At 63.4% G+C, this 57,671-nt stretch carries 40 protein-coding genes, 17 pseudogenes and 1 other annotated feature (2 of these 58 cut by a window edge); of the genes and pseudogenes, 27 read left to right on the top strand and 30 right to left on the bottom strand.

Annotation, left to right across the window (positions count from 1 at the left end; genetic code table 11):
* From J2Y49_RS27585 to J2Y49_RS27520, 14 genes are all read right to left on the bottom strand, one after another.
* A protein-coding gene (locus tag J2Y49_RS27585; RefSeq protein WP_149226121.1) for a cytochrome c crosses the window boundary here: on the bottom strand, positions 1-27 show its start. Its footprint begins 441 nt before the window's first position; only the first 27 of its 468 coding nucleotides appear in the window; the start codon lies at positions 25-27; the stop codon falls past the left edge of the window.
* Between the two features lie 8 nt (positions 28-35).
* The gene (locus J2Y49_RS27580; RefSeq protein WP_149226123.1) at positions 36-1,004 is read right to left on the bottom strand and encodes a zinc metalloprotease HtpX; all 969 of its coding nucleotides are present in this window, start codon (positions 1,002-1,004) and stop codon (positions 36-38) included.
* A 24-nt stretch (positions 1,005-1,028) separates the two neighbouring features.
* Positions 1,029-1,895: an exo-alpha-sialidase gene (locus J2Y49_RS27575; protein WP_149226125.1), complete on the bottom strand. Its 867-nt coding sequence runs from the start codon at positions 1,893-1,895 to the stop codon at positions 1,029-1,031.
* Positions 1,896-1,980: 85 nt separating this feature from the next.
* Positions 1,981-3,243, bottom strand: a complete 1,263-nt coding sequence (locus tag J2Y49_RS27570) for an ABC transporter ATP-binding protein (protein ID WP_149226127.1) — start codon at positions 3,241-3,243, stop codon at positions 1,981-1,983.
* A 196-nt stretch (positions 3,244-3,439) separates the two neighbouring features.
* On the bottom strand, positions 3,440-4,117 hold the full coding sequence (locus J2Y49_RS27565) for an isoprenylcysteine carboxylmethyltransferase family protein (RefSeq protein ID WP_149226129.1): 678 nt from the start codon (positions 4,115-4,117) through the stop codon (positions 3,440-3,442).
* On the bottom strand, positions 4,114-4,380 hold the full coding sequence (locus tag J2Y49_RS27560; RefSeq protein WP_149226131.1) for a DUF2933 domain-containing protein: 267 nt from the start codon (positions 4,378-4,380) through the stop codon (positions 4,114-4,116). The genes J2Y49_RS27565 and J2Y49_RS27560 overlap by 4 nt, the downstream gene beginning before the upstream one ends.
* 1,245 nt (positions 4,381-5,625) lie before the next feature.
* Positions 5,626-6,084, bottom strand: coding sequence for a DUF411 domain-containing protein (locus tag J2Y49_RS27555; protein ID WP_188092485.1), 459 nt, complete (start codon positions 6,082-6,084; stop codon positions 5,626-5,628).
* A gap of 157 nt (positions 6,085-6,241) precedes the next feature.
* The gene (locus J2Y49_RS27550; RefSeq protein ID WP_149226135.1) at positions 6,242-6,586 is read right to left on the bottom strand and encodes a copper-binding protein; all 345 of its coding nucleotides are present in this window, start codon (positions 6,584-6,586) and stop codon (positions 6,242-6,244) included.
* The gene (locus tag J2Y49_RS27545; protein WP_149226137.1) at positions 6,576-9,764 is read right to left on the bottom strand and encodes an efflux RND transporter permease subunit; all 3,189 of its coding nucleotides are present in this window, start codon (positions 9,762-9,764) and stop codon (positions 6,576-6,578) included. The genes J2Y49_RS27550 and J2Y49_RS27545 overlap by 11 nt, the downstream gene beginning before the upstream one ends.
* Before the next feature lie 19 nt (positions 9,765-9,783).
* A complete protein-coding gene (locus J2Y49_RS27540) occupies positions 9,784-11,181 on the bottom strand; it encodes an efflux RND transporter periplasmic adaptor subunit (protein WP_247883950.1) in 1,398 nt (465 codons plus the stop codon).
* Complete coding sequence (locus tag J2Y49_RS27535) at positions 11,178-12,449, bottom strand: TolC family protein (protein ID WP_149226139.1); 1,272 nt, start codon at positions 12,447-12,449, stop codon at positions 11,178-11,180. The genes J2Y49_RS27540 and J2Y49_RS27535 overlap by 4 nt, the downstream gene beginning before the upstream one ends.
* Positions 12,450-13,137: 688 nt before the next feature.
* Positions 13,138-14,484 carry an ATP-binding protein gene (locus J2Y49_RS27530; RefSeq protein ID WP_149226141.1) on the bottom strand — a complete coding sequence of 449 codons (1,347 nt, stop codon included), beginning with the start codon at positions 14,482-14,484 and terminating at the stop codon, positions 13,138-13,140.
* Positions 14,481-15,206 carry a response regulator gene (locus tag J2Y49_RS27525; protein ID WP_149226143.1) on the bottom strand — a complete coding sequence of 242 codons (726 nt, stop codon included), beginning with the start codon at positions 15,204-15,206 and terminating at the stop codon, positions 14,481-14,483. Before J2Y49_RS27525 ends, J2Y49_RS27530 begins: the two co-directional genes overlap by 4 nt.
* Before the next feature lie 515 nt (positions 15,207-15,721).
* Positions 15,722-17,206, bottom strand: a complete 1,485-nt coding sequence (locus J2Y49_RS27520; RefSeq protein ID WP_149226145.1) for a calcium-binding protein — start codon at positions 17,204-17,206, stop codon at positions 15,722-15,724.
* Positions 17,207-18,464: 1,258 nt separating this feature from the next.
* On the opposite strand from J2Y49_RS27520, the gene J2Y49_RS27515 reads away from it, so the two are divergent.
* From J2Y49_RS27515 to J2Y49_RS27495, 5 genes are all read left to right on the top strand, one after another.
* Positions 18,465-19,031 (top strand): plastocyanin/azurin family copper-binding protein, encoded by a 567-nt coding sequence (locus tag J2Y49_RS27515; protein ID WP_149226147.1) that lies wholly within the window; start codon positions 18,465-18,467, stop codon positions 19,029-19,031.
* Positions 19,032-19,041: 10 nt separating this feature from the next.
* Positions 19,042-20,916, top strand: a complete 1,875-nt coding sequence (locus J2Y49_RS27510; RefSeq protein WP_149226149.1) for a copper resistance system multicopper oxidase — start codon at positions 19,042-19,044, stop codon at positions 20,914-20,916.
* Between the two features lie 13 nt (positions 20,917-20,929).
* Positions 20,930-21,685: a copper resistance protein B gene (locus J2Y49_RS27505; RefSeq protein WP_149226151.1), complete on the top strand. Its 756-nt coding sequence runs from the start codon at positions 20,930-20,932 to the stop codon at positions 21,683-21,685.
* Positions 21,686-21,899: 214 nt separating this feature from the next.
* On the top strand, positions 21,900-22,613 hold the full coding sequence (locus tag J2Y49_RS27500) for a response regulator (RefSeq protein WP_149226153.1): 714 nt from the start codon (positions 21,900-21,902) through the stop codon (positions 22,611-22,613).
* On the top strand, positions 22,613-23,962 hold the full coding sequence (locus J2Y49_RS27495) for an ATP-binding protein (RefSeq protein WP_149226155.1): 1,350 nt from the start codon (positions 22,613-22,615) through the stop codon (positions 23,960-23,962). Before J2Y49_RS27500 ends, J2Y49_RS27495 begins: the two co-directional genes overlap by 1 nt.
* A 162-nt stretch (positions 23,963-24,124) precedes the next feature.
* On the opposite strand, the pseudogene J2Y49_RS27490 reads toward J2Y49_RS27495, so the two are convergent.
* Positions 24,125-24,301 (bottom strand): annotated as a pseudogene (locus J2Y49_RS27490) (IS630 family transposase); the annotation flags it as partial.
* 252 nt (positions 24,302-24,553) lie between these two features.
* Positions 24,554-25,162, bottom strand: coding sequence for a transposase (locus J2Y49_RS27485; protein ID WP_149226157.1), 609 nt, complete (start codon positions 25,160-25,162; stop codon positions 24,554-24,556).
* 67 nt (positions 25,163-25,229) lie between these two features.
* Here J2Y49_RS27485 and J2Y49_RS27480 point away from each other — a divergent pair.
* Together J2Y49_RS27480 and J2Y49_RS27475 are read left to right on the top strand one after the other, a co-directional pair.
* A pseudogene (locus tag J2Y49_RS27480) lies at positions 25,230-25,388 on the top strand (ISNCY family transposase); the annotation flags it as partial.
* A 281-nt stretch (positions 25,389-25,669) separates the two neighbouring features.
* Entirely contained in the window at positions 25,670-25,969 is a 300-nt protein-coding gene (locus J2Y49_RS27475; RefSeq protein ID WP_149226159.1) for a hypothetical protein, read from the top strand.
* Between the two features lie 295 nt (positions 25,970-26,264).
* Here J2Y49_RS27475 and J2Y49_RS27470 read toward each other — a convergent pair whose 3' ends face one another.
* Positions 26,265-26,900 (bottom strand): Crp/Fnr family transcriptional regulator, encoded by a 636-nt coding sequence (locus J2Y49_RS27470; RefSeq protein ID WP_188092486.1) that lies wholly within the window; start codon positions 26,898-26,900, stop codon positions 26,265-26,267.
* Between the two features lie 105 nt (positions 26,901-27,005).
* On the opposite strand from J2Y49_RS27470, the gene J2Y49_RS27465 reads away from it, so the two are divergent.
* Positions 27,006-27,593, top strand: coding sequence for a hypothetical protein (locus tag J2Y49_RS27465; RefSeq protein WP_310118567.1), 588 nt, complete (start codon positions 27,006-27,008; stop codon positions 27,591-27,593).
* Between the two features lie 19 nt (positions 27,594-27,612).
* Here J2Y49_RS27465 and J2Y49_RS27460 read toward each other — a convergent pair whose 3' ends face one another.
* Positions 27,613-28,872 (bottom strand): type II restriction endonuclease, encoded by a 1,260-nt coding sequence (locus J2Y49_RS27460; RefSeq protein ID WP_149226323.1) that lies wholly within the window; start codon positions 28,870-28,872, stop codon positions 27,613-27,615.
* Between the two features lie 288 nt (positions 28,873-29,160).
* On the opposite strand from J2Y49_RS27460, the pseudogene J2Y49_RS27455 reads away from it, so the two are divergent.
* Positions 29,161-29,513: pseudogene (locus J2Y49_RS27455) on the top strand (transposase); the annotation flags it as partial.
* Positions 29,445-29,527, top strand: a sequence feature (AL1L pseudoknot). (Overlaps the previous pseudogene by 69 nt.)
* Before the next feature lie 154 nt (positions 29,528-29,681).
* Positions 29,682-30,440: pseudogene (locus tag J2Y49_RS27450) on the top strand (IS256 family transposase); the annotation flags it as partial.
* A 507-nt stretch (positions 30,441-30,947) separates the two neighbouring features.
* Here the strand turns inward: J2Y49_RS27450 and J2Y49_RS27445 are convergent.
* Positions 30,948-32,054, bottom strand: a pseudogene (locus tag J2Y49_RS27445) (recombinase family protein); the annotation flags it as partial.
* 329 nt (positions 32,055-32,383) lie between these two features.
* Here J2Y49_RS27445 and J2Y49_RS27440 point away from each other — a divergent pair.
* The 4 pseudogenes from J2Y49_RS27440 to tnpC form a co-directional block, all read left to right on the top strand.
* A pseudogene (locus J2Y49_RS27440) lies at positions 32,384-32,839 on the top strand (transposase); the annotation flags it as partial.
* Between the two features lie 74 nt (positions 32,840-32,913).
* A pseudogene (locus tag J2Y49_RS27435) lies at positions 32,914-33,495 on the top strand (reverse transcriptase domain-containing protein); the annotation flags it as partial.
* 188 nt (positions 33,496-33,683) lie between these two features.
* Positions 33,684-34,175: pseudogene (locus J2Y49_RS27430) on the top strand (IS3 family transposase); the annotation flags it as partial.
* Between the two features lie 480 nt (positions 34,176-34,655).
* Positions 34,656-35,837: pseudogene (tnpC, locus tag J2Y49_RS27425) on the top strand (IS66 family transposase); the annotation flags it as partial.
* Between the two features lie 142 nt (positions 35,838-35,979).
* Here tnpC and J2Y49_RS27420 read toward each other — a convergent pair.
* Complete coding sequence (locus J2Y49_RS27420) at positions 35,980-37,164, bottom strand: IS110 family transposase (protein WP_149226325.1); 1,185 nt, start codon at positions 37,162-37,164, stop codon at positions 35,980-35,982.
* A 252-nt stretch (positions 37,165-37,416) separates the two neighbouring features.
* On the opposite strand from J2Y49_RS27420, the pseudogene J2Y49_RS27415 reads away from it, so the two are divergent.
* From J2Y49_RS27415 to J2Y49_RS27400, 4 genes and pseudogenes are all read left to right on the top strand, one after another.
* Positions 37,417-37,611, top strand: a pseudogene (locus tag J2Y49_RS27415) (IS66 family transposase); the annotation flags it as partial.
* A gap of 273 nt (positions 37,612-37,884) precedes the next feature.
* Positions 37,885-38,079: pseudogene (locus J2Y49_RS27410) on the top strand (IS6 family transposase); the annotation flags it as partial.
* An 11-nt stretch (positions 38,080-38,090) separates the two neighbouring features.
* Positions 38,091-38,762 (top strand): hypothetical protein, encoded by a 672-nt coding sequence (locus J2Y49_RS27405; RefSeq protein ID WP_149226172.1) that lies wholly within the window; start codon positions 38,091-38,093, stop codon positions 38,760-38,762.
* Positions 38,763-38,912: 150 nt separating this feature from the next.
* Complete coding sequence (locus J2Y49_RS27400; protein WP_149226174.1) at positions 38,913-39,482, top strand: DUF305 domain-containing protein; 570 nt, start codon at positions 38,913-38,915, stop codon at positions 39,480-39,482.
* A gap of 390 nt (positions 39,483-39,872) precedes the next feature.
* Here J2Y49_RS27400 and J2Y49_RS27395 read toward each other — a convergent pair.
* A pseudogene (locus J2Y49_RS27395) lies at positions 39,873-40,067 on the bottom strand (transposase domain-containing protein); the annotation flags it as partial.
* 142 nt (positions 40,068-40,209) lie between these two features.
* On the opposite strand from J2Y49_RS27395, the gene J2Y49_RS27390 reads away from it, so the two are divergent.
* The 3 genes and pseudogenes from J2Y49_RS27390 to istB (J2Y49_RS27380) form a co-directional block, all read left to right on the top strand.
* The gene (locus tag J2Y49_RS27390; RefSeq protein WP_149226176.1) at positions 40,210-40,578 is read left to right on the top strand and encodes a hypothetical protein; all 369 of its coding nucleotides are present in this window, start codon (positions 40,210-40,212) and stop codon (positions 40,576-40,578) included.
* Positions 40,579-40,756: 178 nt separating this feature from the next.
* Positions 40,757-42,271 carry an IS21 family transposase gene (gene istA, locus J2Y49_RS27385; protein WP_149226178.1) on the top strand — a complete coding sequence of 505 codons (1,515 nt, stop codon included), beginning with the start codon at positions 40,757-40,759 and terminating at the stop codon, positions 42,269-42,271.
* Between the two features lie 10 nt (positions 42,272-42,281).
* Positions 42,282-42,923 (top strand): annotated as a pseudogene (istB, locus tag J2Y49_RS27380) (IS21-like element ISAzs2 family helper ATPase IstB); the annotation flags it as partial.
* A 3-nt stretch (positions 42,924-42,926) separates the two neighbouring features.
* On the opposite strand, the gene J2Y49_RS27375 reads toward istB (J2Y49_RS27380), so the two are convergent.
* Positions 42,927-45,032 carry a recombinase family protein gene (locus J2Y49_RS27375; RefSeq protein ID WP_149226180.1) on the bottom strand — a complete coding sequence of 702 codons (2,106 nt, stop codon included), beginning with the start codon at positions 45,030-45,032 and terminating at the stop codon, positions 42,927-42,929.
* On the bottom strand, positions 45,026-45,316 hold the full coding sequence (locus J2Y49_RS27370; protein ID WP_149226182.1) for a hypothetical protein: 291 nt from the start codon (positions 45,314-45,316) through the stop codon (positions 45,026-45,028). The genes J2Y49_RS27375 and J2Y49_RS27370 overlap by 7 nt, the downstream gene beginning before the upstream one ends.
* A gap of 209 nt (positions 45,317-45,525) precedes the next feature.
* Between J2Y49_RS27370 and J2Y49_RS27365 the strand changes: the two are divergent.
* Together J2Y49_RS27365 and J2Y49_RS27360 are read left to right on the top strand one after the other, a co-directional pair.
* Positions 45,526-45,657, top strand: a pseudogene (locus J2Y49_RS27365) (ATP-binding protein); the annotation flags it as partial.
* 151 nt (positions 45,658-45,808) lie between these two features.
* Positions 45,809-46,819: pseudogene (locus tag J2Y49_RS27360) on the top strand (IS3 family transposase); the annotation flags it as partial.
* A 235-nt stretch (positions 46,820-47,054) separates the two neighbouring features.
* Here the strand turns inward: J2Y49_RS27360 and J2Y49_RS27355 are convergent.
* Positions 47,055-48,136: pseudogene (locus J2Y49_RS27355) on the bottom strand (IS630 family transposase).
* A 126-nt stretch (positions 48,137-48,262) separates the two neighbouring features.
* On the opposite strand from J2Y49_RS27355, the gene J2Y49_RS27350 reads away from it, so the two are divergent.
* Positions 48,263-49,329 (top strand): IS630 family transposase gene (locus J2Y49_RS27350; RefSeq protein ID WP_310118560.1). Its coding sequence is split into 2 segments (ribosomal slippage): positions 48,263-48,748 and positions 48,751-49,329, totalling 1,065 coding nucleotides; the frame shifts between segments, so codons are not numbered across the junction.
* A gap of 435 nt (positions 49,330-49,764) precedes the next feature.
* On the opposite strand, the pseudogene istB (J2Y49_RS27345) reads toward J2Y49_RS27350, so the two are convergent.
* The 5 genes and pseudogenes from istB (J2Y49_RS27345) to J2Y49_RS27325 form a co-directional block, all read right to left on the bottom strand.
* A pseudogene (istB, locus tag J2Y49_RS27345) lies at positions 49,765-50,506 on the bottom strand (IS21-like element helper ATPase IstB).
* Between the two features lie 11 nt (positions 50,507-50,517).
* On the bottom strand, positions 50,518-52,041 hold the full coding sequence (gene istA / locus J2Y49_RS27340) for an IS21 family transposase (RefSeq protein ID WP_149226192.1): 1,524 nt from the start codon (positions 52,039-52,041) through the stop codon (positions 50,518-50,520).
* A gap of 259 nt (positions 52,042-52,300) precedes the next feature.
* Complete coding sequence (locus tag J2Y49_RS27335) at positions 52,301-52,663, bottom strand: hypothetical protein (RefSeq protein ID WP_149226194.1); 363 nt, start codon at positions 52,661-52,663, stop codon at positions 52,301-52,303.
* Between the two features lie 185 nt (positions 52,664-52,848).
* Positions 52,849-53,433, bottom strand: coding sequence for a hypothetical protein (locus tag J2Y49_RS27330; protein WP_149226196.1), 585 nt, complete (start codon positions 53,431-53,433; stop codon positions 52,849-52,851).
* Positions 53,434-53,446: 13 nt separating this feature from the next.
* Positions 53,447-53,965 carry a hypothetical protein gene (locus tag J2Y49_RS27325; RefSeq protein WP_149226198.1) on the bottom strand — a complete coding sequence of 173 codons (519 nt, stop codon included), beginning with the start codon at positions 53,963-53,965 and terminating at the stop codon, positions 53,447-53,449.
* A 562-nt stretch (positions 53,966-54,527) separates the two neighbouring features.
* On the opposite strand from J2Y49_RS27325, the gene J2Y49_RS27320 reads away from it, so the two are divergent.
* Genes J2Y49_RS27320 through J2Y49_RS27310 form a run of 3 tightly spaced genes read left to right on the top strand, consistent with a single transcriptional unit; the run spans position 54,528 to position 56,384 of the window.
* Positions 54,528-54,929: a hypothetical protein gene (locus J2Y49_RS27320; RefSeq protein ID WP_149226200.1), complete on the top strand. Its 402-nt coding sequence runs from the start codon at positions 54,528-54,530 to the stop codon at positions 54,927-54,929.
* 20 nt (positions 54,930-54,949) lie between these two features.
* Positions 54,950-55,222, top strand: a complete 273-nt coding sequence (locus tag J2Y49_RS27315) for a hypothetical protein (RefSeq protein ID WP_149226202.1) — start codon at positions 54,950-54,952, stop codon at positions 55,220-55,222.
* On the top strand, positions 55,182-56,384 hold the full coding sequence (locus J2Y49_RS27310; protein WP_149226204.1) for a competence protein CoiA family protein: 1,203 nt from the start codon (positions 55,182-55,184) through the stop codon (positions 56,382-56,384). The genes J2Y49_RS27315 and J2Y49_RS27310 overlap by 41 nt, the downstream gene beginning before the upstream one ends.
* Before the next feature lie 686 nt (positions 56,385-57,070).
* Here J2Y49_RS27310 and J2Y49_RS27305 read toward each other — a convergent pair.
* Positions 57,071-57,671 carry the 3' portion of a helix-turn-helix domain-containing protein gene (locus J2Y49_RS27305; protein ID WP_149226206.1) on the bottom strand. It continues 236 nt past the right edge of the window, so 601 of the gene's 837 nt are visible here — the last part of the coding sequence; the start codon falls outside the window, past its right edge; the stop codon is at positions 57,071-57,073.

Below are 57,671 nucleotides of genomic sequence, written 5' to 3'. Positions count from 1 at the left end.
AATTGCTGCCCTCTTAGGAAACCGCATGGTGAACCTCAATGCCAGAGACCGGACACGCGCCAACGAGGCCGATGGGTTGGCTGCGTCCAATGTGTAGGGACTCCGACCGTCCGAGCTTCAACGGTGGGATGCGCTGCATTAGCCTGTCGGAGCGAAAGCAGCCGCTCGATGCGCTCTTCGGGTTCCGGATGGGTGCGCAGCACGGATGGATGCGAATTTCGCCGTCCTGGCCAGAGGATACGTTCCCAGAAGCCGGAGCCGTATCGCTGGAGCTTCGCCAGGGCGGAGGCCAACCCCTCCGGATCGCCAGTCAGGGCGGCGGCATCAAGGTCGGCATCGAACTCCCGGGTGCGTGACAGCTGAAGCTGAATGAGCGTGTTGATGGTGGGCGCTCCCCAGAGAAGCGCAATCAGCGGCCAATGGACACTGCTGTGCTGCTCCGCCATCTGCAGCAGGCTCAGGAGCAACAGGACGACGCCGATGGTCGCCATAGCCCCAGTGACCCGGCTGATAATGTCGGCCAAACCCATGATCCAGAGGTCATGGTTGCGGACATGGCTGACCTCGTGGGCTAGAATCCCCGCCAGTTCGCGCAGGGTCATCGCACGCAGCAGCCCATCGGTCAGGATGATAGCGCTGCTGCGAGAGGAGCCGACCGTGAAAGCGTTCGGTACCGGAGTCGCGAAGTAGTGCAACTCAGGAACGCTTGGCAGCCCGGCGCGCTGGGCCAGTACCTGGATGACCTGGTGAATCTCCGGAAGGTCGTGAGGACTGAGCCGCCGAGTTCCGTAGAGACCCAGAACGGCGTGCGGTGAGACAGTCGGGCTGAACACTACCGTCGCACCGATGAGGATGGCTGCCCAGAGGACGCCGAACCATCCGCCGAGCAGCCAGCCGATCGCCACCGCGAGCAACGCCAAGCTCCCCACCAGCAAGATGGATTGCCCTGCGTTCCGAAGCTTATCGCGGCGGTGCTGCCGTTCATTGAAACGGACCATCGGCATGGTGCTCACCCCCTGCGTTGGCCATCAAAACCGGAACGGCTTCCAGGTCTTGCCGCCATCCTGGCTGGCCAGGATGGCCGACTTGTCGGTCACGGCGTAGAGCCGCTCAGGGTTGATCGGATCGACCGCGAGATGCAGCAGTATCGCATCCCCGAAGCCGTTGCTGACCGGCTGCCACGCCAAGCTTGGCTCGGTTGTCTTGAGCAGGCCGGTGCCAACCATGAAGGCGTAGGCGGTGCCGTCCTTGCTCGTTGTGACCATGGTCGCAGGGCGCGCCACCATATAGGCAGCCTGCCAAGTTTTTCCGGCGTCGCGGCTGACCGTCAAGCCGGTGCGCGTGGCAGCGTAGACGGTATTCGCGTCCTTGGCCGATGCTGCCAGGTCGAACATGTCGGCAGGCGGCTTGCCGGTGACCTCCCAGCTCTTCCCAGCATCCCGGCTGACCTGGACGCTGCCGTAGTGGCCGTAGAGCACGTTGGGATCGACCGGGCTGGCGTCCATCGAGTGGAAGTCCACCGGCCCGTTGACGCCCTTCGAGACCGCTTTCCAGGTCTTGGCGCCGTCCGTCGAAACGAGGACGCCGAGGTTCCCGCCAGTCTCGGGATGACCACTGGCGAAGAAGGCGCCGGACTGTGCCGGATTGGGCGTGAAGCCCATGTAGTCATGCGAATTGTCCGAGACCCGGGTCGCCGTGCCGTCGGAGTTGGTCAGCCACACGCCATGATGCGAGGCGAGATACAGGCGGGATGAATCCTCCCGGTCCACCGCAATGCCATGCAGGTGCGACACCTCGGACAGCTTTAGGGTTTCGGCAGCCTGAGTCGGTCCGACGAGCATCATACCAAGCATCAGCGCCGAGGTGATCACGGTGAGTTTCTTGTCGGCGCACATCGCGCATCTCCATGCTGAAAGAGTTGTGTAAAGAGGCGCCGGTTGCCGTAGCAGGATAATGCTCTGCCACAGGCGAACGTGCGGCTCATATCGCACATCCGCCGGCCAGCGGCGGCCGCGGGTCTCTGGCGCTTGGACCTGCAACTGCCCCGTGAGGCATCTCGGCTTTGTTCTGGTCACCTAGGAAGCGCCTGATATCCTCATAGCGCACGCGAACGTCGTCCATGGTTTGATAGTAGCCAAGGAGTTCGCGAAGTGGAGACGACATGTCCTTGTGGGCAGCGAGCGCTGCCACCAAGGCACCAAGGGACAGTCTACCTTCAATCACCAAATATCCCCCGATGGTATAAAAGAAGAATGGAGTGAGATGTGCGATGAAGTTGTTTAAACTCTTAATGAAAAACTTGCGCCGATAGATTTCGAGCCGGATCGCTTGGATGCGTTTTAGCGAGCGTGCAACCGTTAGCACAGGACGAGGGCGACTCTCCTGGTGATGAGGAGAGGCTTCGGCCACCGCGGCACCGAAAGAGCGTAGTTCCCGTGAGCGATCACGCGCCAAGGCGCTGACCCGGCGTTGCAGACGCGGAACCAGGGCGATCTGTAGCGGGACCAGCGTGAGCGCGGCGGCGCCCAACACCGGATCCTGAACAACCATGAAGATCAGGATGGTTGCGAAGGTGCCTCCCTCCAGAACAGGCGTCAGAAAGGTGTCGCCGGAGAACCCAGCGATCGGCTCGACCTCCTGTACCAACAACGGGATGATCTGGGCATGGTCACATGGCCTCCTGCCACGCGACCAACTGCGGAACACCGCGAAGCGCATGCGGCGCATCATTCCTTCGGCAAGCTGTCCTTTGAGAAGATTGATAACGTATTTCACCACACCGCTCGCCAGAACAGCAGCAAGGTAAACGGCACACAAGACGATAAGCAACTCATATTGATTCAGCGCGTATCCAGAAACCAGAACAGTTTCGGCCTCAGAACTGAGTGCTTTGTTGATGATTTGTTTGGGGAGGTCAAGCACCGCATAGAGAAGCGGTAATGACAGCAGGGCTGCCGCAAGAAGTACCACTTGCGTCCGACGTGTATACTTGAGGATGTACAGGAACATGTTGGGCGGAAAGGGCGAGGTCACGTCCAGCGGCATCTCCCGATGCCAGCCGGACAGCCGACGCCGGGCGATACCCACCACCCAGGTCAATAGCAGGCCAAGGAAAGCGAGTGGCGCTACTACGAGGATGACATGGATCAGAACGTGTATCCACCAATAGGGGCTGGGGAATACCGTGTGAAGAATCCAGTCGCTCAACTGGTGGACTTTATCCTGCATGAAGATGCTATTCATGTCATTCCCGGAGCTTTTCTGCTCCGCTTAGGGACGCCAGAGCCGATGAACGGTGCGTTCTTTCGCACTGGCATCCGTTGATCATCGTGGTGAGGTGAACGGAGGGCTGTGTCGTTCACCCCATCACTTTGTGGGGTATTCATCAGTCAGCCGGAGCACAAGCGCGGGTCAGTGCATGTTTGCGCCCATCACCGGCCTATCTGCGGGCTACACCACCCGATTTGGAACCGGCAGGTCTGTGCCCGATGAGAGAGGGCAGCCATGCCGGAGTGGCGGCAGCATAGGCTTCGTACCTGGCGCCGAAGGCATCTCGTGCCTCCCGTTCCTCAGCATGCGCCAGCCGCACATACATGAGGATGAGCAGCGGAAACATGGCTAGCGTCAGAATGGTCGGCCACTGCAGCAGAAAACCGAACAGGATCGCCATAAAGGCCACATATTGTGGGTGGCGGACGTAAGCATATGGGCCAGTGGATGCAAGACCGTGTTGCTGCTGAGCGGCGTGAAGTACCTTCCAGGCTGCCGAAAGCAGGATGAAACCCACCAGGATAAACAGATTGCTGAGGATATGCAGCACGTTAAAGTGCGGGTTGCCCTGGAATCCGAAGATGGTCGACCAAAGATGGCCGGCATCATGCGACATCAGATCCACTCCCGGATAGCGGGTCTGCAGCCATCCCGAAAGCAGGTAGATGGTCAACGGAATGCCGTACATCTCGGTGAACAGCGCCACGATGAAAGCACTGAATGCACCGAACGAGCGCCAGTCGCGGCGCGACTGAGGCTTTCCGAAGCTGAAGGCAAAGATGATGAAGATGGCCGAGTTGAGGATGACAAGCGGCCACAACCCGTAAGCCGAAGCATCATGTGTCATGGGGTGTCCCCCTTGTTCGGCGTGCCGGGCTCATCCGGCCCGCCACTGTGGCTGCTGCCGTGGCCGCCATGCATGAAAAGGTGCATCAGCGGGCAGAGGAGCAGTATCAGGAACGGAAGCACGTCAAGGACGTGGGTGACATGGTAGAGGGACAGGTACAAAGCTGCAGCTGCACCGGTTCCAAGACCAGCCAGACCGATCCAAGTCCTGTACCAGGGAAGACGCGCCTGGTGTTCAGAATCATGCTGGGAATGATCATGCATCATCGCCTCCTCGCTCAATAAGGGGCTGGCGAAAAGTTGGTTGGCCGTGGCCTTCCGCTCGTCAGAAACACGGTTAAAAATGGCCTGCCAACGGTCTCAAGGGATCGCAAGTCTTCGAGACGCGCCGTCAGTGTCTTCTGCTGGCTGCTTAGCAGGTCCGGCCACACTAACGAGAGGTCAGGCTGAGACGTCGGCATCCTCTGCCGAAGCGGGCCTTTGAGCGGATGCGGACGGACTCGTGATGTCGGAACTTCAGAGCGGAGGGCGAAGGGCGGGGTCGCTGCCGATCCCGTCAGGTGTCGCTAGGGAGGGTATGGGGCGCGAGACGACTAAGAGCGGAGCAAGTGGCTCGAAGGAAGCCGGGAGCAGACCACCATGCATCGTCACACATTGCACGGAGCTGCAGCAGGCGCCTCCGGTGAGGTCCATGTCACCACAAAGTGCGTGCCCGTCCTCCACGATCACAGAAATCAACGCAGCAGTTGTCTGTTCAGACGTTTGCGCTAGCGTGCCCATGGCCGGGGAGAACGATGGGGCGTTCGCCTGGATCGGAGCGGCATAGGCGAGCAGTGTGGCCAGCACCAGCAGGCTCACGACCACCCTCCCAATTGCTACCCTTGTCCGCTGCCACATGGCGGATCACCTCGTCGTTCCGGCTGCGCCGCCCAATGCTGAACCCACCGATCCAGCGGTTCCAGCCACTCTGCGAACCGCAGCCTGTCCGATGCTCAGCCAATACTAATGCATCCTGTACCAAGCGCATTGATCCCGGTCAATTGCCCGAGAGCCACAGGCCACCCATGTGCACTCCGACGGTTGCTGACCGGAGCCTTCGTGACGCGTGCGACACCTCCAGCATCGCCTCGGCTTTACTCCTTCCGAGGAGATGCGCGCCACACATAAGAGCGGAGATCCGCCGCGGAGAATGGAGTTCCACTCAGTTTGTGAACGCCGGCCCTGGCAAGTTCGACCGCGATCACTTGCCAGCGGATGCCGCATCGTCGTGCTTTGGTGACCTCGTCCAGCAAGGGCGCCAGCAGACGTACATTCGTTGCGCCGGCCGGACGGAGACCGCCGCGTGCATGTGGCAGTTGCGCCAATGCATAGCGGAAGTGCCGGGCAAGAGAAACAAGGTCCATTCCCGTTTCGGTTAGTGCTTGACCTGCGCTGCGTTCACGCAGGTCTGGAGCGGTGTCGAGGCCTATTCTGCCGGTCACAAGCACGTCCTCGCTGTGAGCCTCGCTGCTAATGGTTGGCATAGATGCCGCTCCCGTTCGGCCCAAAGGTCACGACCTGATAGGGTTGGCCGGGTTGGTCCATGCCTGGTGCGCTTGCGGGCATTCCTGGAACGGCCAGTCCTTTGTTCCCGGACGGTCCCGCCTGTAGCCGTCGGACGTCCTCGGCCGGGACGTGCCCTTCAATGACATAGCCATCGAGCACAGCGGTGTGGCAGGACCACAGCGATTCCGGAACCCCGTGGGCGATCTTGACCGATCGGACGTCCTCGGTGTCGTGGACGAGTACGGAAAAACCTGCTGCCCGCATGTGCTCGATCCATTTGCCACAGCAATCGCAACTGGATGACTTCCAGACTGTGAGTTCCGCGGCAGAGGCGTGATCGTCATCGAATAGCGGCAGGCCTGCCGTCAGATGGAAGCCCACCAGGGCGACGGCGAGCAGCCCGCCCCAGCGTGCGGCCTTCATCCGTTGCAACACCACTCCTCGGGCATAAGGTGACGCGGTCGTCGGCTTCCTCTTCCGCCGTCTCATTGTCATGACCGTCCTCATACATCATCGTGCCGTCCCGTCGGCACAGCATCGGACCGAAACCGTGTCGACGGGAGGGGGCTTGGGGATGAGCCTATTTCCTCGGGGTAAGTGTCTCGATCCGGTACATGCCGGCAGCATCCTTTCCGACGGTGAACGCGACCTCCGCGCCCGGCCTCAAGGCCTTGAGGTCAACGCTCGGCGCGACGGCAAAGTCCATGGTCATTGCCGGCCATCCCAGGGCCGCGATTGGGCCGTGCGAGAGATTCACCACACGCTTTGCCGGATCAACGGCGTTAACCTTGCCGGTCGTGCCAGCTGCTTGCGGCTGGGCAGTCTGGGTGGCGTGACCGCTATGATCCATTTGTGCCCAAGAGATTGCCGGAGAGACCGAGGCGGCCGCCACGAGCAAGGCAGTACGAGCAATCTTACGCGACATGGGCAAGCTCCTTTTTGGATTGGGGGTTGGGGACTTCTGCCGCTGGCAATGGCGTGCCGCCTGCGGGGCGCCCCACTTCGCGAGCCTTGACCAGAGCGTAGATGGCTGGGATCACAAGAAGCGTCAGCACCGTCGAGGAGATCATGCCGCCGATCATCGGCACGGCGATGCGCTGCATCACCTCCGACCCGGTGCCATGGCTCCACATGATCGGCAGCAGGCCTGCCATAATGGCGACGACCGTCATCATCTTCGGGCGCACGCGTTCGACCGCACCTTCCATGATGGCCTCGTAGAGATCAGCTTTGGTCATCGCCAGCCCCTCGGCTGCTCGACGGCGCTTCATATCCTGCAGCGCATGGTCGAGGTAGATGAGCATGATTACCCCGGTCTCGGCAGCCACACCGGCAAGCGCGATGAAGCCGACCGCCACCGCCACTGACAGGTTGAAGCCGAGCAGGGACATGTACCAGACGCCGCCGACCAGTGCGAAAGGCAGCGACAGCATGACGATGAGCGTCTCGGTGATGCGCCGGAAGTTCAGGTACATCAGTAGGAAGATGATGGCGATCGTCACCGGAATGACGATCTTCAGCTTCTCCACCGCCCGCTCCATGTACTCGAACTGGCCGCTCCAGGTGACGTAATAGCCGGCCGGCATCTGGACCTGCTCGGCCACCGCCTTGCGGGCGTCGGCGACGTAGCCGCCGATGTCGCGATCACGGATATCAACGTAGATGTAAGCGGACAGCAAGGCGTTCTCCGTGCGCACGGTGGCCGGCCCCTTGGTCAGCCGGACCGAGGCAAGCTGGCCCAGCGGAATTGCCCCACCGGCCTCCGGGTGCAGCAGAATGCGGCTGGCAATGGCGTCGGGGTTGCTGCGCAGCTCGCGCGGGTAGCGGACGTTCACGGAGAAACGCTCCCGGCCTTCGACGGTCGTCGTCACCATCTCGCCGCCGAGTGCCGTCAGGATGGTGTCCTGCAGGTCACCGACGGTCAGGCCGTAGCGGGCCAGTTGCTCGCGGTTCGGGTCGATCTCCAGGTAGAAGCCGCCGACGATGCGTTCGGCGTAGGCACTGGTGGTGCCGGGGACCTGCTTGACCACCGCCTCGATCTCGCGGGCCAGCCGCTCCATCTCCTCCAGATCCTTGCCGAACACCTTGATGCCGATCGGTGTGCGGATGCCGGTGGAGAGCATGTCGATGCGGGCGCGTAGCGGCATCGTCCAGGCGTTCGAGATGCCGGGCATCTGGACTGCCTTGTCCATTTCGGCCACAAGCTTGTCATAGGTCATCCCCTGTCGCCATTCGGCCTGTGGCTTCAGGTTGATGACCGTCTCGAACATCTCGGTGGGCGCCGGATCGGTGGCGGTGGCCGCACGGCCGGCCTTGCCGTAGACCGACTCCACCTCGGGGAAGCTCTTGAGGATGCGGTCCTGGGTCTGAAGCAGTTCGGCTGCCTTGGTGATCGAGAGGCCGGGCAGTGTGCTCGGCATGTAGAGGATCGTACCCTCGTTGATCGTCGGCATGAACTCGCTGCCGAGTTTGGAGGCCGGAACCACAGACCAACCCAACAGCCCCAGCGCGATCAGAATGGTTGGGATCTTGGCGTGCAGCACCAGCCGGATCATCGGCCGGTAAAGCCAAATGAGAGCGCGGTTCACCGGGTTCTTGCGCTCGGGAATGATGCGGCCGCGAACGAAGAGCATCATCAGCACCGGCACCAGCGTGATCGACAGGAACGCGGCACCCGCCATGGCGAAGGTCTTGGTGAAGGCCAACGGCTTGAACAGCCGCCCCTCCTGCGCCTCCAGCGTGAACACCGGCAGGAAGGAGACGGTGATCACCAGCAGGCTGAAGAACAGCGCCGGTCCGACCTCCACCGCCGCGTCGATCAGCACCTTGGCCCGGTTGGCGTCTGGCGGCGCATGCTCCAGCCGCTTGTGGGCGTTCTCGATCATCACGATGGAGGCATCGACCATGGCGCCGACGGCGATGGCGATGCCGCCCAGGCTCATGATGTTCGAGGTCATGCCCATGGCGTCCATCACCATGATGGCGATCAGCACGCCGACCGGCAGGGTGACGATAGCGACCAGCGCGCTGCGGACATGCAACAGGAAGACGATGCAGACGAGCGCGACGATGACGCTCTCCTCGATCAGCGTGCCCTTGAGGTTCTCCACCGCCCGCAGGATCAGCTCGGAGCGGTCATAGACGCTCTCGATGCTGACGCCTTCCGGAAGGCCGGCCTTCAGCTCGGCCAGCTTGTCCTTGACGCTCTGGATGACGCTCAGGGCGTTCTGGCCGTAGCGCTGGAGCGCGACGCCGCTGACCACCTCGCCTTCACCGTTCAGTTCGGTGAGGCCGCGACGCTCGTCCGGTCCAATCTCGACCCGTGCCACGTCGCGCAGCAGGATCGGCGTACCGCGGTCGACCTTGAGAACGATCTCCTCGATGTCCTTGATGCCGCGCAGGTAGCCCCGCCCGCGCACCACGTACTCGGTTTCCGCCATCTCGACGACGCGGCCGCCGACGTCTTGATTGGAAGTCCGGATGGCCTGGGCGATCTTGGCCAACGGCACGCCATAGGCTTGCAGCTTCTGGGGGTCGACGACCACTTGGTACTGCTGGACGAAGCCGCCGACGCTGGCGACCTCGGCCACGCCCTCGGCCTTGGTCAGCTGGTAGCGCAGGTACCAGTCCTGCAGCGTGCGCAGCTCGGCCAGCGTGCGGTCCTTGGCGAGCACAACGTACTGGTAGACCCAACCGACGCCGGTGGCGTCCGGCCCCAGCGTCGGGGTGACGCCGTTGGGCAGTCGCTTGGCGGCGAAGTTCAGATACTCCAGGACGCGCGAGCGCGCCCAGTAGATGTCTGTACCGTCCTCGAAGATGACGTAGACGAAGGAGGCGCCGAAGAACGAGAAGCCACGCACCACCTTCGACTTGGGCACGCTGAGCATGGCGGTGGTGAGCGGATAGGTGACCTGGTCCTCAACCACCTGCGGCGCTTGGCCGGGGTAATCGGTGTAGAGGATGACTTGAACGTCGGAGAGATCCGGCAGCGCATCCAAGGGAATGCGAGACACCGAATAGAGGCCGGCAGCGATCAGAAACAGTGTGCTGAGCAGGACCAGCGCGACGTTGCGCGCGGACCAATGGATGATAGCGGCGATCATGGGGGTACCCTCCGCCAGCCTAATGCTGCTGATGCTGGCCGCCGCTGCCGCCGAAGGCGCTCAGGGCCGCACGCAGGTTGCTCTCGGAGTCGATTAGGAAGTTGGCGCGCACCACCACGCGTTCACCCTCCTCCAGCCCGGCGAGGATCTGGACGTAACCGTCGGCACGGGCGCCGGCCTTGACGTCGCGCGGCTCGTAGCGGCCTTCGCCGATCTCGACCAGGACTGCTTGCCGTTTGCCGGTGTCGAGCAGTGCGGAGTCCGGTACGGCCAGCCCGGCCATGGCGCCGAGGTCGGCGTTCAAGTGCACGGTGGCGTAGAGGTTCGGCTTGAGCAGGCCGTCTGCGTTGGGCAGTTCGACACGCACCTTGCCGGTGCGGCTCTCCGCCGTCAGGGTCGGGTAGACGAAGCTGACCTTGCCAGTGAAGGTCTTGCCCGGCAGCGAGTTGACGGTGACGTCGACGTCCTGGCCCGGCTTGACGTAACCGAGGTCCTGCTCGAACACGTCGGCGACCAGCCAGACGTGCGTCAGGTCGGCGATACGGTAGAGCGCTTCGCCAGGCATGAAGCGCATGCCGCGCACGGCCGACTTCTCCAGCACCACGCCGCCAGCGGCCGCGCGGTAGGTCAGAGTCCGTGACGCCTTGCCGGTCTTGCGCAGCCGGTCGATCTCCTCCTCGGGGACATCAAGGTTGCGCAGGCGCTGGAGCGAAGCTTCGGCGAGCTGGGCACCGCCCTGCCGGGCGACGAGGTATTCCTGCTGGGCCAGGACCAGCTCGGGACTGTAGACCTCCATCAGCGGCTGGCCCTTGCGGACGGTGTCGCCGGTGGTATCGACCAGCAGTCTCTCGATCCAGGCCTCAAACTTCGGCGCGACGACGAAGAGGCGGCGTTCGTCAACCTGCACGGTGCCGACCGCCCGAACCTGGCGGGAGATCGCCCGCCGCATCGCGGCATCGGTGCGTACGCCAAGCTTCTGGACCTTGTCAGAGCTGATGGTAACAGTCCCCGAAGCGCTGTCCTCGCCCTCATAAACGGGCACGTAGTCCATGCCCATCGGGTCCTTCTTCGGAACCGCGGAGGTGTCCGGAAGGCCCATCGGGTTGCGGTAATACAGAATCTTGCGCGGACCGGCCGGGTTCTGCGCCGGCGCGGCTACCGATACCGGAGCAGCTTCCCCCTCGTAGACCGGCACATACTCCATCCCCATGCTGTCCCTCTTCGGCACTGGGGAGGTGTCGGGCAGGCCCATGGGGTTGCGGTAATACAGGACCTTGCCCGCTCCGGCGGGCTGTGCCGCGGCAGGAGCGCCGTGGCCGGCATGGCTGGCTCCAGCGGAGGACTGTGCGAAAGCTGGCATTCCGGCGACAATGGTGCCGGCCATCAGGACGGCGAGTAGGGCTGGGGAGCGGTTCACAATTCACCTCCGATCAGGCGCTCGATCTCGGCGAGCCGGACCTGCTCCTCGAATGTCACATTCACGAATTCGACCAGCGCGCGGCGCAGCGTCTGCTCGGCCTGCAGGAGGTTGGCGAACTCCTCGCGCGACAACTCGTAGCCGCGGGAGGCTGCCTCCAGCGCGATGCGCGCCTGCGGTAGCGTGATCTCCCGCACGATGCGCTTGCGTTCCCTGAGGGCTGCCAGCATGGCGTATGCCTCATGCACGTCGGTTGCGACATCGAGGCGGATTTGCTCCAGCTTCGCCCGCGCCGCGCCGGCCATTGACGCGGCCTCGCGCTGCTCGGCTTGCCGACGATCGCCATAGAGCGGAATATTGAACTCGACCATCGCCTGGTAGCCGTCGAAGCGGCCGTCGCGCCGCATCGCGCCAAGGCCCAGCTCGACGTCAGGATAGCCGTTCTTCTCAGCGAGGCGGCGGGTCCCTTCGGCCGAATCGATCTGGGCCAATTGGGCACGGACCGCCGGGAAGTCGGCGCGTGCGCGATCCACCAGCGCGTCGGCTGACAGGGTTTCCAGCGGCGGCACCAGCCGGGGCAGAGGCTTCGCCGGCAAGGGTGTTTCGGGCGAGCGGGCCAGCAGGCCGTTGATCCGCACCTGGGCGCGATGGCGGTCGGCATCCATGCGCGCGAGCTCGGCGGTCAGCGCGCCGGCTTCGGCGTTGGCGCCGGTGATGTCCTGCTGCTTGCCAGGGCCCTGAGCGTAGCGGGCGCGCGCCAGGTCGGACAAGCGCCGGACGGTTCCAAGCAGCTTGCGTGTCTCGTCGGCCGCCAGATGGGCCGCGTGGTACTCGGCGTAGGCAACCTTGACGCGGTAGGCGATCTGATTGGCGACCTCGGCCTGGGCGGCGGCTGCCTTGCGGCTGTCGGCGGATGCGATTTCGCGCTTCAGGTCGCGCTTGCCCCACAACGGGAACATCTGGCGGACCTGATACAGCTCCTGCCCGGCGCGGTAGCGCGGCAGGTAGCCGGACCCGCTGCGTGGCAGTTCAAGCTCGACCTTGAATTTGGGGTCATCCAGCGCCCCGGCCGATGTGATACGCGCTGTCGCGGCATCGGTCTCGAGGGCGGTCGCCGCCGCTTCTGGGTTCATGCGGCGAGCGGTTTCGATGAGCTGGGTGATTGTCCTGTCATGCTCGGCGGCCGAAGCCGCCGCGCCTGTCAGCAGCAGGACGAGCGCCGTGGCGGCCACGGTGAGCGGCCGCCCTGGATAACGTCGATTGATCATGGCTATGCCTTGCCCTTGCCCCTCTGCGCGTAGCGCTGGAGGCAGACGGGCTCCTTCAAATCACGTGAGGACGATAGCAGCTGCCGGCCGGCAAGCGGCGCCGCAGAGCGGATTGCAACCGTCAAACGGACTTGGGAGGGGGCGGCTCCGGTGCAATGAGACGAGCGGCGGGAGCGTGAGCCCGGCTCGGATGCCACACCACACAGTCGACGGATCTGGTGTGCAACACCTCGGAGCGCATCGGCAGTGCCAGCCCCGGGCAGCAGGGTGTCGCCATGGGCATGCCACGCGGCTCCGCTCTATCAGGGCAGTCGCCACAGGGGCGTTGGGATTCGTTGACTGCGGCCCCCTGGTCTGTGCTGACCGGAGTCGCGTCATGGTGGTCGGCCATGACGGCATGCGCCACCGCACCGCCCGCCACACCGATCAGCAGGGCGAGGGTCAGCGTCAATGCCGTCAACAAGTTGCGGACCACCCGCATCTGGATCTCCATGTTGCGCGGGGTAAAAGGAATTTACCCCATGAGCCTCACGCATTGCACCAGAGTTGGCCAGGGTCGGCGTTGATCTTGATCAACGTCCTCATCCGAATTCGCAAGGGGTTGGCGTTTTGCTTTCCGCACCGGGGAGGCGACACGGATGGGTCGCGTTGAGCAGGGGCTCCTCCGGACATTCCCCGCCTGTCCCGGTTAGATCACCCTGGGCAGCGAGACCTCTGCCCGTAAGCCTGAGTTTGGCAGGTTGATGAGAGTAATTTCACCGCCATGGGCTTTGATGACAGAACGAGCGACGGTCAATCCCAATCCAAAGCCTCCGGTCGCACGGTTGCGCGAGGCTTCGATTCGGTAGAACGGGCCAAAGACTCTCTCAAATTCACCTTCAGGGATGCCTGGTCCCTCGTCTTCTATCCAAATAACCACACGATCTTGGTGCGCCCTCAGCGATACCATGGCCTGACCACCATATTTTACCGCATTGTCGATCAGATTGATCAAAGCGCGCTTCAGCGCAACCGGCCGCCCCTGGAACGTCACATCGGCGGGGCCGTCGTAGCTTACTGGACGTCCGGTGTCCGACAGATCGTTGCAGATCGTTTCAAGCAACGCACCGATGTGCAACACCTTGGCCTCTTCACGCCCCCTGTCATCGCGGAGGAAAGAAAGGGTTGCCGATACCATCTCCTCCATCTCATCCAGCTGAGCCAAAATCCGATCACGTTCCTCTCCCTCCTCAAGGAATTCGGCGCGTAGGCGGATCGTCGTGATCGGCGTGCGCAGGTCGTGAGAAACAGCCGCCAGCATCTGCGTTCGGTCGGTCAGCAGGCTACGAATGCGCTCCTGCATTTCATTGAACGCTTGTGCGGCCTCCCGCACCTCCTCAGGGCCTCGAACCGGCAGCGGCGGTGCGCTGACGTCCACTCCGAGACGCCGGGCCGCCCTGGTCAGTGCCTTGAACTCGGCGGTGCAGACGCGCACCAGGAACACCGACACAGCAAAGATCGCCAGAGCCATGAGGGCGGTCGGCACCAGCAGATGGGAGTCGGCTATGGCTGCAGACCCGAGGGTCGTTACCCGTGCATTGATCCAACTTTCGTCGGGGAGCTGCACTGAGACCTGCATCACATGGTCTGCCCCGTCGTTCTTCGCGCCATAAGCTACGCGCAACCCCTCTTCGTCGAGGTCGGGAACCAACTGCTGCAGCCGGCGTGTCAGCAGGTCCAGCCTCTCATCAGGAGAGCGATCCTGCTGTACCAGTGGAATGGCGCTCCAATGAACGTCAAGGCCCCGCCCGGAGTGAAGATGGGCCGTCTTCTCCCGATCGTCCGGCGGAACCAGAATCACGGTTCGCTTAACCGCAGCGATGCGTTCGGCAGCGATCCGTTCGTCAGCCAAGTCGGCTTGGTCGGACAGCCGTGTCTGGTACCACCACATACTCACCAAGTGCGACAGCGTGAGTGCCACCAGAAGAATGGCGACAGCCCGGCCTGTGATGGTATCCGGCAACATCCGGCGGAATATCGGCCCAAGAGCGCTCATGATCGCTGAACCTCGACGGTGAGGACGTAGCCGGCTCCCCTGACGGTTTTAATCAGAGGATGGGCCGAGACGTCATCCCCCAGCTTGCGCCGCAGGCGACTTACTTGGACGTCGACGCTGCGGTCGTAGGCATGAAGCCGGTTTCGGGCAAGTTCGAGCAGCTTGTCACGGCCAAGAACCTGATTTGGGCGCTCTGCAAAGGTCAATAGCAGGTCATATTCGGCACCGGTGAGGGCGACGATGGCGCCCTCCGGGGACAGCAACTCGCGTCGCGTCAGGTTCAAGGTCCAACCAGCAAAATGTATGGCCTTCGGTGCGGAGACAACATCCACACCCGGTGAGGATGTCCGTCGAAGAACCGCCTTGATCCGCGCAAGCAGCTCGCGGGGATTGAATGGCTTGAGAACATAATCGTCGGCGCCGATTTCCAATCCGGAAATCCTATCGGCGTCATCACTCATGGCTGTGAGCATGATGATTGGCAGGTCACGGTGAACCGAGCCTGGGGCACGAAGCTCACGGCAGAGGGTAAGTCCGTCATCGCCAGGTAGCATCAGGTCGAGAATTATGAGGTCGACGCGGGTACAGCCGATCGTGCGCCGCATCTCCATACCGTCGGCGCACGCCGTCGCCTGGAGCCCGTGACGGAGGAAAAAGCGACTAAGGAGGTCACGGATTTCCTGGTGATCATCGACGATCAGGATATGAGGCGTGGAATTCATAGCAAATCGCGGTCCGGAAGCAGTGGCGGTACAATCTCCCTGGCGCTGACAGATGGCCGACCGGTACGCAGTCTGGCAATCCGGCTTTGCCCGAACCACGTGTGTTGTCCTTGTGTTCAGACAGGGCGACTGGTGGTGCTCGGCCATGGTAACAGATTGTTTTGAGCAATTTCACGTACGGATGACAAGATGCTGAAGCTGGCGCCAGCCCGAAGGAACCGCAGCGACGGCTTTCCGTCGCCGTTGAGAGCAACCACACGTCACTAGTCCAGGTATCGGCACAACCACCATCTCGGGCAGAGATCTTCCTGACGAACGACGATTTGCCGAGACGTCCGATAGTGCCGGTAGAATGGTGGTCCATCCCTGCATGTTTTACAACGGAAGCCCCGGCAGGGCTTGGCTGCCTGGACTTCCGCCGGAAACGGATGACAGCAACAACTTGGCATGCATAACGAGCCCCGGAAGGCAGCGCCGCGCAATGTGCACAGCGCCTGGATAAGCTTCAGGGCGTCTCAGGAGAAAATGTACCAGGATCCTGCATCGCTGACGCCATTTACGAACCCGGGTGCCTCACCAAACATGAAGTCGCTTTGCCGGAGGTCCCCTGCGGCCACCCCGAGGAGAAGGACCGAGCCGTCAGGCCCTGGAGAGTTGTCGACGCTCCAACTAACCAGAGTACCGTCCTCTCGTTCAGCCACGCTCACCTGGTTGGGCATGATGTCTTGGAATGCGATGTGATCGAAAGCCCCCTGCGCGGCGCCGCCAGCCTCAAAATCGGCCACGACATCATTGCCGCTGTCGGCCATCACCATGAACGCGTCAGCTCCGGGGCCACCTACCAGATAGTCGTCGCCCATGCCGCCGTTTAGCATACCGTGACCTGCCCCCTCATCCAGGTAGTCTTTGCCGCTCCCACCAATCAGCTCGTCCATTTCGTTGCCACCGAACAGCGTATCGTTCCCCACACCTCCGTCGAGGCGGTCCATGCCCGAACCACCATCCAGCCGGTCGTTTCCGGCATCTCCGTTCAGGTCGTCATCACCGCCATACCCGATGTACCGATCGTCGCCGTTCCGGCCAAAGATATGATCTGAGGTCTCGCCACCACCGCGATCATCGTCCGTCGGGCGCCCGGCGATCAGCCGGTACGTGGTATCGCCATGGAAATCAAAGGACACGCTGCCGTCCTTCAGAGCTTTATCCGCGGCTCGATCGAACTCACCACCGATCCACGCCCCCTTTCCAGCTTCAGGAAAGGCAGTTGTCACGATGCGCTCGTCGCCAGGGCCATCCGGCCTCCTGGCACCAGGTGGCAAGTCGGGCGCGTCAGCGAACATGAAGTCGTCCTGCGCCAGCTGAGAACGCTGAACGCCCTCCAGCAGAACAGAACCGCCTTCCCAGCGGACAAGGACGCCGCCATCGACGCCCTCGATGGTCAGATCGTCCCATCGCAGATCACGAAGAGCAAGATGATCGAACATTCCGGGGCCGGCGGTGAAATCGCGGATTACATCGTCACCGCTGGTTCGGTCCATGGTGAAAGCGTCGGGGCCGGCACCGCCAATAAGAGTGTCATTGCCCATCCCCCCTGTGACCATGCTGTGTCCTGGCCCTTCGTCAAGAAGGTCGTTTCCGTCTCCCCCGATCAGATTGTCGGCTCCAGCGCCGCCATACAAGCTATCGTCTCCGTGACCGCCGTCCAAGGCATCTGATCCCATACCGCCAAAGAGGACATCATCCCCACGGTCGGCATGCAGGACGTCGTCGCCGGCGCCACCAAGCAATCGGTCGGAGCCCGCCAAGCCCCACAAATAGTCACGATGCTCATCGCCTCTGATCGTGGTCGGTCCGTCCTCTCCGATTGCAATGCGGTACTCGACATCTTGGTCACCGGAAGCAAAGTCGAATGTCAAGCCGCCGCGTTGGAGGTATTTCGCGGCAAGCTCACTGTTTGCAGCAGCGCTGCCATGGCCTTTAGGCGTCCACTCGTCGGGCACGTCGACCTCCTGCGTCTGTGTGTGAACCTGCAAAACATGCGCAGTCTCACTTGATCCCGACGGCGGGAGGACTTGTTACTCTTTGTAACAAAGGAGATGCCCTGTTTCACAATCGGCTTCATGTCAAAAGGAAAATATCTTCTGCTATACAGATGAAGTGCATGCGGCTAACGATATAACAGAAAGGCGGGCTTCGCTTGCTTGAGGCACAAACATAACTGCAGGAGTCGGCAATGCTGCGCAAAAAACCTAATACGTTTGCACGAGTAATCGGCCATGCTTGCTGGCCGATTTGGCATTGCAGGACTTGGAACCTCCCTGACTGTTACAGCGGTAGCCAGGCAACAGCGTCATCCCCTGCTTCGGCAACACATCTGGACAGCTTTGCCGCCGATGTGCCTTTTTCACGCCAGATGGAGCTGCGCGGCGTGTCATTCGGTCGTGGTTCGCTGTAACACTTCGCAACGTGAGTCCGCTTGCTGCCCCCAATCCATGTGACATATGATCGCAGAAATCGGCCTTGGGCTCTACTGTTGGTGGAAGGGAAACGTGGACACCTGCCTCACACGCCTCATAGCGATTGTGCTGGCCAGTCTCCTCCTGATGTGGGGGGCTATCGCCACCCCAGCCGCCGCCAAACAGGCACTGCCCAAGGCTGAATGGACCAGTACCGCCGACGATTGGACGTCTGGTTGCGATGACGCAGCGCTCAACATGGCTCACGGCGACCATCACAACCAGTCCGGACAACCTGGCGGAGACGATGCCGATGATACGGCGCATTCTCAGCGAGGGTGCTGCCTGACGGCCTGCGGAGCCACGGCTATAGAGCCCGTGGCCCCGTTGATGGTCCCGATGGGAGTGACGTCCCTTCGCACATCGACTGTCCTGAACGACCTCCTCCGGGATCGTTCCGTATCTCCCCGGCTACGCCCTCCAAGGTGCCCGGTCTGACTGCGGACCAGCGTCGCTTGCGCGCAAGCGCTCCGGTATGGACCGCATCGCAGCCGGCGACCGAGCCCCGGGCTTGGAGTTGGCGACCACCTCTTCGTTGCTGTCGTCCGGCGCACGCCTAACCGATCGAGCGCTTGCTCCTTCGACATCCACACACTCTGACGCTCGCGCGTGAACTCGGGATTCCCCGAGCAGACCCGTTGTCTTCCCCCGTCTCACTTGTGTCCAGTTTGACCGGCCGCGGCCGCAACCTCGATCACAACTCTCTTCGCCGCTTTGCGAGCGAAAACATAAGGAACTTATAATGCGTCTGCACACCCGTACCCTGAACACCGCCGCCGCCCTGCTGACCGGCGCCACCTTCCTGTCGCTCATTGGCACGGCGTTCGCCGGGGCTGGTGAGCCGGGACATGGCCACACCACCGCGGCAATTGGCGAGCCCGCCAAAGCCTCGGCGGCCAAGCGTACCATTCAGGTCGAGTTGGGCGACAATTACTACAAGCCTGAATCGGTCCAGGTGAAGGCGGGAGAGACGGTCCGCTTTGTCCTCAAGAACAAAGGAGAGTTCTTGCACGAGTTCAACATCGGTACCGCCGACATGCACGCTGCCCATCAGAAGGAAATGGCCATGATGATGGAGCATGGGATGCTGACCGCGACGGGCATCAACAAGAACATGAGCGGCATGGACCACTCCAAGATGGGCATGGCCGAGATGAAGCACGACGATCCCAACAGCGCGCTGGTCGGCCCTGGAGAGACCAAGGAACTGACCTGGAAGTTCACCAAGGACACCGCACTGGAATTCGCCTGCAACATGCCGGGGCATTATGAGTCCGGTATGGTCGGCAAGATCGCTTTCACGCGCTGAGGACGGCCGCATGGACCGCACGTCGAACTTCCTCACACGCCGCGACGCGCTCAAGCTCGCCGCCATGGCCGGCATGGCCGGCGTCGTGACGGCGTATCCAGGTCGTCACTCCTTCGCAGCTGCGGACCAGACGCTCGACCTCGCGGTAGAGCGCACCCGTATCACTGTCGACGGCGTAACAAGCAATGCCATTGCTATCGGCGGCTCGATCCCGGCCCCCACCCTCCGGCTGCGCGAAGGCCAGGAGGTCGTGATCCGTGTGACCAACCGGCTGAATGAGCCGACCTCGATCCACTGGCATGGCCTGTTGCTGCAGGGTGTCATGGACGGCGCTCCCGGCTTCAACGGCTTCGTGCCGATCCGGCCGGGTGAGACCTACACCTACCATTTCAAACTTCGGCAGGCGGGAACTTACTGGTACCACAGCCATTCCGCTGGGCAGGAGCAGGAAGGGATGTACGGCGCCATCGTGATCGAACCGGCGGAACGTGATCCGGTTCGTGCTGATCGCGAATACGTCGTTCTGCTTTCCGATCACACGATCGAATCCCCCAACTCGGTTCTCCGAAATCTCAAGGTCAGCGAAGGATACTACAACAATAAGAAGCGGACACTGGTTGATTTCTTCCGGGATGCTCAGCGCGATGGCTGGAGCACCACGGTGCAGGACCGTCTGGATTGGGCCGAGATGCGGATGGACGCTACGGACCTTGCAGACGTTACCGGCTACCACTTCCTGGTCAATGGCAAAGGCGCCAAGGACAACTGGACTGCCATTTACAAGCCGGGCGAGCGAGTGCGGCTACGGATCATCAATGGTTCCGCCATGACGATCTTTGATGTCCGCATCCCTGGCCTTCCTATGACCGTGGTGGCCGCCGATGGACAGAACGTGGCACCGGTCAAGGTTGACGAATTCCGGTTCGGCGTCGGTGAAACCTACGACGTCATTGTGCTTCCTCAAGGCGACAAACCCTTCACCTTCTTTGCCGAGCCGATCGATCGCACCGGATATGCCCGAGCGACGCTGGCAGTCCGCGATGGGTTGGAGGGCGAGATCCCCGAACGCCGCCCACGTGCCATTCTCACGATGGCCGACATGGGCATGTCCCATGAAGGCATGGATCATGGGGCCATGGCGGGTATGGACCACAGCAAGATGGCCGGCATGGGAGCCGGCGCGATGCCTGGCATGGACCATAGCAACATGCCGGGTATGGATCACAGCAAGATGGCCGGCATGGGAGCCGGCGCGATGCCCGGCATGGATCACAGCAACATGCCGGGTATGGACCACAGCAAGATGGCTGGCATGGGAGCCGGCGCGATGCCCGGCATGGATCACAGCAACATGCCAGGCATGAACAACGGCTCTATGGAGGGCATGGCCAAGGCTGCTGCGTCAAGCAACGACCAGGCGATGGGGTGGGCCGACGCAGGCACTCCGCCGGGCGCAAAAGCCCTTTCCTATGCCGACCTGAAATCGCTGACAAAAGCGAAGGATGTCCGCGAGCCGACCCACGAGATCGAGGTTCGCCTCAGTGGGATGATGTCACGCTACATCTGGACCCTGAATGGAAACAAGTTCGACGAAGGAGAGCCGATCCGGGTCGCTTATGGGGACCGTGTGCGCATCCGCTTCGTGAACGAGACCATGATGGCGCACCCCATGCATTTGCACGGGATGTTCATGGAGCTCGAGAACGGACAGGCGGGCCGGCTGCCCAGAAAGCACGTCGTCCTGGTGCCGCCAGGCAAGACGGTCAGTGTCCAACTGACAGCTGACGAACCGGGTGAATGGCCCTTCCACTGCCACCTGCTCTACCACATGGCCTCCGGCATGATGACGCGGTTCATCGTCGAGCGCCGTTCAGCAAGCCTTTGATCCGGAGCAACAGATGCGACTGATAAAAGCTGGCCAGCATAAGGCCGTGCTCCTCGCCGGCATGCTCACATTGGCAAGCCTCTCCGGCCCTGCCCGCGCGGGTGAGGAGCATGAGGCTCAGCAGTTCCACGAGGAACCTCCTGTCCTGGCGACGCTGCTTGTCGACCAGCTCGAACATCGCTGGAGGGATGGTGAGAACTCTGTCGACTGGGAATTACGCGGCTGGATCGGCGGTGACACACATAAATTCTGGGTGAACGCCCGGGGAAGCAAGCCCGTCGAAGGCGGTGTCGAGAAGGCAGAGTTCCAGTTTCTCTATAGCCGTATGGTTTCCGAGTTCTGGGATGTTCAAGCCGGCATTCGCTATGACGTCCGCCCGCAACCACAGACCACCTATGCTGTGGCTGGCGTCAAGGGAATTGCACCTTACTACTTCGACGTGACTGCTCAGGCATTTCTTAGCGACGAGGGTAATCTGAGCGGCCGGATCGAGGCCGAGTACGATATCCTTATCACGCAAAAGCTGATCCTGCAGCCACTGGCCGAGATCAACCTCTCCGCACAACGCGTGCGCGAGTTGGACCTCGGCCGAGGCATCAGCAACATTGAGCTTGGCCTGCGGCTTCGCTATGAGGTCGTCAAGGAGTTCGCTCCATACGTGGGGGTCAGCTGGGAGCGCAAGCTCGGCGAAACTGCCAATATCGCTCGTCGACACGGGGAAGATCCAAGTGACTTGGCTTTGCTGGCTGGCGTCCGCTTTTGGTTCTAATCCGGAAGGGGTCGATCGCTGAGGTGATCGGCCCCCTCTTCACGGCGGCCTCAACATCGTCAGAATGAGGGTGATCAGGTGACGGCCCACCACCTCATGCCCTCAGCACACCCGATGTCTTGGTACAGAATGAAACATCGACCCACCGATTTCCGGCTCTCGGCCGGATGCGTCCTCCTCCTCGGGCATCAGGGTCAAGCCAGGTCTCACGAGCATGCAACATGTGTTGATTGTTGACGACAATCAGGAGATCCGCGACCTGCTGGGCCGCTTTCTTCGCAAGCAGGGGTACAAGGTCACCACCGCCCGCGATGGTTATGAGTTGCGCGAGTGTATCTGCGGCTCCTCAGTCGATTTGCTCGTGCTCGACCTGATGCTGCCAGGAGATGACGGACTGAAGCTGTGCCGTGAACTGCGTTCGACTTCGGCAATTCCGATCATCATGTTGACCGCAATGGCTGAAGAAACGGACCGGATCGTCGGGTTGGAAATTGGTGCGGACGACTATGTCACCAAGCCGTTCAATCCACGTGAACTGCTCGCTCGCATTCGGGCAGTCTTGCGTCGGACAAACGCTTCTGGGGAGACATTCGACGCCTCGCACAGCGGTGGCCGCATCTTGCGTTTCGCCGGTTGGACTATTGATCTCGTGCGCCGTGAATTGCATTCACCTGACGGGGCGCTGGTTGAACTGACCGGTGGCGAGTATGACTTGCTGGCGGCGTTTGTCGAAAGCCCCCAACGCGTTCTGAGCCGTGATCATCTCCTCGACATCACCCGCAACCGCACAGCATTGGCATTCGATCGCACAATCGACGTCCAGGTCAGCAGATTGCGGCGGAAAATCGATAATGACCCGGAACACAGCATGATCAAAACCGTGCGCGGTGCCGGCTATGTGTTTGTGATTCCGGTGGAACGCCATTGATGAACCTGCGCCTGCTTCCCGATAGCACCGCGGCACGAACCATAGCGGTCATGCTGGTTGGACTGATGCTCTCACACTTTGCCAGTCTGGGCGCCTACCGTATGGATCTCATCGATCAGTTCGACAGTTCCGTCGAACACGAAATGGTCGAGAGAATTGTCGCGGCACGTTCGGCAGTCCAGAAGGCAACCCCGGAGGAACGCGAGCGGGCGGCGCAACTCCTGTCCGGAGCTTGGCTCGACGTGCACTGGAGCAGGGTGCCTCTTGTTTCTGAGGAGAACCTCGTCGACGAGCACCTCGCGTCCTTACGCGACGCACTGCGCCGAGCGATCCCCGATCACCCCGAGCTGCCCTTGAGGCTGGTATCTGCCGAAGAGGCCGAAGGTGCCAAGCACGCAAACCAAGCCATTCATTTCGTGCTCGTTTCAGCTCAATTGCCTGACGGCGACTGGCTGAATCTGAAATGTGTGCTGGTTGAGCCGACGCCTGCCACACCGCACGGTCTGCTCCTCTCCACGGGCTTGATGGCCTTTGCCATTCTCATCCTATCAATCATTCTGATCCGGTATTCGACATCTCCGCTACAAACGATGGCCCGAGCGGCTGAGCGCCTTGGTGTCGATGTTGCTGCGCCACCTCTACCGGAAGTCGGACCAAGCGAGGTACGTCAGGCTGCACGCGCATTCAATGAAATGCAGCGACGTATCGAACGCCTGTTGTCTGATCGAACACAAATGTTCGTTGCTCTTTCCCACGATCTTCGTACTCCGTTGACGGTATTGCGCCTTCGAGCCGAATACATCGAAGACGATGATCAGCATGAAAAGATGCTATCAGACATCGCGGACATGGAAGAGATGATAAATGCGGTTTTGTCGTTCCTGCGTGACGATAACAAGCAGGAAGACACCGCGCTCGCTGACCTGGCAGTTACCCTAGCAACGATATGCGACGCCCTGAATGATGCAGGCGGTGATGCACACTATGTCGGCGTAAGTCATCTCACGGTGAATTGCAGACCGGTAACGCTCAGGCGTGCATTCATGAACCTTATCGACAATGCCATCAAGTACGGCAATGGAGCTCAGGTTTGCGCGAGCGTGACCGCCAGGAATGTCCTGGTGGAGATCATCGACCATGGCCCGGGCATCCCAGAAGCTGAGCTGGATAGAGTATTTCAGCCGTTCTATCGTGTTGAGCGTTCGCGCAGCCGTGAAACAGGAGGATATGGCCTGGGATTGACCATTGCGCGTTCAGCGATCCGTTCACATGGGGGAGATATTGTACTCAGCAATCGCGCAGAGGGTGGATTGCGCGTGACCGTGTTGTTGCCATGGATCGAGTGCTGACCTTGAGCAGTGCAGCGTCTAAAAGGCCAATCAATCCTTCAAAGTATTTTTTGTCTCTGTGCCCAAAACCTGAACAGAAGGCTTCACTGGGGCTTATCGGTAATCAAATGTTCAATTGCCGGTATCAGCGATCGATTGGCTTTAGATTGGAGTTTCGAGCGTTTAATCTGACGCATATCCTGCATGATTAAAGTTGTTCCAGAATTCCTCGGGTGTGTAGAGGTTGCAGATGGAGCCGACAGCCCTCCACAGCTCATCAATAGTGCGGGCGCCGATGCGGCGGAGATGAGCCTTGAGCTTGGCGAAAGCCATCTCGATGGGATTGAGATCGGGGCTGTAGCAACCGTCTTCTTTGACGGAGGCAATGAACCGTGTGTGCTCCCTGTCAAGGCGCGCGCCGAGGCGCGCCCGCCCTTTGGGCGGTTTCGGCCTTGACCGGTTCGCGCCCGCGGTTCGGTGTGCTTGGCATTCGGTCGGCGTCGTCAGGTGGGGTGGGCCTCCCAAGTCTGACCTTTGGCAAGCATGATGTTGAGGTGCACGATCAGTTTGCGCATGCAGGCAGTCAGCGCCTGCCCTCGACGGCTTGCCACGTCATTTCAACTGTAAGTGGGCGTAGACGATTACGCTCTTACTTTGGGTAGCGACGACTTCGGCCGCAATGTAGAGGGCGTGCCGAACGGCGGCACGTCCGCCGGCGATGTGACGCTGGCCGCGCGATTTGCCGCTGTCATAATCGAAGGGAGCAACACCGACCAAGGCGGACATGCGTTCTCCGGTTGTTTTTCCCAACTCCGGCAGCCGGATCGCGGGTGTGGTGGCCACGACCGGCGCGACGCCGGGCGCGGTCTGGAGCGCAGCCACTCGGTCAGCCAGTTCCGGCTGGGCCTCGACCCGGCTGTGGATCTCGGCTTCCAGCGTCGCAATCGCCGCCGTCAGCCCCTCGACGGCCTCTTCCAACACTGCCTGCGCGATCGCCGGCGCGCCGGCCGAAGCGTGACGCAGATCGACGCGCTTGTCGACCAACAGGCGTCGGGCCTTGACCAAGTCCGCCAGTTCCTCACGGGCCGGGTCGCGTGGCGTGGTGGCAGGAGCCACCTGGGAGGCGGTGAACTCAGCAATCAACGCGGCGTCGATCGTGTCGTTCTTGGCTCGCTGACCTTTGGCCCTGGCGAAATAGCGTACGCGAGCCGGATCGAACACGTGTACCGACAGGGCGACAGTCTGTTAGGCATCCCGAACCGGCCGCTCATATCCACCGCTGGCCTCGATTCCGATGCGCTACGACAACCGTCGTACGGTGCTGACGCTAGGCGGCTTAGTCCGGCTTCGGCTGAAGATCCAATGGTGCGAGAACCGGCAGGGCTTGTGTCATCATTGCCCCATCCGCCCCGAGGCGGAAGGGGCGATCGCGCTGCCTTTTCAGGATATTTAACTCCTTTGGCATGCTGAGAAAGGCCTGCATAAGTAATTTTTATTGATCGTTAAGAATCAAGACGAAGCCCAGATAAAAGCAGGGTGTGCCCAACTGTTTGTGTTATTACAGATTCGCGATCCTCTAATCGTAGTCTGTAACCGTAATAAATTGTTACATTTCCGTCCTACTGTAGAAATCAAAGCGTATTAAATATGAACGTAGTGCGCAGGACCAATAGCGGTTCTGCTGTGCCACAAACAAATGCAAGAACCAGACGCGAAGTGGAATCGACCATGATGTTCCGAAAGATGGCAGCGGCCACCATTCTTGCGACACTCGTTCTCGGAACGAATGTCGGCATCGCAGCATCGGTACAAAATACCGCCGATGACTCGTTTTCAACTCAACTTTCTGAGGCGAAGGCTGCATTGCGGGTTAATACTCCGGCTTGGATCGGCCGTAGCGAGCGAATTGTGGCGGAACAACATATTAGGGTTGCTGAATCGCTTTTCAGCCAGGGGCAATCTGCCAAAGCTCAACAGTACTTGAATTTCGCGCGTGGTAAACTTGGGCTCTCCGCAAATGCCCGATGATCAGATAACGTATGAAGAGAATAGCTTGTCTGTTTTCGGTATCGTGTTGATTGGCTCCTTTGAAGCCTGAAAGAAAGCGCCAGAGCTAGCCCGGCTCTGGCGCTTACCGCAATTCTGGCCCTTCCCTGTTTTAAATGGCAGGGGGACAATCGTGTTGCTCGTTAGGCCATCCGCTTAGCTGGATGTATTGTCATAGTTGCAGGACATCACCCTAACCACACTGGACCACGCGTTTCGAAACCCGGGTGAAGGCGGACGCCTCCAGCCGGGAAGTAGGTGGTGGAGACATGATTCGTTATCGTTTCTTCGGGGCAACCTCCCCAGCCGGTCCCGGACCGGCGGAGAGCGTCACCACCCCACTCTCCCGGACAAGCCGCCCCGTACGCTCCAAGACGGCCAAGGCCCGGTTGATGGCCTCGTGCGTCAGTCCGGTATCGGCGGCGATCTCCGTCCATGGCCGGTCGAGCCGCACCATGGGCCGAGCGCCCGACATTTGGAGCCGAAGCCACGCCATAACCCGCTCCGACGCCGACCGGATATTCCGCAATTCCAGCCGGCTGCGCAGGTCGCGGACCTGAGCAGCAAGCCCACGCGCCAGGGCAAGCGCGGCTTGGGGGTTGCCCTCCAGGGCGACGAGCAGGTCCGGCTTGGGGATCACCGTGACCTCGGATGGTACCTCGGTGACACAGTCACAGTGGTAGGCCTCCGCCCATAGGGTGGCCTCGGCAAAGGTCTCGTCGGCGCGGGCAACGTGCAGCGTCACCGATGAACCGCCCTCGAGATGCCGCACGAGGCGCACCCGGCCTCGGTCGACATGGAAGACCGCCACGGTCGCATCCCCTTGCCAGAATAACGCGTCGCCAAGCTTAAGGCGACGACGATGGAGCCGCTGTGGTTCGATGAGCCCGACCCATACGTTTGCTCCCTGCATTCTCAAAGCCGCCTTGCCGCGAAACCACCGCCATATGACTGCAATCATATCGGGGTGCTGGGTGCCCGGCTACCAACCAGGGAGTTCATCCACCAGGAGGATCCCATGCCGATCCGCACCGCAATGACCTTCGCCATCACCCTCGCCCTCGTCACCGCTGTCGGGCTTGGGAGCGCCGCGGCTCAGACCGCCATGCCGATGGACCATGCCGCCCGGCATGCTGACGCACCTGTGTCTCCACCCAGCGCAGTCCCGACTATGGGCGGACACGAAGCCTTCGGCACCATTCAGGAGATCGTCCGCATCCTTGAAGAGGACCCGGCCTCGGATTGGGCCCGGGTGGATATCGAGGCGCTACGCCATCACCTCGTCGACATGAATGAAGTCACGCTCAATGCGAAAGCTGTTGCGACGCTGGTGGACGGCGGAGCCAGCTATACCGTCACCGGTGACGGGCGGACCCTGGAGGCGATCCGCCGGATGGTACCGGCGCATGCTCACGAGATCGATGGTGTGAGCGGCTGGACAGTCAAGGCCGAGCCGGTGGCGACCGGCATCGCGCTGACCGTCACCGCCCTGGACCCCAAGCAGACGGCGCATATCCGGAGGCTTGGGTTCATCGGCATCATGGCCCAGGGCGGCCATCACCAGATGCACCACCTCGCCATGGCGAGGGGTGAGGTTCGCCACTGATGGCAGAACCGCAATCGGTTCAGACCAGAGTGCGGGCGATGGCGTTGATGGCCTTCATGCCGGAGCCGAAGCGGGCGATGGACTCCCGGTGGCTCTCGAGTTCGCCGTATGGCAGGTAGCGCACCTGGAGGTCGGCGACGCGGCTGAAGGCCGGTCGGGTCAATTGGGCACGGACCTCGTCCTCGCGGCCGTTCGGCGCCACCAGGAACATTCCTTCCAGTGCATGTGCCTCGGTGCCGAGTGCCAGATCGAGCATGCGGACGACGCCCGAGTAGATCGAGGTCGAGTGTTCGACTTCGAAGGCGGCGGCAACATGGGCCTTGCCCCGGTCGAGCCAAAGAACGTCGATGAGCCGGATGGCGTCGGCGCCAGGCGCTTTCTCGATCGCCTCCGGCAGCCGCTCAAGGCAGCCCTCACCGAGCTTGCCGCCGTCGTAGGCCCGGCTGCGGTCATTGGCGGCGATCCACACATCGTACCCCAGCGCCTTGCCCAGATCACGCAGCCAGCCCTGGATTTCGGTGTGCGTGCGGTCACCCTCGCGCTCGGCGGCCGCGGCCTTGGAAGCCTTGACGCTCTCCTCACGCAGCTTGGCGAGGTCGGCTTCCCACGCGGAGCGGGCGGCGGCATCGTTGGTGCGCGGCGGCGCTGCGTAGCGTCCGGAGCCGACGTCGAACAGCAGTCCGCCGATGGCCCCAAGATCGTTGGACAAAAGGTCGCGGTATTCGGCGTTCAGCGCCAGGATGCCCTGGCGCATCGCCAGGAACTCATCCCACCGGCCGAGCTTCACCTTTGCGCCGGTCAGAGCGTTGTAGCCGTTGACGATGGCCGTGTTGAACGGCGGCACCAGGGTCGGGTGCAGAAAGTACAGCAGGTTCGCCACCGCCGGCCCAAGTCCCTTGATCTGCCTGGCGTCGATCTGCCGGATGGCGGCGAGGATCTGCGGTTCGGCGTTGCAGCAGACGCAGGCGTCGAGCAGCCGCCCGAAGGCGCGCTGGTTGTCCGGGTTCTCATAGATGTCCGGGATGCGCAGCTTAGGCTTCCACAGGAAAGCGTGGTCGGCTCCCTTGAAGATCTGGCGCTGCTCGGCGATCGAGTGCACCACCGTCTCTAGCGACGAGCCGCGATAGGCGTTGCCGAAGGTGCTGGTCTCGATGTCGGTCACGACCTGTTGGATGCCGCGGCGGATCGACCGGAAGTTCTTCACCCGCTCGTCCCACAGGAACCAAGTCCGGTACGTCGCGCCGGCATCCTCACGCCAGCGTTGGATCAACGCGCGCATCGGGTCGGACAAGGAGGGCTCCTTCTCTCAAGGTGATTGAACCCAGAGTAAAGCAGCGCTCCCTCCATCGCAACTCGGGGGAGACCTCACGACGGGCTCCGAACCGATTGCCGTGCTGACCGCGGCCCTGACCTCCGCCTGCGCGCCGACACAGCAGACCACGGGTCAACCGACGACGACCGGCGTGGCCGCCCAGGAGGGCACGGCCATGCACCAGGGGACGCAGGTACATCAGTGAACCGCATCGGGTTTCCTGGAGGCCCCATCTTCTGAGAGAGTGGGGTCATCATGACGAAACCTGCATCACCCAAATACGCCCCTGAAGTGCGCGAGCGCGCGGTTCGGATGGTGTTCGAGCACGATGGCGAGCATGCCTCGCAGTGGGCGGCGATCAGCTCGATCGCGGCGAAGATCGGCTGCAATCCCGAGACACTGCGGAACTGGGTCCGGCAGGCCGAGCGTGACCAAGGCAAGCGGCCCGGGCCGACGACGGAGGAACAGGAGCGGATCAAGGCGCTGGAACGCGAGGTCCGAGAGTTGCGCCAAGCGAACGAGATCCTACGCAAGGCGTCGGCGTATTTCGCCCAGGCGGAGCTCGACCGCCCGTTCAAGAAATGATCGCCTTCATCGACGCGACGCGATCGACGCGATCGCGTCCCACTGCGTGGTGTCTGAGGCGTGAGGCTGGCCCGCCGGAGCGCTCCCCCATAGCTGGCGCAGGCGGGCCGGCCGTTCGGAAGCGGGCGGTCACCGTGTTCTTCGGCTAAGTTGAGGTTGCTTGACGACCATCAACTGTGACGGAGGCCACGATGACCGAGGATAGGATCGCTCTTCAGGAGCTGATTGGGAAGAGTGCCGATACGGACTTTCTGCGCGAGATGATCAGCATTGCCGCTCAGCGGCTGATGGAACTGGAGGTCGAGGCGTTGACCGGCGCCGGCTATGGCGAGCGCAGTGACGAACGGCAGACCAAACGCAACGGCTATCGGGAGCGAACCTGGGAGACGCGCGCCGGGGCCATCGACCTGCGCATCCCCAAGCTGCGGCGCGGTTCCTACTTTCCGGCCTTCCTGGAACCACGGCGCACAGCAGAGAAGGCGTTGATCGCGGTGATCCAGGAGGCTTATGTGCAGGGCATCTCGACGCGCAACGTCGATGACCTGGTCAAGGCGATGGGCATGACCGGCATCTCGAAAAGCCAGGTCAGCCGCCTGTGCCAGGACATCGACGAGCGCGTGCAGGCGTTCCTGAGCCGGCCGCTGGAGGGTGACTGGCCGTTCGTGTGGCTGGATGCCACTTACGTGAAGGTGCGCCAGGACGGCCGCATCGTGTCGCTGGCCGCCATACTGGCCATCGGCGTCAACAGCGATGGCCGGCGCGAGGTGCTGGGGCTGGGGCTCGGGCTGTCAGAAGCCGAGACCTTCTGGACCGAGTTCCTGCGCTCGCTCACCCGCCGGGGTCTGCGCGGGGTGAAACTGGTGATCGCCGACGCGCATCTCGGGCTGAAGGCCGCCGCTTCCAAGGTGCTGGGGGCGACACTCCAGCGGTGCCGCGTTCACACGATCCGAACACAATCGCCCATTCGGCCCGGCGGCGGGGATGGGTCCCCGTCCGGGTGGCGGGTTGTGTAGCGGAATGACATGGCGGATCTCCAAATGATCGTCGTGGACGATGATGCGCTCGATCACGAGCTGTACGATTGCCTGCTTGTCGGCGAAAGATGCGGTTTCCAAGCGCCCGTGGATGCGTTCGCAGAACGCCGTCAGGTCGGTGAAGATTTCCTGCGCCTTGGTGCGTTGGCGGCGTAGATCGCGCTGCTGCTCAAGTTGATGATCAAGGGCCCTGCGTTGATCGGCCAACTGCTGCCGACGCTCGGTGAGTTCCTCCAGACTGATCACTTCGGCTTGGTAGGCGTCGAGCAGGCGCCGATCGGCTTGGTTCAGCCCGTTCTGGCGCGTCAGGATACGGGCCTCGTCCTTGGCTTCCTGGGCGGCGCTCCGGTCGGCGTCGCCGACAAACTGCTGGAATTGGGCGGCAAGGCGTTCCGGGTTTCCCAGCAGCGTTCGCACGTGATCCCACACCGCTCCATCGAGATCGGCGCCTTTGACGCCAGCACGCGGGCAACGCTGAGCGCGGGCGGTCATCACGCAATCCTTTCCGGCGCAGTAGTAGTAATGACGCTCGATGTTTCCCGCCAAGTGCCGGGTGATGCCGTACATGGCTAAGCCGCAGGCGCTGCAGGTCAGCAGACAACGCAGAAGGTAGTCGTACTTCGTGTTGTTGCGAAACGACAGGGCCGCGTTCCGGGCAAGCTGGGCTTGAGCCCGCTCCCCGGTTTCCTGCTCGATGATGATCGGCACCGCAATTGCTATCCAATCTTCCTTGGGGCGCAAGCGCCGGCAACCCACGCCCCGGTAGCTGGGCTTGCGTGAGCGGGGCTTCTTGGCCGGAACGTATTCGTAGCGGTTCGAGTAGGCAGTGCCGATGTAAACAGGGTCCGACAAGATGTGATGGACGGTCGACGGCGACCATGGCCGCCGTCCGCATCGTGGGAACCACGGTCCGAAGTTTAGGCGCTTGAGGATTTGGCGCAGCGTCATGCGTTCCTCGGTCAACCAGGCGTAGAGCTGGCGAACCGTCTCAACTTCGGTTTCATCGACGATGAGCCGCCCCGCCGACTTCTCCTGCCGGGGCAGATAGCGGTAGCCATACGGCGCATGGACGCCGATGAACTGGCCGGCACGCGCCTTTTGGAGCTTGCCCCGCCGAAATCGCTCGCTCAGCAAGGCCCGCTCATACTCCGCAACCGCTCCTTGGATCTGCAAGAGGAGTTGGTCACCGGGGTCGTCTGAGATCGCATGGTTGAGGAAGGCGACAGCGCAGCCCGCCCGTCGGAATTCCTCCAAGACAAGCACTTGGTAGGCATAGCGCCGGGACAAGCGATCGGGAGCGAGGATGGCGACGACCTCCACCTCGCCATCGCGAACGGCGTCCCGCAAGCCATCCAGGCCCGGGCGGTCAAGCCGGGCGCCGCTGTAGCCTTCGTCACGGAATATGTGACAGTCCCTCAACTCGTGGGCACCGGCGTCCGCCCATGCCCGCAAAGCAGCGAGTTGGCTGTCGATGGTCTGTTGGCGCTCTTGGCGTTCGGTAGAGACGCGGGCGTAGATGGCGGCGCGCATGGTGGCTCTCCTTTGACAGCCGAGGCGGGTTCTGGGGCACCGGCCGGCTGCTCTTCAGGAAGGATACGGGGAGAAACAGCGAGGAGCCGGCGATAGGCATCAGCCAACCGGTCGGGTCCATCCCGAGGCTGGACAAAGACGGAGTGAATCGTCCAGACGGATGGGCCGGCAGACCGGCAGCGGCGCGGCATGGGACAGCACCTCGGTTGTGGTGTTCCTCCAACAGCCTTACCCATTGGTCAAGAGCGTGCACGCCGCGGCTTGGCGAGACTTGGCCAGGCAAACGCCACGGAGACGCTGAAGCGGATTTTGTCGATTGCGTTCGGATCGTGCATTGCATGCGGAACCTGTTGTCCTGCGTGGGCAAGGCGCACCAGACGATGGTCGCCGCCACCATCCGCACCGCATTTGCCCAGGAGACCGCCGAGGCGGCGCACGAGCAGTGGCGCCGGGTTGCCGACAGTCTGCGGCCGCGGTTCTCCAAGCTGGCGGCGCTGATGGACGAGGCGGAGTTCGACGTTCTGGCCTACATGGCCTTTCCCAAGGACCTGCGCACCAAGCTGCACAGCACGAACCCTCTGGAACGCCTGAACGGCGAGATCAAGCGGCGCACCAATGTCGTTGGCATCTTTCCAGGGGAAGGGGCGGTTCGAAGGCTGATCGGCGCTTTGCTGCTGGAGCAGCACGATGAGTGGGCGGTGTGCCGGCGCTACATGACCATGGAAAGCCTGAACGAGCTGTGCCACCCTTCAGCCACTGACCCGCTGTCGATCGCAGCGGAGTAGACCGGCGGCCTCGACCCGCCGAAGAGCACCTACACCCCCTCAGACACCACGCCCAGGGGCACGATCATGGCCGGGAATGGCTTGCCGAAGCTGCCCGGATCGTCCTGGCGTCGAGTGGCGCCAAGACACCGGGCATCGACGGAATGGACAAGCGGCGGATGCAGGCTGAGTTGGCGGAACATCTGGCCAGCCTGCGGACGGACTTGCTGACGGGGAACTACCGCCCGCAGCCGGTCAAGCGCATCTATATCCCCAAAGCCAACGGCAAGAAACGACCACTGGGTATCCCGACCCTGAGAGACCGCATCGTCCAGCGTGCGATGCTGATGGCCATGGAGCCGATTTGGGAAAGCGACTTCCATCGCCTCTCCTACGGCTTCAGACCCGAACGCAGCGTGCATCACGCTGTCCGGACCGTAAAGCTCCAGTTGCAGGATGGTGAGGCCGGAACAAGGGGCCGCTGGGTCGTCGAAGGCGATCTGGCGAGCTACTTCGACACGGTTCACCACCGGCTGCTGGTTCGGTGCGTCCGGCGGCGGATACGGGATGATCGGTTCATGGATCTGCTCTGGCGGCTCCTGAAAGCAGGTCACGTTGATCGTGGCCTGTTCGTGGCGTCGAGCGAAGGGGTTCCGCAAGGCGGCGTCCTGTCGCCGCCACCAGGATATTCACCGAGATCGCTCTGGATGGCATGAGAGGACGAGGCACTGGAAAGCCGGATGAGACCGAAAGACTCACGTCCGGTTTGGAGAGAGGGCGCCGGAAAAGTACCGGATGGCAACTCGCCGACGCCCTACTCTACTGCACGTACGGTTCGGGGAGGGGAAGCGCTTCAGCGCTTCCTACTCCACTATCGAAATGGCAGGGCTTCGTCTACGTGGCCTTCGTCATCGACGCCTTCGCGCGCCGGATCGTGGGCTGGCGGGTGTCCAGCACAGCCCATGCAGGCTTCGTTCTGGATGCGCTCGAACAGGCACTCCACGACCGCCGGCCCGCCAATGGCAGCGGCCTCATCCATCACTCCGACAGGGGATCGCAATACGTTGCGATTCGCTACACCGAGCGTCTCACCGAAGCTGGGGTCGAGCCTTCCGTGGGCAGCGTTGGCGATTCCTACGATAACGCGTTGGCCGAGACCATCAACGGTCTCTACAAGACCGAGGTGATCCGGCGCCGTGGGCCGTGGCGCTCTCTGGAGGCTGTCGAGTTCGCCACCCTGGAGTGGGTCGACTGGTTCAACAACCGACGCCTGCTCGAGCCCATCGGCAACATTCCTCCCGCAGAGGCCGAAGCGCGCTATTATGCCCAAACTGAGGACGTCGCCATGGCGGCGTGACTCAACGCAAATGGCCTCCGACAAACCCGGCGCGGTTCAAGGCGCAGTGACCGCAGGTCATTCCATCGACTTTGAACCTCAGCATGGTGTCCTCCTGGCTAGCGAATACCCCCAGTCTCCGGCTTCCTATCGCTGGAAGGTCAATATCCAACTCACGGCGCTTGAGGGCGACCGAGGGTAAAGGACTTGGAGGTTCAGAGTCTGACCTGGATCGGTACTGCTCGTAACCACCGGTGAGGCGAGCACCGACCCGGAATTGTCCGATCAGGGCTCGGCGGCCGTACCCAGTCAGGCCGCCATCTGGCGGCAGGACTCCGCGCACCTGCGACAGGCCTCGGCGCACCGCTTCATCTGGGCGTCGTCACCGTAACTACTCACGGGGCTGGCTGAGCCTGGGCTTTTGCCCGGGCGCTGCGCGCATTGGGGGTGGTTGGCGATCCGGTGTTGCGTTTGGTGGGCCGGACGTGAGTCAAAGGCGGGATGACGGTTCCGCCGCGCTATCGCCTGAGTGAGGCCGAGAAGGACGCCCTGCTGGCCGAGCAGGCGGCGCTGATCGAGCGCATGGCGGCGCGGATTGCCGAACTGGAAGCGTTGGTCGGCAAGCCGAAGAAGACCTCGGCGAATTCCCACATCCCGCCCTCGCAGGACGGCCCCGGGGGCAAGGCCCGCAAGACGAAGCGGCACCGCAAAGCGCGGCCGTCGCGTCCCGGTGTCGCCCGGCCGCTCGCGTCCGATCCCGATCGTACGGAGCGCTGCTTGGCCGAGAACTGCCCGCATTGCCAAACGGCGCTGTCACCGGCGGCGCAGCGGTGCCGGCACCGCTACGATCACATCGATCTGCCCGAGGTTCGTCCGGTGGTGACGCGGGTCGAGTTGTTCGGCGGCCGCTGTGGGCAGTGCGGGCGGCGCTACCGGGCCGAGCCGCCCGCCGCCATGCTGCCGGGCACGCCGTTCGGGCCCGGCATCCGCTCCCTGCTGGCCTATCTGCACCATAGCCATCATGTCGGCTTCGAGCGCTTAGCGCGGATGCTGAAGGAACTGTTCGGGTTGAGCATCTCCGAGGGTGCCATCGCCAACGCGTTCCACCGCATGGGCCCGGCGTTCGACACGGCCTGCGCGGCGATCAAGGCCAAGCTCCTGACGGCTTCCATCATCGCCTCGGACGAGACCACGACACGGGTGAACGGCGTGACGCAGTGGCAGTGGGTCTTCCATTCCGATGCGGCCGTGTTGCACACCATCGCCCCCAGCCGCGGCCGGGCGGTGGCCGCCGCGGTGCTGGGCGAGCATCGGCCTGAAGTGTGGATCTCGGACCGTTACGCCGGACAGCAGGAACTCGGGCGGGTCCATCAGGTCTGTCTGGCCCACGTGCTGCGCGACGTGCAGTACGCCATCGACTGCGGCGACAGCGTGGTGGCGCCGAAGATCCGCGATCACCTGCGCTGGGCCATTCGGGTTGGCAAACGAAGACCGGACCTGAAGGAGAGCACGCTGGCCGCCTACGCTGCCAAGGCCGAGCGCGGCCTCGACGTTCTGCTCGGTGTCCCCGCCGCCCATCCGGCCGGTCGCGAGCTACAGCGCCAGATCAAGGCGTGGCGTGGCAAGTTCTTCGCCTTCCTCGCCGACCGCCGCGTGCCGCCGACCACGGATGATGTTGAGAAGTGCGAATCGTCGTGCCGACCGATGCGGTCGGCGCATGGCGTCGACCGCATGCTGGCCAGACGCCGGATGACGAAACCGGGGTCAAGGCCGCAGCCGCGCGTCAGCGCGGGGCCGCGGAGCGGCCGCCTTGACGCCGGGGGCGTCATCCGGCACGCCCCGATGGTCGGTCCGTCCAGGCGTCCACCATCCGTTCATAGGCGCGTTCGGCACGCTCGACATACTCCGCCTCGCGCTGCCGGATTTCCTTGATCCAGTAGTCCCGGCTGGGCCCGGCTTTGCCGTATTCCCGCGGGGCGCCGGCCTTCAGGGCAGCCTTGCGCAGCTTCATGGCCGTGAACGCCGGGCGGGCGTAGGCGTAGTCCTTCTCCTCGGTCAGCACATGCCAGATGAGAAACGTCAGTTTGCGGGCGGTGGCCACTGCGGCCGCACCAGCTCCAGCCTTCTTCTGCACTCGGTTGAAGAAGGCCCGCAGCGGCCCCGGCGCCATCTTCGCCGACCACGCGGCCTCAACCAGCATCGCGCGGGCCGCGGCATTGCCCTGTCGCGAGATATGCCCGTGGCGGGCCGGATGGTCGCCGGACTGGTGGGTGGTTGGGGTCAGGCCGAAGTAGCTGCTAAGCTTCTCGGGGGTCGGAAAGCGAGCGATCGTCCCGATCGACGCCAGAACGGTCAGGGCCACCACGGTGCCCACCCCCGGGATGGTCATCAACCGGCGCGCCTGCGGATCGTCCAGCGCCTGCTGGGCGATCCCCTTGTCGAGTTCGGCCAGTTGCGCGCTCACCCGTTCCAGCTCCGCCACCAGCCGGGAGACCAGGGCCTGCTCCTCAGGCGACAGCGGCAGGCCGGCCAGCCAGGTCCGGCCCGCCTTGGTGAACAGGCGGCCTTCGTATTTCGGGATCAAGTTCCCGTGCAGGATGGCATGGATGCGGCTCTTCGTCCGCACCATGTGCTCGACAATTCCCATCCGCTCCGTGACCGTCCGCCGACGGCGGATCGTTTCATCGTCGGGAACCCAAACTTCCGGTAGGAAGCCCGCCGCATGAAGGCGCGCCAGGATCGCCGCGTCGATCTTATCAGTCTTCACGCGGGCAAAGGCGATGGCCCGCACGAGCCGGGGATTGGCCACCGCAACCCGCTTGACGAAGGGCCGCAGGACACGCTCCACGGCCATGCTGTTGCCGGTCGCCTCGATGACCACCTCGTCCGTCTTCTCAAGGGTCCTGGCAAATTTCAGAAAGCGGTCATGGGCGAGATCGACCCTGGTTTCCTTCGTCACTTGGCCGTCCACCAGGAAGGCGACCTGGGCGAAGGAGCGGTGAATATCCATTCCGATAATGCGCATGCTCCCTCCTTACGGTGCTGGTTCGGGAGCTGGCGGGCTTGCACGACATCTACGGATCCGCGCTCGCAGCGCAACCGGGCAAGTCGTAGGGGGCGGCCATGTAACAACGCGAGCTCACAGCTCATGGTCGGGACGGCCTGCCGCCGTTTCATGCTCCCGGCGCCCCTATCCCGGTGGACCATCGATACCGCGACCTCGGTCCGATTGCCAGAACCGGCTGGCGCCGGAAGCAGCATGCCGGTTAACAACGGCAGTGAGCAGGAAATCCGCCCGTCGGTGATCTTCCGCAAAGTCACCAACGGCTTCCGCTCCGACTGGGGGCCAGGCATCCACGCCGGCTATCGCTCCGTGACTGGAACCGCGCGCCGCCAAGGCCAGTCCGCCTGGACCGCCATCCGCGAACTCGTCGGAGGAACCTTCGTCGTCGCTTAACGGCTCAGCTGCTGCCAACCGGGTGAGCAGATACTCGTCACCCCTGTCTTTGCAATCTCGGGCGCAAACCTCGCATATGATCGCGCAGACCCCACAAGTCTTCGCGTGGAAGGACGAATCGCGGATCATGAAATCGGCACTCGTTTGGCAGACCTCGGTACAGTCCAGAAGCAATCTGATATGCGACGCATCGGCGTGGGTTCCGTTGCAAAGTTTGCCGGCGGGCGGAGATCGGGTAAAACCCAGCCCTTTCGACGTTGAGGCGAAACGGTGATGCGCAGCACGAAGAGCCCGTTCAAGGGGCGGCAGTTCACGGCAGCGGTGATCCTTTGGGCGGTGCGCTGGTATCTGCAGTTCCCGATCAGCTATCGCGATCTGGAGGGGATGCTTGCCGACCTGGGTGTACAGGTCGATCACACGACGCTCTATCGCTGGATCCAGGCCTACGCCCCGGAATTGGACAAGCGCAGGGCGCCGGAATGAAGCAGGCGTGCTTCGCCGCCTTCCACGACGGCATCCGGGACCGCTGGGTCGATGCCTTCTTCGTCGCCATCGCCAAGGAGCGGACGGTGGACGAGAAGGGCGCCGCCACGGCGGAGGCCAAGATGCGCTTGGACGAGGCGCTGACGGCAAGAGGGTTGGACCCAGCCTTGGCAACGCCCACCGAGGTGCGACACGTCAAGGTCGCGGTGATGCAAGAGCGCATCCAGGCGGTCGTTGACGCCAGCCCGGAGGAACATGGCAGGCTCGACGGCGTGTGGATCAAGCACCCGTTCCCGACGATGGCCGAGCCGGAGAAGAAGGTCGTGCTGCTCACCGACCTGAACGGCTACGGCGCCGACGCTCTGGACCGCCTGGCCCATCTGTTCAATCGGGCCTCGCTTCACGCCATCGACCGCTTCTTCATGCTGGTCCGGCGCCGCCTGCGGCTTCTGGAGCGCCCGATCTCGCCGACGCGCCGGGCGCGGCGCGTTTGGCACGGCTACGCGCCCTACGATCCGGCGATGGTCGGCAAGTACCTCGACATCTTCCGGGTCTGGTACAACTGGTGCTTCACGGGTGAAGACGGCCTGACCCCGGCGGAGCGCCTGGGCGTTGCCAAGGGCAAGGTCCGAATGGAAGACATCGTCTACTTCGATCCCTACGCCTGATCCGCAGCCCGTCTTACCCAGCCACTCTCATGCTCGCTCTGGCAGAGTTCGTGGAGCGGTGCGCCACGACAATGAAAAGCTGCGCGGGAACAAAAATGATTGGGGTTTTGTTCCCCCCTCATTGGGCAGAATGGGGTAGAGGAAACCGCAATGTCGCACGAGCAAAATCACCATAGGAACATGATGAAAATGGGTTGGGGTCGGTTTGTGGCAATGATCGCAACCTCAACGTTCATCATGTTCTTTTTGATGTACCAGCTTGTTTATTCGCTCGATCACGCGCTTTTCAGCGTAAACCGGCTGGTCTCCTCGCTAGTAATGGGGTGCGTCATGACTATCGTGATGCTGGGCTTCATGTGGTCAATGTACAGGGGGATGGCCATTAAGATCGCCGTACTGGTCGGAGCCGTGCTGGTCGGAGTTGTACTCCTCTACGTGAACCGCAGTCAGGGCCTGATCGGCGATGTCAGCTTCATGAAGTCGATGATCCCGCACCACTCAATCGCCATCAATAACGCAAGCAACGCCAGCATCAGTGACCCCCGCGTGCGCAAGCTCGCAGATAAAATCATCGAATCACAGGTTCGCGAGATCGCTGAGATGAAGCTGCTCATTGACGACATTGGGAACAATGGCAAGCGCGGGAGTCAGCCCCTTCCTGCGCGACCGGCTCAGGTCACGCCCGATATGGAGCAGCAGATACGAGAGGCGGTTCAGTAGCGCCGTCGAGCCCAGCGGACCGTGTCGGTTTCCGACGGAGCACGCCGCTCGTGTTCGGATTTTAAGTAGAAGAGATGATGCCCAGAGTAGTGTTGCAGGCCGCATGGCCTGCAACACCTTTGTGTGCAACGACAATTTCGATGTCCGGCGGACGTCAATTACCTTGTCCTGCTGCATGTGGCTCGGTCAGTCGTAGCGTAAGAGTGTCGCTCGACGTTTTGCGGCTCGAACGGCGGCTCGAACAGCCCGATCGGTTTTGATTAGAGCGGATTGCCGGGCATCTGAATCGGGGATTCCCATGGACGGGCAGTTGTGATTCAAGATTTGGACTGGTTGAAGGAGGGTAAGCGTCGTCTGGCGACTGCGGCGTGAATGGGTTGCCGGCGCCGCTCACCCCTGCTCTGGAATGGTGATGTTCCAAGGCAGGAGATCGGCGATGCGGTTGATCGGGTGATCCGCGATGCAGCCGAGCACATGGCGTAGGTAGGCCTGTGGATCGAGGCTGTTGAGCTTGGCAGATTCCACGATGGTGTAGATCGCCGCGGCGCGCTCCCCGCCAGCATCGGAACCGGCGAACATCCAGTTGCCCTCTGTGCCAACGTCGAGTGAGACAGCCGCCTGCTGAAATGATCGGTAGAGGGCGCTGTTGAGGACCTGATGAGCACACCGACACTCCCCCCCTGTTTCCACCCCTGTTTCCACCCCTGTGTCCACTCCCGACCCGGAGGTGAGCGAGCGCCCGCAGCGCCGCACCTTCAGCGTCGCCGACAAGCTGCGCGTGCTGGAGGAAATCGACTGGGCCCGCCCGAAGGAGATTGGCGCCATCCTGCGCCGTGAGGGGCTGTATTCCTCGAATGTCACCCGTTGGCGCCGCCAACGCGATGCCGGACAGTTGCGCGGCCTCGCCCCGGCCAAGCCGGGGCCGAAGACCCCGGCAGCCAATCCGCTCAAGACCGATCTGGAGCGCCTGGAGCGGGACAACGCGCGTCTGCGTGATCAGCTCTCCCGCGCCGAGGCGGTCATTGAACTTCAAAAAAAAGTGGCGCAATTGCTGGAGACCTTGCCCGCCTCAGTGGACCGCGGCGAGCGCAAGTGATGTGCATATTTCGGCGGAAAGCACCCAGTAGGAACGGCGGAAAGCGCCCGGGCAGAACGGTGAAAGCGCCCAGCCGTTTCGGTGAATTCGCCCACCCGTAGGGGTGGTGGTGTCGGGGTCCGAACCAGCCTTTGGCATCCCTATGATTCTTCCACGGCACAGGCCAAGGAGGATCGGGATGCCCCGAACGAGGTCGGACATGCGGCGGATCAGAGAAGTCCTTCGTCTGCGGGATGAGTTTGGCGCCAGCCAACGGCAGATTGCCGATGCCTGCCGGCTGCCGCGCAGCACCGTGCGCGATTACCTGGAGCGGTTGCGGGCCTCCGGGCTGCGGTACGCGGATGTGCTGGGCTGGACGGACGTCGAGTTGGAGGAGCGGCTGTTCCCGCCTCCGGTCACGTCGGCGCGCCCGGTACCCGACTGGCGGCACATCAGCCGTGAACTCAGCCGCCGTGGCGTAACGCTGCGGCTGCTGTGGGAGGAATACCTGGAGGTCCATCCCGGCGGCTATCGCTACACCCAATTCGTCCAGCATTTCCGGGCATGGCAGGGTGCCCATGCCGAGCCGCGTCTGCGCCGGGAGCATCGGCCGGGGGCGGCGATCGAGGTCGATTACGCCGGGATGACGCTGAGCGTCGGGCTCGGCGCCGAGGCGCGGCAGGCCCAGGTGTTTGTCGCCTGTCTGCCGTATTCGGGCTACGTCTATGCCGAGGCGACCTGGACCCAGCAGGCGGAGGAGTGGCTGGCCTCCCACGTCCGGCTGTTCGAACATCTGGGCGGCGTGCCGGGCAAGCTGGTGCCGGATAATCTCAAGGTCGGCGTCAGCCACGCCTCCTTCTACGATCCGGCGATCAACCCGGCTTATCACGATCTCGCCCGGCACTACCGCACCGCCGTCCTGCCAGCACGGGTGAGGCGCCCACGCGATAAGCCCAGCGCCGAGAACGGTGTGCAGCAGGTCGAGCGGCGGGTGCTGGCTCCGTTGCGCGATACGCTCTTCGCCACGTTGGACGCCGCCAACGCAGCCTTGCGCGACAAGCTGGCCGCCCTCAACGCCGCTCCCTTGAGCCGCAGGCCACAGGACACGCGCGCCGGCCTGTTCGCCACCGAGGAGAAGCCGACCCTGCGCCCCTTGCCGCCGGAACGTTTTGTGCCCGGCACCTGGGCTCGCCACAAGGTGCCGCCCGACTATCATCTCGCCCTCGACGGCGGCGTCTACTCGGTGCCCCACACGCTGATCGGCAAGATGGTCGACGTGCACAGCACCGCCGGCGTCATCAGCGTCTTCCTGCGCGGCAAGCGGATGGCCTGCCATGTCCGGCGGCAGGATGGCGCCACCGTGACGCTGGACGCCCATCGCCCCGCCAACCACCGGGCCGTCGCCCGCTTCACCCCCGACGCCATCCAGGCCGACTTGGCCGCCATCGGCCCGGCCGCCGCGTTGCTGTTCGCGCGCATCCTGGCCGGCGCCGATCATCCCGAACAGGCGGTGCGGGCCGGGATCGGCCTGATCCGCCTGGCCGCCACCCATGGCACCGACCGGCTGGAGCAAGCCTGCCAGGCGGCCCTGGAGGCCAATGTCGGATCCTACCGCTACGTCCAGCGCTGGTTGGCGGCGCCCCCCGCCACGGCGGCGGACACGGCCGGTGCCGGCGAGCACGCCAATCTGCGCGGCCCTTCCTACTATCACTGATGGAGACACGATGATGAAGCACGTCAACCACGAGCGGTTGCGCCAGTTGCGTCTGTACGGCATGGCCAAGGGGCTGGAGGCGTTGGAGCGTCTGCCCGACCGCGGTCAACTGGCTTTCGACGAGCAGTTGGGCACCTTGATCGAACGCGAGGCGGCGGAGCGGGCCAACACCGCGCTCGCCAGCCGGCTGAAACGCGCCCGGCTGCGCCAGACTGCCTGCCTGGAGGACCTCGACCTGCGCACCCCGCGTGGGCTCGATCGCGGTGTTGTGCGCGAGCTGGCCACCGGGCGTTGGGTGAAGGAGAACCGGCCGGTTCTGATCACCGGCCCGACCGGGATCGGCAAGACCTGGCTGGCCTGTGCACTCGGCAACCAGGCGGCGCGGGAAGGCCACAGCGTACTCTACACCCGGCTGACCCGCCTGCTGGACGATCTGGCCACCGCCCGCCTGGACGGTTCGCTCGCCCGGCTGCTGCGACGGATCGCCCGGCTCGACCTGCTGATCCTGGATGACTGGGCGATGACCGAGCTGACCGCGGCTCAGCGTCTGGACCTGATGGAGGTGATCGACGACCGCCACGACCGGGCCGCAACCATGCTGGCCACCCAAGTTCCCGTGGCCAATTGGCATCGGCTCATCGGCGACCCAACTGTTTCATAATGCCTTCCTCCTGGACGGGGTGGTGCGTCGAACCAGAGTACGGAGTTCCGGAATGCGCTCCTCCTCGAGCATAATCTGCCAGGGCAGGCCCTTGGCGAGCTGATGCCCGGACAGACGGCCACACTTCAGCCACTTCAAGATCGTCTGGGCCGTTACTCCGAGCGCTTTGGCTGCGCCCTGGATTGAGTAGCTGCCATCCGGCCACCGGACCGGATTGGCCTCAGCTCCGTTGATCTTCACCGTCGCGATGCCCCACCGCTTGCGCAGCAGGAAAACGAGCCCATGGTCGAACGTCGTTCCACGGCTCGACAGGAACCCTTCTGCATTCAAGGTCTCGGCGATTTCTCCGTCCATCTTACCCGCGGCGTTCAAAGCGCGCACGCGGCCTTCCAACCCCTCGATCCCGGCATAGCAGTCGTAGGAGTGCACGGTCCGCCGCAGATCATGTTCGCTGACTGCCCCGGTTTGCCACACGAGGCGGATCAATACCCGGCCGGGAACCTGTTTCTGGTCGAGGATGGCTTCCTGGATGATCAAGCGCACGATGCGCTTGCGGTCCGCAGCCGTGGTCGTCTGCGCGTGCCATACGGCCGAGAGGTTCGCCCCGACCGCCAGGATCTCGGTGCGTTCGGCATCGCTCAGGGCCAAGGGTTGCTCCCGGCACCAGTGCTCGTACTCCGTCTCTACCTGCTCGATGGCGCGCAGCCGCTCCTCCCAGGCCCGTTCCAAGGACCGGGCGACCAGCCGGTTTTCCGGTTCGACTGCGTCGTACTGTCGACGAGCACGCTCCGCCTCGTACCGGGACCGTTCACGCCGGAGGGCCCATTGCCGCTCCAATAGACGGGCTTCCTCGTCAAGGGTGCTCAGCGCAGCGATGGCCAGGGCCACCCGGTCGGGCGTGAGCGCTTCCAACACAAGACGTTCGATTTCGGCATCGACCGCCAGGGCGCGGACTTCCTGACACATTGGAGCCCCACTCTGATGTTTGTCGGCGCCGCAGCGATACACCGGATACTCGCCGTGGGGGCCGGAGTATCCCAGACCCATCCGACGCCCACACCGTCCGCACACGGCGATCCCTTGCAGCAGAGCCATGCCCTTACGAGGCACGCCCCGGTGTCCAGCGCTGTAGCGGTTGATGTTGTCCGACAGCCGTTTCTGGTTGGCCATGAACTCCTCCCAACCGATGTAGCCGGGGTGAGCCTCCAACAGGCACACCGGCCATGCGTCCGGCGGCCGCGTCACCGTTCCACTGCGCGGCACTCCGGCCCGACGACGGCCCGGGTCCTGGAAGTGGCGGCCGTAAACGTAGGCGCCGGCGTAAGACGGGTTCTTCAGGATGTTGAGCACCCGGCTGCTGTCTGCTGGCTGCCACACCACCGCGTGCGGTGCGGGGCCCCGCAACGGGCGTACTGGCACCAACAATCCGGCGCGCTGCAGCGCCCGCATAACCGCATGGGCGCTTCCCAGATCACGGAAGAGATGAAACACCAGGTTCAGGCGCGCCTGAACCTCCTCGTCGGGATTGAGGACAATCATGCCGCCGCGGTCCTCGGCCAATCCGGCTGGCAGCGGCTGGCGCAACTCCCCACGTTCCGCCTTCTGGCGTTCACCCTGGTGGAGCCGGATTTTGATCTGGTGCAGTTCCGCCTCGCTCATGATGCCGGACAGGCCCAGCAGCAGCCGGTCGTGGTAGGCGGCCGGGTCGAACAGCCGTTCGCCATCGGCGATCAGCACGCCGAAGAGGCCGCACAGTTCGATGAGCTGGTACCAGTCACGGTTGTTGCGGGCCAAGCGAGAGGCGTCCAGGCTGAGCACGAGGCCGGCATGACCAAGGCCGATCTCGGCGATCAGCTTCTGAAAGCCTTGCCGACCGTCGCTGCTTGCGCCGGAACAGCCGAGATCCTCATCGATGACCTGGACCCGCTCCCGTGGCCAACCGAGATGAAGGGCACGGTCGACCAACCGGTACTGCAGCTCAGTGCTCTCTTGGTGCTGGCGGATCTGCCCGACTGACGACTGCCGCACATAAATGAAGGCCAGCTTGGCACGATGCGCCGTGGTGACCAGATCCTCATGGGGACGCGTCGCGGTCAGCATGATGCACCCTTGGAACGCTGGGAGTATCCGGCCTGTGCATCCGAGCCATCATGCTGGCGTACACCGCGGCGATTGTCCGGCGCGTGTCCGGTGGCAGTGCCGACCACAGCGTCGTGGGTGTCGCCGGTGGCTTCGGCGGCAGATGGGCTTGGGTCCGGGGCGCCGAAGCGATGTGACTCATCGGCGACCTCCTCTCTCGAAACCTTCAACAGCGCCCGCAGGCATTCGGCCAAGGGCAGCAGCGTCCGCACGGTGATGCGTGCATCAACCCGATCGGCCGGCATGCGCTCCACCGCTTCCAAGACCGAGACAAGATCGGTAGCCGCCCGGCGAACGTGTCGGTGTCGCCCGTCGGGGAGAACGACAGTTACCCAGTCCGGACCGCGGGGCGACGGTTCCGCTACGACTTCAAAGCGTTGGCCGTAAAGGGAATGTCGCCGATCCACGATCGTGACCTCAGTCACCAGCCGATCAACAACTGTGGCAACCTGCGATGATTGGGGATGCCACCTACGCCGACGCCATCCTCGACCGCCTCGTGCACCGGGCCTACCGCATCGACCTGCATGGCGACTCCATGCGCCGCACCAAGGCCGATGCCGCCAGCGAAACCCCTGACACCTAAGGCCGGTGCTTGGCAACCAAACCCACAACCTTCATAACGTAAATCCAGGCTTCGGCCCCGGCACCCACCAGCTTGCAATTCGGGTGGGCGGTTTCGCCGAAACGGTGGGCGCTTTCAACCGAAACGCCTGGGCGAATTCGCCGAAATACGCATGATGGATGCCATTGAACAGGCGGCTCCAGGGGTGGATGTTTCTACCGCCTGCCGGGCGCTTGGCGTGCCGCGCGCCAGCTTCTATCGTTATCGCGACCGGCAGCGCCGGGTCGGTCCACCACGCCCTCCCAGTCGTCGGCCCCCTCCACCACGCGCGCTGAGCGGCGGTGAGCGCGATCGCGTGCTTGATCTGCTGCATGGCGACCGCTTCGTCGATGCCGCCCCGGCCCAGGTCTACGCCACCCTGCTCGATGAAGGGCAGTACCTGTGCTCGGTGCGCACCATGTACCGCCTGCTCGCCGCCAACGATGAAGTGCGTGAGCGCCGCCAACAATGCCGGCACCCGACCTACAGCAAGCCCGAACTGCTCGCCACCGGCCCCAACCAGGTGTGGAGCTGGGACATCACCAAGCTGAAGGGCCCGGTCAAGGGCACCTGGTTGTGCCTCTACGTCATCCTCGACATCTACAGCCGCGCCGTGGTGGGCTGGACGGTGGGCTACCGGGAAAGCGCGGCACTGGCCGAGCGGCTGATCCGACAGACGGTGCGCAAGCAGGGCATCCCCCGTGACCGGCTGACGCTGCACGCCGACCGCGGGGCGGCAATGAAGGCCAAGGCTGTGATCGAGCTGCTGGCTGATCTCGGCGTGACACGCAGCCACAGCCGGCCACAGCAATCCAACGACAACCCGTTCTCCGAGGCGCAGTTCAAGACGCTCAAGTACCATCACACCTTCCCGGACCGCTTCGGCTCGATCCAGGATGCCCGGGCGTTCTGCCGCGCCTTCTTCGGCTGGTACAACACCGAACATCGACATTCCGGGCTGGCGCTGATGACCCCGCACCAGGTGCACTATGGCGACACCGCTGCGATCTGCGCCGCGCGTCAGGCGGTGCTCGATGAGGGGCATCGCCGCCATCCCGAGCGTTTCGTCCGCAAGCCGCCTGAAGCGCCGGCACCGCCAGCCGCCGTGTGGATCAACCCGCCGGCCGAGCCAAAGGCGAGCTGATGCTCAGTCCTGTCATCCCGGTGTTCGGCTGGAGATCGGCCATCCCGCCGTCCCGGCCTGCCATCCATCACGCCGGCGTGCGAGGGGGCGGGCAAGGCCCTTCTCGAGGGACCCGCCCTGAGGGGCGGGACGGAAGGGCCTTGCGCGACCTGAGCCCGCCGGCATCCTGCAAGCAGACGGACGCGGCGACCAGCTTGCTGGTGCAGTCAATCACACAAGTGTCCCGAGCTTGAACTCAAATCCCAGCTGTCTCATTCGCGTTGACATGTACCGAGTCGCGCAGTCCGATAGACATGATGGTCCAAGGCTGCTCGACGAGGGCATTCCAGGCAAAGCAGCAGTGGTCGAGAATGTCCTGGTAGGACGCGAAGACGTGGTTGGAGAGCCAGTTGTCGCGCATGAACTGCCAGATGTTCTCCACAGGGTTCAACTCGGGGGACTTCGGTGGCAACGGCAGCAGGGTGATGTTGTTGGGGATCGGCAGCTTGGCCGAAGTGTGCCAACCTGCCTGGTCGAGCAGCACAACGGCATGCGCGCCGGGCGCCACAGCGCGGGCGATCTCCTTCAGATGCAGCGCCATCGCCTCGCTCGTGCAGCGGGGCAGCACCAGAGCCGCCCCCTTGCCCTGGGCCGGGCAGATCGCGCCGAACAGATAGGCCGAGCGCGTGCGTTGATCGTGCGGCGCTGCCGGCCGGGTGCCACGGCGCGCCCAGCGGCGGGTGATCTTGTTCTTTTGACCGATGCGGGCCTCGTCCTGCCACCAGATCTCTATGGGCTTGCCGGCAGCCTCCTGCGCTGCGACCTGCGCCAGCAGGGTGGGGAAGTTTTTTTGAACGCCTCGGCGGCGTCGGGATCCTTGGCATGATGGCGGGGACGGGCCGACAGCTTGCGAAAACCCAGGGCGCGCAGCTCTCGGCTCAGCGTCTGCTTCGAAACCGAGACGCGAAACTCGTCCCAGAGCCACTGCAACAGGTCGATGATCCGCCAGCGCACCACCCCATGCACCGCCGGGATCGGCCCCTCCTCGACGATCTGGCGCAGCGCCACCCGATGATGCTCCGCCAGACGTGGCTGCGGGCCCGGTGCCTTGCCGGTCAACAGGCCCGCCGCTCCCGCGTCGTTGAAGCGCAGCACCCAGTGGCGCACCGTCTGCAAGCTGACCCCACCGATTTCCGCCGCGGTCGATCACGGTTCTCCGTCATAGATCGCTGCCAGGGCGAGGAGCCGGCGGACTTGGCCGGGATCGTGAGAAGAACGAGCAAGCCGCCGCAGGACGGCGGCATCGTAATCGCTGCGCAGCGGGACCGGAGCGGCCATGGCGAACCTCGTCGCTGTGGTCCCTCCGGTGAATCATACCGGTGAGCGGAGCCGCTGACTCACTGAGAGGGATTCCCAAGGCCGGCAATCCGTGATTCGATACCCCATCGCGATGGGGAGGAGCGAATGCCAGCGGCGTTGCCGATCCGGGAAGACCTGAGCGCGAGCGAATTGCGTGCCTTGGCGCGGCGGGAGAACAAAGGGCGGGTGGCGGCCCGGATGTTCGCCATCGCCCATGCGCTCGACGGGGTGAGCCGGGCGGAAGCGGCGCGGTTGGTCGGCATGGACCGCCAAGCCCTGCGCGATGCGGTGGTGCGTTACAACGCCGAAGGCGTCGCCGGGCTCTATGATCGTCCACTGCCCGGCCGGCCGGAATGGCTGAGCGAGGGCGAACAGGCGACGCTCAAGGCCATCATCCTGGCCGGCCCCGATCCGAGACGGCACGGCTGCGTGGAATGGACCCTGCCGATCCTGTGCGAGGTGATCGCCGAACGCTTCGCCAAGACGCTGCATCCGGCCAGTCTGTCGCGCATCGTGCGTCGGCTGAACCTGTCGAAGCAGAAGACGCGGCCCCGCCATCCGCAGTCCAACGCCAAGGCCCAGGCCGCCTTCCAAAAAAGGGGCTGCGCGAAGCGCTGAAGGCCGCGGCCGCTGCGCATCCGGAGCGTCGCCTCCAACTCTGGTTCCAGGACGAAGCGCGCATCGGCCAGAAGGGCCGCACCGCGCACCGCTGGTGGGAGCGCGGGCAGCGTCCGGCCGGGCTGTGCGACAAGCGCTTCACCTCGGCCTATCTCTACGCCGCTGTCTGCCCGGCCAGCGGCGCCGACTTCACGCTGGTCATGCCGACCGTCTCCACCACCGCCATGAGCCTGTTCCTGGATGGCTTCTCCCGCAGCCTGGAACCGGACGTCCAGGCGGTGCTCGTGCTCGACCAGGCCGGCTGGCATGGAGCGCGGGCGCTCGTCGTGCCGGGCAACATCACGCTTGTACCGCTGCCGCCCTATAGCCCCGAACTGAACCCGGTCGAGCGCGTCTGGCTGTACCTGCGCGAGCGCTTTCTGTCCCACCGGCTCCTGGACGACTACGGCGCCGTCGTCCAGGCCTGCTGTGATGCCTGGAACGCCCTCACCGCCACACCGGAGCGACTGCGCTCCCTCACAAGTTACCCGTGGCTCCAATGTGTCAATGCTTAGGCGCGGCGGTATAAGTCGGACTTCGACGGCAGGGATGGGGGGAGATTGGCGCTCACAGTATCCTCGTTGGGGGCCGCTCCTTGGCGCCCCGTTGGGGGATGGAAAGGGTGTCGCGTAAAGCCCGATGTCGGCCCCGTGCGGATACCGATTTATCCGGCCAGGGATTCCGATTTGGATCCGGTCACCTGTTCCGATTTGATCCCGGCCACCTGTACCGATCGGAAGTCGGCCAGGTGGGTGACGTCGCTTCAACAGGTCACGTGCTTCATCCCATGACGGGACATTTCTGGTCAAGGTTGTGCCGTTCGCAGCGGTCGTCCCCACTTTCCACGGGAGGGGCCCAGGGGCGCCGCGGAGTGCCCTCCTCAGCTAACGCAGCGGCGCCCCTGGGAGGGGCCTGTGGGAAGTGGGGGCGAGCGCCGGGCGCCTGCGGGATCAGTCGAAGTCCTTCGGCTGCTGGGTTTTCCTCATCGACTCGCCCGTGAGGTCGATGCGATACGCCGCGTGAACGATGCGATCCAATATGGCGTCGCCCAAGGTGGGGCACCCGATGACCTGATGCCAGCGGTCCGTGGGGATTTGGCTGGTGATCAGAAGCGAGCCGCGCCCATGGCGGTCCTCCACGATCTCCAGCAAGTCACGCCGGTGATCCGCCGTCAGGGTCTCCGGCCCCCAGTCGTCGAGGATCAGCAGGTCGGCGCGTGCCAAGCTGGCCAGCAGCTTGGCGTAGCGCCCATCGCCCCGAGCCAGATCGAGGGCGGCGAAGAGCCGGGGAACGCGGTGGTAGAGAACCGAGAAGTCCTCCCGGCAGGCTTTGTGCCCAAGCGCGCAGGCCAGCCAGCTTTTGCCGATGCCCGTCGGCCCACACAGGATCAGATGGCGGTGGTCGCGGATCCACTGGCAGGAGGTCAGCTTCAGGAACAGCGCCCGATCGAGGCCGCGTCCGGCCCGGTACGACGTCCTCCACGGCCGCCTCCTGGCGCAGCTTGGCGCGCTTGGCCCGCGCCTCGAAGCGCTTCTGACGCCGCTGGGTGAGTTCGTGATCGAGCAGCAAACCCAGCCACTCCGCATGTGACAGGGCCGTGGCGGCCGGGTCGGCCTCCAGCGCCTTGAAGCCCTTGACGCAGCCGTGCAGGCCAAGGGCATGGAGGGTGTCCAGGGTGGGATGGTTCAGCATGCCTGATGTCCTCAATGGAAGTAGCCGCCGCCGCGGATGTTGGCGTGCAGCAGGGGCGGAGCATCGGCGGCTTGGCGCCGAGGCTTGCGGTCGAGGTTGTTGTCCAGGATCGAGCCAAGGCTCGTGGCGGACAGCGCGCCGATCTCGACGGCCCGAGCACAGGCCGCCTCGGCGCGGACGGGATCGACACCGCGCAGGCGCTTGAGGATGCCCAGGCAGGAGCGGAAGCCCTGTTCGGGGTGGCGGCGGCTGGCCAGCACAGCCAGGATCAGCGCCTCGGTGTTGGGGCCGATGGCGGCGGCATCCCGCCGGAACCGCGCCTCGCTCCACCCGGCGTAGAACCGGTGGTTGCTCGGCATGTGATCGGGGTGGGTGGCGTGGCGGGCGCCGCCAAAACGCCGGACGTGGACGGCTACCCGCTGGCCAGCATGGAACACCTCCACCGTGTTGGCGGTGACGCGGGCTTCGATCTCCTGGCGGATCAGGGCGTGAGGCACCGAGTAGAGAAAGCCGCAGACCTCGACATGGTAGTCGAGATTGACGCGCGCCCGCTTCCACTCGGCATATTCGTACGGCGTCTCGGGCAGCGCCGTCATCGCCGGAAGCTCGATTTGAAGGAAGAGGTCACGCCGGGTGACGCCGAGCTTGCGCATGACGCGGGTGTTGATCTGCTCCACGGCCTCGGTGACGGCCTTCTGACACTCCGCCAACGAGAAGAAGGGGACGTTACGCAGGCGCCCGAGGATGTAGGACTGGGCCAGGCGAACGCCGCCCTCGACCTTGGCCTTGTCGCGCGGCTTGCGCGGGCGTGCCGGGAGAATGCCGACACGATAATGCTCGGCCATCCGGGCGTAGGTCGGGTTCGCCTCGGGATCGTAGAAGGAGGCGCGCTGGATCCCGGCCTTCAGGTTATCGGGCACCACGAGCCGGGGCACCTTGCCGAAGAAGGTGAACATGCGGACATGCGCGCCGATCCAGTCCGGCAGGCTCTGGCTCCAGGTCGGCTCGGCGTAGGTGTAGTTGGAGGCGCCCAGCACCGCGACGAACAACTCCGCCGTCCGCACCTCGCCCGAGATCGGGTCGATGATGGGAATGGTCTTGCCAGAGTAATCCACGAAGACCCGGTCGCCCGCGACATGATGCTGGCGCATGGTCGGCGCCAGTTTGCGTTCGAACTCGCGGTACAGGTCACAGAACCGGCTGTAGCCGTAGCCGTCGGGGTGGGCTTGGCGATACTCCTCCCAGAGCATGAGGAGATGGCCCCCCGGCCGCTTGAGTTCGCGGGCGACACTCGGCCAATCGGGTTCAACGCGCCGCCGGATCCCGGTCTGGGTGTCGGGGCGCCCGAACAGACGCTCCTCCAGCACGGCGTCGGTGAGATCCTCAGGCAAGGGCCAGTCCAGTCCGGCGCCGGTGATCCGGGCCATGTAGTCCTGGATGGTGCTGCGCGCGACACCGAGTTGAAGGGCGATCGCCCGGTCGCTCAGCTTCCTGGAGTCGTGCTTGAGCCTCAGCAGTTCTCGGATTTGCCTCATCGTCAGCCTCTTCTTTCGCATCGTGCCTTCGTTCCTGCTTGGGACGGAAAGAGCGATGCATCGGTTGATGCTGACCTGTTGGGCAAGCTGTCATCCCAGCCCCTACCCCTCCACAACCAGAGGAGTGGCCGGATCCCAATTGGAACCGGTGGCCGGAAGCCGATCGGAACGGGTGGCCGACTTGATGTCGGAATCAGTGGCCGGGATCAAATCGGAATGGATGGCCGGATGATGTCGGAATTCGCAGCCCCGTGAGACGTCACCGTCCGGGCTTTCCGCCGTCGTCCTGAATGGCGTTCGGATCAATACGCAGGACCCGGCAGGCCAATCGGCGTAGAGCGCTCTTCGGCGACCGATGCGCAGGCTCGTTGAACATCCCGCAGGAGTAGGACCCGTTCGCGTTCTCGCGAATCACGCCAACGCACGCGCGGCCATAGATGATGTGCCAGGAGCGATCTTCCTCTTCGACCATGCGGAAGGCCTGCGCACGCATGATCTGTTGGGACAGTTCGTGCCCTCGCGGCATCCGGCTCCGACGCGTGTGGTTGGCCTGGATCTCGATGTCCTTGTCGGCCGCCCGAAAGCGATCCCGATAGGACGGGTGGTGATGCTCGCCACGCATGGCGTCGTCCTTCTGGCGCAGGGGAGGGGAGGGGAGGGGAGGGGAAGGGACGGCAAGACATGCTCACCGTCCAGACTGCCCAACCGGGAAAAGCTACTCGATGGCCCGCACGCAGGTGTCCACGCACGGCAGATCATGTTCACGCGCGGCGTTGATGAGGCAGCCGAGATCAATGATCTCGGCCATTATGCTGCCTCCCGCTCGAAGCCATCCGTTGCATCGGAGAACAGTGCCCAGGTGGATGTGATGTCGCCACCATCGGGTCCGGTCACGTAGACCGAAACCCCATCATCGGCACGCTTAACGGTCACGGTCAGACGGTCAGCCTGAACTTGGACAGCAGCATCGGGCTCGTTCAGCACGCAATGCCGCCGGGCTTCGTCGTCCACCGGCCCGCGCTTGCCCAGCGTGGCACCGATCATGTCGCGAAATCCGTCCAATAGCTCCCACACCGCCGCAGTGTCCGTGTACTGGACCGCACCGCAGAGATCCGAAAAGGCAGCGATTCGGCCTTCCATTAACAACAGCAGATCCCGCATAGCCGGTGCTTGGGCGAACGTCGTAGCCAAAGCTCTGGGGGACAGGCCGAGGGCCTTCATCACGGTGGCATGGCCGCCCTGCGGCACATAGGCGAAGAGGTTGCCGGGATGGCCTCCCTCCTTGAACATGGCCTCCGACACGTCGCCGACGGCAAGACATGTGGCTTCCGAAGTCGGGTCACCCGCGATAAGGCCGATCGTGGTCATGTGATGAGCGTGCAGCGTCTTCATCGTTCTCTCCCGCTCAAGCAGCCAGCAAGATCGCCTGGGCGCCGACATCGGACGCGGCGGGCGACGGGGCATCGGTAAGCGGCGGCAGACCTTCCTCGACCAACCGAAGTTCCGCCAGCAGCGCCTCGAAGCGCCCTTCGGCAATTGCCTGCTCAATGTCCCGGTAGGCGGCGGTCACCTTGCCGCGCTGGTTCGCCTTGTGGGCGATGATCTTGGCCCCGTCGAATAGGATCGCTTGCCCATCCGCCTCATACTTGGCGTCGGACGTGCGCTTGTAGGCAACGCCGTGCGAGCGCAGGAACGCCTCCAGCGTTTGGAACTCGCCGTTCGCCGCTTCATCGTCACAAAGGCGGAGCGTCTCGCCCAAACGGATCGCCTCGTCAATCAGAGTGAGGACTTCCTCCTGCAGAAGCGGTCCCTCTCCATATTCGAGCCCGACACCCTGCTCGGCGATAATACCAGCAAGAGACGCGCGAAGAGAAAGAGGGAGCGGGCCACCGATCGTAATGGCCGCTGGCATGTAATCAGACATGATGCACCTCTTGAGTGAACCCACCGGGTGGGGAGGCCGATGGGACAGCGCTGCAATCAGCGCCGAACGAGGCAACAATATATGCGCTCTGTACGAGTTTCAAGAATATTTGAACGAGTGGAAGCGGAATTTCCCGTGAGTTCCATGAAGGATGCTATGATGATTTTGTGCGCACATAAATTTTACTTGGCGTCTCAGTGAGACAATGGAGATGGTTCTGTCTTGATGCACGGTCTGCGCGCGGTCACGAAACAAGCCTCCTGCAATGATCAAGACCAAGCTCTTGAACATTGTCGTTCCAGGCTCGCACGCGAAAGACGACCGAAAGCGTTGTCTTTCGCAAGCGCGCGTTACCAACGCCTCTTGGTACGTTGAACAATTCGCTCTGATCGCGTCCGCTGGCGTCGGGAATCGACACCGGTTGGCAAGAGCGTGTTCCAGCCGAGGCGATCGTGATCCCTGCCGACATCCAGACCATGAAGACGAACACAAGCGACGGCCGTGGCTGCTCCCCGTATCGCACGCATCGGGGGCCCTCTCGACTGGAAGGAACGGCAGACCGATGAGGCGCACCCTTCTAAGCCCCAGCGAGCGCTTGGCCCTCACCCACCTGCGGATCGGCCACCGGGTGGAGGTGGCGTGCGCCCGCATCGCCGGTTTCGTTGGCCGCCGGCACGAAGGCGCTGCGCCGACGCACGTCGTCGCTAGGATAAGCGAGATAATCGGCGGGGACATCGCCACGTCGCGGATCCCGGAGAGCCATCCGGGAACCTGTGCGATGTTCTACAGCCGCCAACCTGAAGCCCTTTGCGCCGTGTTCCCGACCTATAGCGAAGCGCTAGTTGCTGCTCGGATGGCGATTGACCCAGCGATCGGTGGCTATGGCGATGTGGTCCTAGACGCGGGGATCACAGCGACGGCGAACGCCACATTCTTCGTATCAGCCGCGCACTGGCTGGACTGACATACTGAGGAGGATATGACGTGACCAATCCCATCCTGCCGCCCCCCTTTCACATCAAGGCACCCGTTGTTCGGATCAAGAGCGGTCCCGATTGGGTCGATGTACGCCTTGACGATGATGGTCGCCTCTTTCTGGTTGCATACAACCTTGGTCCGGACGCCGCCCCCGACGAGGCCCGGATGTTCGCGGATGAAATGCGTCACGGACCCAAGGGAATAATGGCCGGGCTGGACGACGCCGGACCATGGGTGGATGAGCACGGCCACCCTATTCCTGGACAAGCCTGCGATTAGGCTGAAGCAACGAAGCATCGGCGGGCGTGGCTCGTCGACTTCCGCCAGTGGCAGAACGCCGGCACCGGAGTCTTCCCTTTGCCCCGCCCCTGCTTCCGGCATAGACTCCCTAGCTATGCCCCTCCTGGCCTTCTCCACCGACGGCGCTCGCTTCCCTGCCTGGTCCATGACCGAGGCGGAGTGGGATGCGCTGAAAGTCACGTATCGGGACCTGGGCCTGACGGCGAGCTGCTGCTCCACCCCTGTCGTACCAGTGGTCAGCTCGCGCGGCTGGAGGTTTTTTCGTCACGCTCCCGGTACCAACTGCGAACACCGAGAGTCACCTGAGCATATAGTCGCGAAGACGCTGGCCGCACGCGCAGCTGAAGGGCTCGGCTTGACCGTGACGACGGAAGCACGCGGACCTGATGGCCGCTGGCGGGCTGATGTCCTGGTACGACACCCGACACGAGGGTGGGGGGGCGCTATCGAGATCCAGATGTCTCGCTGTGCCTTGGACGAGATCCAGCGCCGGCAAGCAGCCTACGCGGCCGACGGCGTGCGTGGCGCGTGGTTGATCGGCTTCAGCCTGCCCGACTACGAGCCCCATCGTGATCTGCCGCTATTCCAACTGGTTCCGCTGCGCGACGGCGTCCTGGCGCCATGGATTGATCCGGGCGATGGCCGGCAGACCCCCATCAGCGACTTCGTGACGTTGTTGCTGAGCCGTCGGGTGCATCTGCACGAGCCCGCCGCGCACACCCTATCGCTGTCAGCGGTTGCCTCCCCATCAAACTGCTGGAAGTGCTTTCAGAACCAGATGCTGCTGGTGAGCTTTGTGAACGCGCCATTTGGTATGTTTGCCCCCAAGGGATGGCTCCTGGCAAAGGACTTGGCAAAGGTGCCGGAAATCTATGCTGCCTATCGGCGGGCCGTGCCGATGCTGCTGCGGACCGTTCCAGACCTGTCAGTGCTACGGCCGCCAAGGCACGCGGAGGCAAAGCCCGAGCTCCAGGGCTACTGTCCGGCGTGCGACGCGCCGCAATCCCTCCACCGATTGAGCCAGGCTCTGCTGGACCCCGCGCGTCAGCGTTGCTGGTCGTTGTCGGACGGCCGGGAATGGTCCCTGCAGGAGCGGGTTCGGCCGCGGTGGGAATGGCAGAGCGAACCGGAGCCGAAATAGCTGCGGACAGACGCTGGAAGCTGCCCGTGGTGTCCGGCTGCGTACTACCAGCCTCTGTTTCCGTGTCGCAGTCGGACGATGGGGCTGGTGTCGAAGCTGGGGTCGCGACACTGCCCGGCCACTTGCCTTCGGCCACCAGCCGGGCCTTCATCTCGTCAAATCGAGCGATCTCTGCGGCGCGCTCGGCCCGCCGGCGCTCATCCAGAGCGGCGCGCTCTGCAGTCGTCAAACGCCTTGGTGCGGCAATCAGCGACGGCATCTCCAGACAGCGACGCAGCCGGTCGCGCTGCTGACGGGCCTGTACGACCAGCCGTTCGCACATCGCACGGATCTCGCCAGGGTAGGGCGCGCGTCGATTATCAGGGGTGCGACGCCATATGCGGCACGCTTCCTCCACGGCCCACAGGGGATACTCCTCAATGTCCTCGCCCCACTGCCCGGCGATATCTTCCTCCATCTCCAGAGCCCGGTCAGGCTGCCGATAGTAGGAAAGCAGCACGGCAACGGCGCGCATGGCGCGGGCATTGGTCTCCCAATCCTGAGGACGCAGGTATTCGTCGAACGCCGCCATAGCTTCTTCAGCGGCTGCGCGCTCGGCCGCCGGAACCGGGCTGGCTCGCCAAGCCTTCTCAGCGGTCCCGAGAAATTCGATCCGGTGCTGGGCTGCGTCCTTCGGATTTGCCGGTTCAGCTGACGTGAGTGAAACCTGCTCGGCGCGCAAGAGCCGCTCTAGCCCAGGCGTCAAAGCGGGCTTGGCCGGCAGCCGCTGGAATGGCACCACCTCGCCTCGCCGCTGGCCGGCCGGTGTCGTGGACGGACGCGGGGCGGAAGGGAGCTTGATTGGCGGAACGGTCATGGCGCTTGATTTCCTTCCTGATCCAGCAGCGGAAGATGGACGAGGGGTCGGGCAGGGGCTGGCCACGGTAGTGGCCGACGAACTTCCGGGCGACGATTGCCACGTCGTCCGAGGTCAGATCGGGACGGGTTGTGGAGGCAAACGACAGGTCGTCTTGCGATGGCGCCCAGCCGTCGTCGATTGGAGACGGAGGCGTTGCACCGGCCGGGTTCCCAGTGCCGTCGCGGTCAACCCCGGTACCTCCCTCCGGCGCGCTCGCGCGCCCAAGAGAGAGAGATTCTTGATGGAGATGTTCGGGGTGTTCTGTGTCGCCGTCGGCAACAGTGGTTGGCACCTCGTCGACAGCATGGTGCAGGCTGCCCAAAAAGCCGTTCAGCAGGACCTCGTGCCCCGCGAGCTGGTAGGTGCAGACCCGGACCTTCGGATTGGGA

The sequence above is a fragment of the Azospirillum sp. BE72 genome, assembly GCF_031455875.1.
In the GTDB taxonomy this organism is placed as follows: domain Bacteria; phylum Pseudomonadota; class Alphaproteobacteria; order Azospirillales; family Azospirillaceae; genus Azospirillum.
Note: the sequence above shows the minus strand (reverse complement) of the source record. Positions and strands in the feature narration are given on the sequence as shown.

Coding starts and splice junctions, on each gene's coding strand:
- J2Y49_RS27580 (WP_149226123.1), bottom strand. CDS start 1,004: ATGCCGATGGTCCGTTTCAATGAACGGCAGCACCGCCGCGATAAGCTT.
- J2Y49_RS27575 (WP_149226125.1), bottom strand. CDS start 1,895: ATGTGCGCCGACAAGAAACTCACCGTGATCACCTCGGCGCTGATGCTT.
- J2Y49_RS27570 (WP_149226127.1), bottom strand. CDS start 3,243: ATGAATAGCATCTTCATGCAGGATAAAGTCCACCAGTTGAGCGACTGG.
- J2Y49_RS27565 (WP_149226129.1), bottom strand. CDS start 4,117: ATGACACATGATGCTTCGGCTTACGGGTTGTGGCCGCTTGTCATCCTC.
- J2Y49_RS27560 (WP_149226131.1), bottom strand. CDS start 4,380: ATGCATGATCATTCCCAGCATGATTCTGAACACCAGGCGCGTCTTCCC.
- J2Y49_RS27555 (WP_188092485.1), bottom strand. CDS start 6,084: ATGAAGGCCGCACGCTGGGGCGGGCTGCTCGCCGTCGCCCTGGTGGGC.
- J2Y49_RS27550 (WP_149226135.1), bottom strand. CDS start 6,586: ATGTCGCGTAAGATTGCTCGTACTGCCTTGCTCGTGGCGGCCGCCTCG.
- J2Y49_RS27545 (WP_149226137.1), bottom strand. CDS start 9,764: ATGATCGCCGCTATCATCCATTGGTCCGCGCGCAACGTCGCGCTGGTC.
- J2Y49_RS27535 (WP_149226139.1), bottom strand. CDS start 12,449: ATGATCAATCGACGTTATCCAGGGCGGCCGCTCACCGTGGCCGCCACG.
- J2Y49_RS27530 (WP_149226141.1), bottom strand. CDS start 14,484: ATGAGCGCTCTTGGGCCGATATTCCGCCGGATGTTGCCGGATACCATC.
- J2Y49_RS27525 (WP_149226143.1), bottom strand. CDS start 15,206: ATGAATTCCACGCCTCATATCCTGATCGTCGATGATCACCAGGAAATC.
- J2Y49_RS27515 (WP_149226147.1), top strand. CDS start 18,465: ATGCGTCTGCACACCCGTACCCTGAACACCGCCGCCGCCCTGCTGACC.
- J2Y49_RS27510 (WP_149226149.1), top strand. CDS start 19,042: ATGGACCGCACGTCGAACTTCCTCACACGCCGCGACGCGCTCAAGCTC.
- J2Y49_RS27505 (WP_149226151.1), top strand. CDS start 20,930: ATGCGACTGATAAAAGCTGGCCAGCATAAGGCCGTGCTCCTCGCCGGC.
- J2Y49_RS27500 (WP_149226153.1), top strand. CDS start 21,900: ATGCAACATGTGTTGATTGTTGACGACAATCAGGAGATCCGCGACCTG.
- J2Y49_RS27495 (WP_149226155.1), top strand. CDS start 22,613: ATGAACCTGCGCCTGCTTCCCGATAGCACCGCGGCACGAACCATAGCG.
- J2Y49_RS27475 (WP_149226159.1), top strand. CDS start 25,670: ATGATGTTCCGAAAGATGGCAGCGGCCACCATTCTTGCGACACTCGTT.
- J2Y49_RS27470 (WP_188092486.1), bottom strand. CDS start 26,900: ATGCAGGGAGCAAACGTATGGGTCGGGCTCATCGAACCACAGCGGCTC.
- J2Y49_RS27465 (WP_310118567.1), top strand. CDS start 27,006: ATGCCGATCCGCACCGCAATGACCTTCGCCATCACCCTCGCCCTCGTC.
- J2Y49_RS27460 (WP_149226323.1), bottom strand. CDS start 28,872: ATGCGCGCGTTGATCCAACGCTGGCGTGAGGATGCCGGCGCGACGTAC.
- J2Y49_RS27420 (WP_149226325.1), bottom strand. CDS start 37,164: ATGGATATTCACCGCTCCTTCGCCCAGGTCGCCTTCCTGGTGGACGGC.
- J2Y49_RS27405 (WP_149226172.1), top strand. CDS start 38,091: ATGAAGCAGGCGTGCTTCGCCGCCTTCCACGACGGCATCCGGGACCGC.
- J2Y49_RS27400 (WP_149226174.1), top strand. CDS start 38,913: ATGTCGCACGAGCAAAATCACCATAGGAACATGATGAAAATGGGTTGG.
- istA (WP_149226178.1), top strand. CDS start 40,757: ATGCCCCGAACGAGGTCGGACATGCGGCGGATCAGAGAAGTCCTTCGT.
- J2Y49_RS27375 (WP_149226180.1), bottom strand. CDS start 45,032: ATGCTGACCGCGACGCGTCCCCATGAGGATCTGGTCACCACGGCGCAT.
- J2Y49_RS27370 (WP_149226182.1), bottom strand. CDS start 45,316: ATGCCGGCCGATCGGGTTGATGCACGCATCACCGTGCGGACGCTGCTG.
- istA (WP_149226192.1), bottom strand. CDS start 52,041: ATGAGGCAAATCCGAGAACTGCTGAGGCTCAAGCACGACTCCAGGAAG.
- J2Y49_RS27335 (WP_149226194.1), bottom strand. CDS start 52,663: ATGCGTGGCGAGCATCACCACCCGTCCTATCGGGATCGCTTTCGGGCG.
- J2Y49_RS27330 (WP_149226196.1), bottom strand. CDS start 53,433: ATGAAGACGCTGCACGCTCATCACATGACCACGATCGGCCTTATCGCG.
- J2Y49_RS27325 (WP_149226198.1), bottom strand. CDS start 53,965: ATGTCTGATTACATGCCAGCGGCCATTACGATCGGTGGCCCGCTCCCT.
- J2Y49_RS27320 (WP_149226200.1), top strand. CDS start 54,528: ATGAGGCGCACCCTTCTAAGCCCCAGCGAGCGCTTGGCCCTCACCCAC.
- J2Y49_RS27310 (WP_149226204.1), top strand. CDS start 55,182: ATGAGCACGGCCACCCTATTCCTGGACAAGCCTGCGATTAGGCTGAAG.